We start from the raw sequence: 57,671 nt of genomic DNA, 5'->3' as shown, positions 1-57,671 counted from the left end.
CGAGTAAGTCCTTTGTTGACGATAGCAAAGTATCCGATCACCACGCAATCATTCCGACAGAAGAAATCGTATTACTCGACAAATTGTCCGATCGCGAACGGAAAATCTATGATCTGGTTGTTAAGCGATTCTTAGCCGTTCTGTTCCCAGCACATGAATACGAACAACTAACGGTTCATGCAAAAATTGCAGACGAACGATTCACAGCACGCGGAAAAACCATTTTGGCCGCTGGTTGGAAAGAAGTTTATAATAACCAATTCGATGAAGAAGAAACTGAACAGGACACAAAAGAACAATTATTACCTAAGCTCGTAGCAGGCGATAAGCTAGACATCAAACTTATCAAAGAAACTTCTGGACAAACGAAGCCCCCTGCCCGATTCAATGAAGCTACATTATTATCTGCAATGGAAAATCCAACGAAATATATAGGTACACAGGATAAGAAACTTGCTGATACATTGAAATCCACAGGCGGACTAGGAACCGTGGCAACGCGTGCTGATATTATCGATAAGCTCTTTAACTCATTCCTGATCGAAAAACGCGGAAAAGACATCCACGTCACGAACAAAGGAAAACAGTTGCTCGAATTAGTACCGGATGAATTGAAATCTCCTTTGCTGACAGCGGAGTGGGAATTGAAACTAGAGAAGATTGCAAAAGGTCAGCTGAAAAAAGAAGATTTCATTAATGAAATGAAGGACTATACGAAGGAAATTGTTTCAGAGATTAAAGCGAGCGAAGCGAAGTTTAAGCACGATAATATTTCTACGAAAACATGTCCAGACTGCGGCAAGCCGATGCTTGAAGTAAATGGCAAGCACGGCAAGATGCTCGTTTGTCAGGATCGTGAGTGTGGTCACCGTAAAAACGTCTCCCGTGTCACGAACGCACGATGTCCACAATGTAAAAAGAAAATGGAGCTACGAGGCGAAGGCGACGGGCAGATCTTTACATGTAAGTGTGGTTATCGTGAAAAACTTTCTACGTTCAAAGCGCGACGTGAGAAGAATTCAAAAGGTAAGGTCAACAAGCGCGATGTGCAGAAGTATTTAAAGAAAAACAATGATGATGAGCCTGTCAATAATCCATTTGCAGATGCTTTGAAAGGGTTAAAGCTGGACGACTAATATCAAAAAAGGCTGGCTATTGTATTGAGGTGGGGATTGAGTGCGAAGATGTGCTCCTAACGTTTCGCTTTAACTCGCAAAAGCCCTTCTACGCGCCAATCCCTTACAATATGAGTGATTGATACTTTTGGTTGTGCATTAAAGTAAATGCTGTAATAGCTTTTGAACTTCAGTACTTGAATCTAAATAAGTTAAGGCAAAAAAATAATTCTCATACTACTTACAGTGAGTGATCCAAGTACCCGCACTATCAATGTAGAATGGAAGCGGAAGTTGGTGGCGCCTACCGATGGATCAGCCCAATCAGGTGAGACAACCAAAAGAGAGCGCAGCGAACTGGTTGGCTCACCGCGGGTCCATGGGAAAGCGTCCGCCAACTGGAGCTTCAATCCCCAACACAACACCACTTCACTCTCTACAGTATTTGTACTTTAAATCACTAAAAAAGCTGTCCCACAAAACTTCGTGGGACAGCTTTTAATTTCTTTATTAGTAAGCTCTTGCAAACCAAACCGTATGCTTCGACTCATTTCCACAATTAATACATGTGGATTTCTCTGCCGGTGGGTTGAATGGAATATTACGTGTTGTAAACTTTGTTTCATCTTTGACATGTTCTTCACATGCGTCATCTCCACACCAGCCTGCAAGGATCCAGCCTGGAGTTACTTCGTTTGTCGCACTATCTTCAATATGCTTCTGCAACTCATCCAGCGTATCGATGTTCGTATGGGAATGTTCGTCACGGAACGTACGAGCATTTTCAAGCAATCGCTTCTGCATCGTCTGTAGTTCTTGCTCGATGCTCGCTACAGCTTCAGTCAGGTCAACTGCTACTTTCTCGCCGCCGTCACGCGCTTTCATTAATGCTTGATTGTTATCAAGATCACGTGGTCCTAGTTCTAGACGTACTGGAACACCTTTTAATTCATACTCATTAAACTTGAAACCTGGAGACTGATCAGAATCGTCTAAACGAACACGAATGCCTTTAGATTTCAATTCAGCGTAGATTTCGTCCAGCTTTTCCATGATGGCAGGATTCTTCTTCCAAGGACCCACTGGGATCAGCACGACTTGTGTCGGTGCAATGCGCGGAGGTAATACAAGACCTTGCTCGTCACCATGTACCATGATAACAGAACCGATCAAGCGTGTGGATGTCCCCCACGATGTCGTATGCACGAACTGATGCTTATTTTCTTTTGTTAAGTATTTGATATCAAATGCTTCCGCAAACTTTGTTCCGAGGTAATGTGAGGTTCCGGCTTGTACTGCTTTACCATCTTTCATCATCGCTTCAATCGAGAATGTATCAATAGCACCCGCAAAACGCTCCGATGGTGTTTTCTGACCGTCATATACAGGAATTGCAAGTAGGTCTTCTACAACTTCTTTGTAGATTTCCAACATTTGCATCGTCTCATGGCGCGCTTCTTCTTCATCTACGTGTGCAGTATGTCCTTCTTGCCATAAAAATTCTGATGTCCGAATGAATGGTAACGTCTTTTTCTCCCAGCGGAATACGTTTGCCCACTGGTTGATCAATACAGGAAGATCACGATAGCTCTTGATCCAGTCGGAATACAAATGACCAATCATCGTTTCAGACGTCGGACGTAGCGCTAAACGTTCTTCCAATTTCTCGCCCGCGGCTTCTGTTACCCAGGGCAATTCTGGAGAAAATCCTTCGATATGATCTTTTTCTTTTTCAAAAAACGACTCCGGAATTAGCATGGGAAAATATGCATTACGGTGACCCGTTTCTTTAAAACGACGATTCATTTCATCTTGAATATGCTCCCAGATTTCATAGCCGTCCGGTTTAAACGCGATACATCCGCGCACTGGTGTATAATCCATTAAATCCGCTTTCTGGATTGTGTCGATATACCATTTCGTAAAATCATTTTGCTGATTGCTCATTACTTCATTTCCTCCTTAGTAAAAACCGCACTCTTGTTATTCCATACTGTTAATCATATAACAAATCAAGCATTCCTACAATTGAATGCCGTCATAATGCTTGTCCGACATCATCAATACCACAAAAAAACTGCCCTCACTCACGAGGACAGCCTTCGATTAAACTAATTTCTCTTCTGCAAAGACAAATTGTGGTTCGCGTTCTACCTTCTCAGCTTCTTCGCCAAAGCGACCTTCCCACTTCGACAATACAACTGTTGCAAGTGCGTTTCCGACTACGTTAACTACTGTACGTGCCATATCTAGCAAACGGTCGATACCCGCGATGAACGCCAATCCTTCAAGCGGAATGCCTACTGTTCCAAGCGTTGCAAGTAACACGACGAAAGAAACGCCAGGTACGCCCGCAATTCCTTTAGACGTAATCATTAACACCAAAACCAATGTGATTTGTTCCGTAATACTCAACTGAATTCCATACATTTGTGCAATAAACATTGCAGCCAATGCCTGATAAAGTGTAGATCCGTCTAGATTAAACGAATAGCCGGTCGGCACCACGAAAGATACGATATCTTTTGGACAACCGAACTTTTGCATTTTCTCCATCACTTTCGGTAACACGGTTTCCGAACTGGACGTAGAAAACGCTAGAATTAACTCGTCCTTTAGGATTTTCATGAGGTGGAAAATGTTCACGCCGACTATCTTCGCGATTCCACCTAACACGACGACGATGAAGAATATCATCGTTGCATATACAAGAACCATTAATTTACCCATCGGAATGAGTGATTCCAAACCGAATTTGGATACGGTTACACCAATTAACGCGAATACACCAAATGGTGCAAATTTCATAATCATATTCGTTACCCAGAACATCGCGTCTGCGACCCCTTGGAAAACATCCAGTACCGGTTTGCCGCGCTCTCCGATTGCCGCTACGCCTAATCCAAATAATACAGAGAAGAAAATGATTGGCAACATATCACCATTCGCCATCGAGTCTACGATATTACTTGGTACGATGCCAACCAACACATCCATGAAGCCGCCATTCTGCACTTCTTCCGTTGTTTGAACATATTGCGAAATGTCACCTTTTTCAAGAGAAGACATATCAATGCCCTCACCCGGTTTGAAAATATTAGCTGACATTAGACCAACAATAATCGCAATCGTTGTAACAATTTCAAAATATAAAAGCGTTTTACCGCCAAGTTTTCCTAATTTCTTAATATCACCTGTACCTGCTACTCCAATTACCAACGTTGAAATAATAATAGGTACTACGATCATTTTAATCATATTGATGAACATCGTACCGATTGGTTGTAAATATCTTTCTACGCTAGGATTACCGTAGAAGATTGCACCGACTGCAATACCTAAAACCAATCCAATCAATATTTGGTAAGCTAAAGACAATTTAAATATCTTTCTCATCGATAATCCCCCTTTAATGTTCACTGAAAACGCTTTCTTTCAGTAACTTATTCATATCTTACGGGGGTCCTACATAATTCTACGGCATCCTACAAAAACTATTTTCGTTTATCTACCGTCTCCATATATAAAACATGCAAAAACTTCTTACTGTTCACTTTGATGGGCTTATTATCGAAAGTTTCTTCTTGAATCTGTTTCATTCGCAGACTAATCTCTTGGAAATCAAAAAATCGCGGTGCATAGTATTCAAATTCATCGATTGTATAATCCACTGCGCCAAGTGATGCTAAGTGTTCCATTGCAGTAAGGATCGCCCGACGAATTCTTTGTTCCATTGCCTTACTTTCCTTTTGGATGTCTTGATCAGGTACACCTAGTTTAGTTAGGGCATCTTCATATAATCCTTTTAAAGGCGGTAGCTGAATAGCTCGTTGTTCAGTCAAGACTTCCATGATCGCTATGATGTCGCGGCTCGCGCTGTCACTGTAGATTCCCATATCGTGTAACTTTTTCAGTACAATATCTTTTACCGGTTGCTGTACTTTTGGCTGCTCGACGGAAGCGAATTGCGCCAATGATTCCCGAATCGTTAGTAAGGAGTTTTTCAGGCGGAGCTGTTCTGCTGTACGTCGCACTATACTTTGGACTTCTATTTGATTGATAGGTTTATGTATGAAGAACTCTACCCCGACTTGATAAGCTTCTCCAACCATTTCTTTATTGACGACTTGGCTCAACATAATGAATTGGCCGCTGTAGCCTTCTGTTTTCAATTGTTGAATCGTTTCAATTCCGTCAAGTTCCGGCATTAATAAATCAATCAATACAACGTCTGGAGCCAAGGATAAGATTTGAGGAATAGCTTTTACTCCGCTATCCGCCTCTCCAATTACCATCCCTTCCGCCTCAGTCAAGATGTTTTTCAGCATCACACGGCTTGCTTTGTCATCATCTACGATAAAATATCTCATGTCTCTATCTCCTTCATGATGGATTTCATAGGGATTTTCACAGTTACGATCAGACCTTTATCTAAACGTTCTACAACAATCGTACCTTGCATCGCGTCAATAATAGTGGAAACATGCGATAACCCGATACCTGTTGCTGCCGTTCCTTGATCCGTAAATTTCGTTGTATAACCCGGTTCAAAAATTACGTCTTCATGCTCAATAGGAATCCCTTTTCCTGTATCGCGTACACTAAAACACACCCATTCCTCATCATTGTCAATTGTAATGAATATATGGCCTTTCTCTTCAATCGCTTCTACCGCATTCGCTGTCAAATTGTTTAACACGGCAAGTAAAGGTACGTGCTGACCCGTTTGGAAGTCCTCGTGAATTGTAGTTTCCAATACACATTCCTTACCAATCATTTCACTATATTTTTCATTCGCAGTGACGACCATGTCGAGTAAATCAGATAAGTAAAATGCCTCTATCTGTTGCCGAGTTGTCCACTTTGACAATCCTGCTAAAATACGCTGGGAATCTTTTTTCACTTCGTGGATCTCCTGCGCGATGTGTAACGCCTGGCTGCTAAGCTCCTTTTGATTCTCTTTTTTGAGCTTGCGGTATAAGTCATGACTTGACGCGGTGATTTGTTCTATATGATTCATGGACTTTTGCAAATACAACGCTTCCGCATATAGTTCCGAACCTACTCCGAGCATCTCTTCTACACGCTGCTTCTCTTTTGATAATGCCACGGAACTATATAACCCCACTGTGAAGAAACTACGTAATAACGCGACGCCTACGAGTATTCCCCATTCTTTACTATTAAGTAGTGAACTATGCAGCCACCAGTTACGCAGTGCATGCTCAGACGTGTTGCTAATTACTTCAAATAAGAAGGCCAACGCACCCAGTCGAAGTGGGAAAGATTTATACTTTTCAAGTCCAACAAAGTGCCAGCCGACCGCGATGATAAAGTAAAACAAAAAGACCGGTACATGCATCTGTAAACTTTCAAGTAAAGCAGCACCCAGCCATAGCTCTTTCGTTACGCGAAATACAACTACGGTAACTGCCGTAACAAATCCCGTACGCAAAATAGAAACAGGTGGATAGATCAGAATCAGTAAAAAGAATAAAATACCGCCAAGCGCAAAACGAAATATTTCTCCGTCAAACGGCATCACTTTCAATTCACCGGTAAGGGCTGTCACGATTGCAATAAATACCATTCTGGCCGCTTCCGATTGATAGAATTGACGCCACATTAATTTTATATTCATAAGTTTCTACTCCTAATAAAATAAGTAATTGTACACGTATTATAGCAACCCAAAAACCAATGTACAGTTTTGGAATTAAACGGTACGGGTACAGTTAGATAGCCATTTATTATAGTAATATATCGAATGGCTGAAAATAGTATCAAATCTATTCATTATCCTTTTTTACTTATATCCATCAGTGTAACAGGAACCTTCTTGCGGTAATTGACGAAGCAGATACTGACAACGACAAGCAACAAGCCTACCCACAACGTATGCGTCATTGGCTCTCTGACAAATACTGTACTGATCAACACAGAAATTACGGGAACTAAAAAGGTAAAAACAGCCACCTTACTTGCCTCTCCCGCACGAATGAGTGAATAATAAATAATGTACGCCACCGGGATACCCATCGTTGCACCGAATCCGAGTCCGAAAATATACATAGGATGCCACTCTATTGCAGACCAGCTCTCTGTAGCGGCACTGACTATTAGCAGTACGACACCCCCTATAGTAAATTGCATCGCCACCATCCAGTACGCATCAATTTCCTCACTTACTTTTTTCACATAGGCAACTCCAATTGCCCAAAAGAAAGCGGTCAATACACCTAGTATCACGCCGAGCAACGAAATCTGGTTACTGAAATGTTCAACACTAACTACAACTATTCCGATGAATCCAATCAACAGGCCGGTTACTTTAATTGCCGTCATACTTTCACCCAACCACATCCAGGCAAATAGACCAAGAAGAACAGGCTGGAAATATACAAGTACAGAGAATAACCCGCCCGGCAAATAGTGCAGTCCAATTGTATGTAATCCAAAAAACAGGACGGTATTGAAAAGAGCCGATATACAATACTTCCGCCAATGTTGACGCCATTGCAACCTGTCACGTAGTTTTATAATTAGCAATGCAATCAAACAACCGCCAAGCAATGCACGCATTCCCGAGAATACTAGTGGTGGTGCATACACAATAGATAGTTTGTAAATTGGCCAACTGACACCCCAAATCCCTACTAACATTACCAACGCCAAGGAAGATTTCGTGAATAGCTTGTTCACTCCCCCATCCTTTCCACTGTATTTACCATTTTGATGTAGTCTATTCCCGCTATCCTTTTTCTGACTACAATCAAAGACAAAGGTTTTCTTTTTTTCAAAAGTTCCTTATGATTACTATTGGAGGCGATTTACTTGAAAAAGCTATTCGCAATAATGATAACTACTGCTGTACTAGCAGCTTGTAGCAATGAGGAACCGAAAGATCCGATTGAATCAACAGAACCAGTCGAAGAGACAGTACCGAAAGAACAAGCAGGCGACGAAGTAGAAAAAGGGCTAAAAGCAGATACAATAGAGCATAAATACATTGCGTTTGCTGATGACCAAGTACCTGTCAATTCCAAAGTAAAGTTTCTTGGAATTGTGACGGCTGTTATCGAAGGAACATTAACTGTGCAAAGCAACGCTGATGAATCCTCGGATGAAATCGTATATGTGAAAGATATTCGACTTGGAGAACGTATGGATATTTTGGAAGGCTCTGAAGTTTCCGTTTACGGTACGTATGTAGGGAAAAACGATGAAAATATACCGGTTATTAAAGGAATTTTCATTGATTTGGACTAAAAACTATAAAGAAGTAATTTGAAGCGCCATACTATAGTATGTCGCTTTTTTCGGAAAGAGAGGATTGCATGCAACGAAAACTAGTAGATTACGCCGCTTTACTCTTGGGATCCTTTATATTTGCACTTGGAATTAACTATTTTGCGATTCCGAATATGCTATCTGAAGGTGGCGTTATTGGGATTACTATCATTACATACTATTTATTCGAATGGTCTCCTGGACTCGTCAGTTTCATAATCAACTTAGCACTCGTTGCAATCGGGTACAAATTCTTCAGTAAACGGACGATAATCTATACGGTTATCACCATCATTTTCTCGTCCGTTTTCCTTGAGCTTACGAAAAATTGGGGAGAACAGTTAGGCAGTGACACATTACTGGCTGCGTTGTTTGCCGGTTTATTTGTTGGTGGTGGTCTCGGAATGATCTTTCGTGTTGGCGGTACTTCCGGAGGTGCGACAACAGTGGCACGGATGCTTCAGCAGTGGCTCGGATGGAGCGTTGGGAAAGCGATGCTAGTCATTGATATTTCCGTCATTTTATTGTCAGCTTTTGTTATCGGTAAAGAAAAAGCAATGTTCACACTCGTTGCTGTCTACGTGGGTGCAAAAGTGATCGATAAAATCGTCGACGGTGCAGATGATCGTAAAGCCGTGATGATTATTTCGAAACACCAAGAAGACATTCGCCAAGAATTGCTCACTACAATGGGCAGAGGTGTCACGATTCTCGATGGACGCGGCGGCTATACGCTCGAGAGACAAGCAATTTTATATATTATTATTAACCAGACGGAAATTGTTCAATTGCGACGTATTTTAGAGAAAGTAGACGAAGATGCATATGTCACAATCAATAATGTACAAGAGGTTTTTAAGCGTGGATTCAAGGAAAGGCGACCAAAATAAATTGTTCTCACAGTTTATAAGAGAGGCAATTTCGCAGTCATTTTACTTGCTGCCAAAGGATTTTAATCAACGTTAAATGTATTCTATGTAAAGTTATAATAATTAATCAGCCCCTGCCTGCCTATTATTCGGTAGGCTTCTTTTTATTTTAGACTATTCAACCTCCTCGCAAGAGTCGCAACTATCTTCCAATTTAATTATTTCAATAAAGCATTTCACTCAACAGAGTTCTTCTATATACTTGATACTGTCTAAAAAATTTATACCTTTCGTGATAGATTGAATAGTGTTTTTTAAGTGGGAGGAAATTATCATGGATCAACAGAAAAAAGGATTTTTCCAGAAGTTTTTGGATATGATCGAGAAAACTGGTAACCGATTGCCGCATCCGGTTACATTATTTGCTGTTTTGGCTTTATTGGTAATCGTCATCTCAGCAGTTGTCTCTTACTTCGGCGTAAGTGCTGAACATCCGGGTAAAGAAGGCGAAATGATTGAAGTAAATAATTTACTGAGTAGTGAAGGTATTCATTACATCATTACGAATATGACCGATAACTTTATCGGTTTCGCTCCGCTTGGTGTCGTACTCATCACGATGCTTGGTATTGGCGTTGCGGAAGGTTCAGGGTTAATCAGTGCTTTACTTCGCGGCTTTGTAATGTCTGTTCCAAAACGAATGATTACGCTTGGATTAGTGTTTGCAGGCGTTATGTCGAGTGTAGCGTCTGACGCAGGCTATGTTGTCTTACCGCCACTAGGTGCGGTATTGTTTGCAGCACTTGGTAGACACCCTCTTGCGGGTCTAGCAGCTGCCTTTGCCGGGGTTTCCGGTGGATTCAGTGCAAACTTGTTACTTTCTGGTACCGATGCATTACTTGGCGAATTGACAATCATGTCAGCAGCAATCATCAATCCTGAATACGCAGAAGGTATGAATATTGCCATGAACTACTACTTCATCGCATTTTCTGTTATCGTTCTGACTATCGTTGGTGCGTGGGTCACAGAAAAAATCATAGAACCACGTCTTGGCGAATATAACGGTGAATTCCGTGAGAAAGTTGAAAAGCTGACTCGTCTTGAAAAGAAAGGGTTGATTTTAGCAGGTGTTTCTGTCGTTGTTGCAGGAGCATTAGTTGCCCTTCTTGTCGTATTCCCGGGCGCTCCATTGCGTGGGGATGAAGCGGATATGCCAATCATCAAATCACCATTCATGAAATCGCTCGTGCCGATTATTGCATTCCTATTCTTTGTGCCGGGTCTTGTCTACGGTAGAGTAACGAAACTGATTCGTACTGACAAAGACGTAGCCGCTATGATGTCCACGACGATGTCTGCAATGGGAATGTTTATCGTCTTGTCATTCACGGCAAGTCAGTTTGTTGCCTTTTTCTCAGAGTCAAACATGGGCTTAGTGTTAGGTGTTTACGGTGCAAACTTCCTTGACAGCATTAATTTAACGGGAATTCCATTGTTACTGATGTTCATCCTAATTGCGGCGTTCATCAACTTGTTCATCGGTAGCGCATCTGCAAAATGGGCCATGATGGCACCAGTCTTCGTACCGATTATGATGCAGCTCGGCTATTCCCCTGAACTGACGCAAATGGCATATCGTGTGGCAGATTCTTCAACTAATATTATTTCACCACTCATGACCTATTTTGCGATCATTATTGCGTTTGCGCAGAAGTACGATAAGAAAATGGGGATTGGAACGCTCGTTTCCGTTATGTTCCCTTATTCCATGTTCTTCTTACTATTCTGGAGCGCCACGTTAATTATTTGGATGTTGCTAGGAATTGATCTTGGACCTGGCTCCCCTATTTATTACTTGAAATAAGACGATCAGTAAACCGAAAGAGCATTCTTTGCTCTTTCGGGTTTTTTTATGATACGATAGTAGTTGATAATAGTTTTCATTTAGAGTGATTCTATTTAAGTAAAGGAGTTTTACATTATGGGCTACGAAGGAAAAAACGATGTAGAAAAATCAATCATGAGCAGACGCTCTATTAAGAAGTTTACATCAGATCCGGTTGATATAGATGAAGTGATTGAATTATTGAATGTTGCGAAGTGGGCACCTAACCATAAATTGACTCAACCTTGGCGTTTTCAGCTATACACAGGCGCTGGCAAGGAAAAATTCGTGGAAGCGTTTCTGGCTTCACAAGAACAAGACGGTGCCTTACCAGATAAAGCTAAGAACAAAGCAGCATATTTCCGCGACATTCCCCTTCACTTAGTTGTCATCATGCCGGAAGACTCCCGTAAAAAACGCTGGGATGAAGACTATGCTGCAATTTCCGCAATGATTCAAAACTTCCAGCTCGCCGCATGGGAACGCGGTATTGGTATGATCATGCGTACCAATGATTGGACGCATGATCCAGTATTTAAAAACGCAATCGATGTAGCACCTGATGAAAAAATTGTTGGGACATTGATGATTGGTTATCCTGCACATATTCCTAAAGCTGAGGAAAGGAAGAATATAGAGGAATTACTTATAATTATCAATGAATGATTTCCAATTAAATAGCAATGCCCCTCATTGCCTGCTTGCCCTTGAACGGCAAGCAAGAAATGAGGGGCTCATTTATTCATTCATCGAAATCCAGTTTAGTACATATAGTATTTACTTTTTGACTATTCCTTGCTCGACCGCTAGCTCTTTGGCTACCTTGGGAGCATACCAGATAACAGGAAGTAATAGAATGGATACCGGTACAGCTGCGATGACTACAAAGGATTGTAAGGCCCCAATTCCTCCCCCGCCAATTTTTATAAGTATCGTAGCAATTGTCGCCATGATCATAACCCAAAATACACGAACTGATTTTGGTGGATTGCCCACACCTGTTACGGCCATGGATATCGAGTAAGACATTGAATCCACCGTAGTTACCACAAACAAAGTGGTCAGTATCAAGAAAACGGATGGCATGATAGTTCCAAGCGGCATCTGCTCTGCTATTGCAATAATTGCACTAGGCAAGCCGCCTTCAGTTAACGGTTCACTCACTGACCCCGCATTTTTCAGCTCATAGAATATACCGCTACCTCCGAGGATTGTGAACCAAAGATTGGCTACAACTGGTGCAATAATGGCTACTACAACAAATATCTCTCTGATCTTCCTTCCATTAGAGATCCTGGCTACGAATAGCGCCACTAACGGTCCAAATCCGATAAACCAACCGAAGAAAAATAACATCCATGAACCAAGCCACGCATTGTCTCCGCGAAACGTACTGATAGTAATAAATTCACTGACGTATGTTCCATAAGAGGTCAGGAAGGAATTGACGATGAATAATCCCGGCCCGAACAACAATAGAAATACAGCAATCACAGCTACCATATTGACATTCAGCTTACTTAAAAATTGTATCCCTCTATTGATGCCCGTAAGTGTAGATATCAGAACAACTCCAGTCAAAATAGCGATGATTGCGAGCTGTATAGTAAATTGATCGGTGATTCCGAAAATAGAACTGAGTCCATAGCTGACTTGTAAACCTAGAAAGCCGATCGGACCAATTGTTCCCGCTGCTGCCCCGATTATACAAAACACATCTGCTGCGGTGCCCCATTTACTTGTCAGGATTTTTTCTTTCAAAATAGGGTAAAGAAGAGTGCGTGGTTTCAAAGGCATTCCTTTATGTTTATGCGCATAAATGAGGATGATCGCACTGATCGCTCCATACACTGACCATGCAGTAAACCCCCACGACATATAACTTTGGGCAAGCGCAGGTCCAATTGCTTCTTCTGTTCCTTCTTTGATTCCTTTATGCATCGGAGGAACGTCTAAAAAGTAATACATAGGCTCTGCTGCTGCCCAAAAAACTCCACCTGCTCCAAGTCCGGTAGTCAAAATAACGGCCACCCACTTAAAATAACTCATTTCAGGTTTTGGGGAATCTCCTAAACGTACTTTTCCGTACTTTGATATGGCTAAAACTGCTCCGACTACAAATGTCGCAATCATTAGGAATTGCCAATATGCCCCGAAATAGCGAATAGATAATTCAAATCCCTTATTTACAAATGCATTTACCGCTTCCACTTCAAAAAGTGAAAACAATACAAACGCCAACAATACCCCTCCACTACATACAAACACCGGCCAATCAATCTTTCTACGTATGAACTGCCAATACTCTTCTATTATACTTCCACTCCATTCTATTTCTAAAGCCCTCTTTACCTGTTATAATCTAGTGATTGTTAGTTCAAGTATCGGAACGTAATAAAGAAAAAAGTTCCCGTACTATAGTAGATTTCATCATTCCAGACACATTCAATTTCTTGTTATGCCCTACCTCAAAAGAACCTACGTTACAGACTATAACCTTGTTTTAAAATTGTCAACTTAACATATATATCAAATTAATCTGTTAATAACCTTTATTTCTATTTACTTAAAGTGAAGTACATATTCTACACATCATGACTTTTAATCGAATACCCGATGTCTAGTATGCCGAGTTTTTGTATGAACTTTATTTATATTGCACTTGATTTCTCATCATTTAGGTTTACACTAGAAAAAGAACTTTTTAAGGGGCTATCATATGAAATCAAGCATACAATCTATTTTTCAACGCTATTGGAATCCCTATCTCGTTTTATTGATGGCGGGTATTCTGAGTGCACTATATTTCGGTTTAACATCAACTGTTTGGGCAGTTACCGGTGAATTTACTCGGCTTGGTGGCGATATTTTATTGTTGCTCGGGGTAGATATTTCAGACTGGCAATACTTTGATATGGTACATCTACAAGGAGAAACGTGGAATAGGCCAGATGGCTGGATTGTCTGGGGGATGTTTGTAGGCGCGCTCATTATGGTGTTGCTTAGTAATAGCTTCAAGATCCGTCTTCCACAGCAAAAGCGACGTTATGTACAGGGGTTAATTGGTGGAATCATCGCAGGATTTGGTGCTCGTTTGGCACTCGGTTGTAACTTGGCTGCTTTCTTCACAGGCGTTCCGCAATTTTCTTTCCATGCTTGGATCTTCATTGTGGCGACAGGTATAGGTACATTTTTCGGTGCTAAACTAACAAAAACACACTGGTGGAAAGGTAAGCCTTCGTTGATTCGAGGGAGTGCAAAGCCTACACGACTTAACAAACGTATTATCCAACCGTACGTCGGCGGAGGGATCGCCGTACTTTATATCGGACTCATTATATACTTCTTTGCGTCAGGACAAAAACTGCTTGGTTTAGGCGCGCTGTTTGGTCTCGCATTCGGTATTCTAATCGAACGCGGACAAATTTGTTTTACTTCTGCATTCCGTGATTTATTTCTCGTTGGACGCAGTGTCATGGCAAAAGCGATTATTCTCGGAATGTCCGTCAGTTCTATTTTGACGATCATTGTCATTTCTATTTATGATGTAACACCGATCACACAAATTGCGGCACTTAGCACGTTTGTCGGCGGCGCATTATTCGGACTTGGTATTGTTATGGCATCAGGCTGTGAAACAGGTATGATGTATCGCTTGATGGAAGGTCAATTATTATTTTTTCCGGTATTTTTGGGCAATATTATCGGTGCTACGTTCCTTGCCTACGCATGGGATCACCTCGGTGTTTATAATGTATTAGTTAAGAATGGTGCGAAAATCAATCTACTTGATACACTTGGACCCATTGGAGCAATTTCCATCACACTCCTCATGCTTGGCGGGCTATATGCATTAACAGTGTATGGAGAAAAACGCTACCATCAGAAATTAGCAATTAAGAGAGGAATGAAGGTACATGCAAGCTAAATTAGAAGCGGACTTCACACTCGACCTTCGCGGTGAATCTTGTCCCTACCCTGTTATTTACACATTAGAAACACTCGAAGGTATGAATAAAGGCGAGTTGCTGCAAGTCATCACCGATTGCCCCGGCTCTTTCCGCAACGTACCCGAAGAAGCAATTGCTCACGGTTACAAATTTGCACAAGATCCTGTCAAGAACGGACAAGAATATATATTTCATATTTACGCATGAAAAATAGGCAGCTTCCTCTGAAAGGGAAGTTGCCTTTTACATTCTTAAAACTGAAAACCGCACGTCTAAATCAAGTTTTCTTTCTCAATGACAGTAGTCGTCTTTTTACATACTGACACACCTATTTTATAAACGAAGCCATCATTGATAAGATGATGAAGACCAGAGACAATGCAGTAATAACCGCTGCTATGTCCGATAACTATCCTTGATCCCCAAGCAACAGAAGTAGGGCTGTTCCTTGTATTGAATACCCGAAACAGCCCTTTTCATTTAATCTCTTACTTTATCAATCGATGTTACTGCTTACAACATTTATGGCTCACCCATTGTTTTTTAGAGAAATTATTTACTCGTGACTACCATTTCCTCTTCCCGTGTCCCTTCCACGTCTGCCAAAAGTGCTGGTTCTTTCTTCGTCTCTACCGGCTTTATCGGTTTAGAAAGACCGGACTTTACTGGTTTAGAAAGTTCCGGTTTCCCCGGTTCAGAAGGTTCCGCCTTCTCCTTCGCTTTTTCCCCAGAAATGATTGCAGCCTCTTCTTTTAACCCAATAAATGTTGAGTAGCACATGAAGAGCATCATGACTGCGATTGGAATGGCTGTGGCAACGAGTGCAGATTGCAGCCCTGCTAAGCCACCTGTCATGATCAACACGATAGAGATAGCTGCGATGATCACTCCCCATACGATCTTCGTCAGATGTGATGGATTCGGATTCCCACTTTCACTGATCATACCTAGTACAAATACTGCTGAGTTTGCGGAAGTGATAAAGAAAACAATGACTAGCACCATGGCTAAAATACTCAAAAATACTGTCATTGGTAAGTATTCAAAAAACTTAAACAGTGCTGAAGTAACATCTGATTCCACCGCAGTTGCAAGTGCAGTCGCGCCTGCATTCTGGATGAACGTAATCGCTGAGCCACCCATGGCCGAAAACCAAATGAAAGATCCCAATACTGGGATGAAAATCGCACCGAACATAAATTCCTTTATCGTTCTGCCTTTTGAAATCCTGCCTACAAAGCTGCCGACTAACGGAGCCCATGCGATCCACCAGCCGAAATAGAACAACGTCCAACTTGAAATCCACGAACCATCCCCATATGGATCCGTACGGAATGACATGCTGATGAAGTTCTGCGCATAATCACCTATTCCTTGGAAGAAGATTTTCATAATCATCTGTGTCGGACCAAAGAGAAGCACCAACCCTAATAAAACGAACGCCAGTAACATATTCAAGTTGGATAGGTGCTTCATCGCCCCTTGAAGACCGGAAACTGTCGATGCCACGTAAATAATGCTAACGACTATGATGATGATCGCTTGTGTGGAAATACCGATCGGCACGTCCCAGAGATAATTCATGCCGCTATTGACTTGTAATGTTCCGAAGCCGAGCGAAGTCGCAATCCCAATGACGATGGATAGGATGACGATGACGTCGATAGTTTTGCCGAAAGTTCCTCGAATTTTATCGCCGACCAACGGATAAAAGACGGAACTTAAAGAAGCGGGTAGTTTTTTCCGGTACTGGAAAAATGCTAATGATACACCGACCAACGCATAGCAGGCCCATGCCGAAACACCCCAATGCAGGAAAACGAATTGCATTGCCGTTTTTGCAGATTCTTCCGAATAACCCGTTCCAAACGGAGGGTCTATGTAGTAGGAAACCGGTTCTGCAACTCCCCAGAAGACCAGGCTGATTCCTATAGAAGCACTAAATAGCATACCGATCCAAGTGGCCGTCTTATATTCCGGCCGATCATCATCATCTCCCAACCGGATATGACCGAATTTGGACATCCCGATATAAATACAAAAAACGAAGAAAATGAAAACGCTTCCCAAAATGAACCAACCTAGATTATTATAGATGAAACTAAGTGAGGAATTTGAGAAGTTTTCTAGCTGCTTCGGCGCAAAAATACCGATACTTATTAAAACTAAGCTAACAGCCAATGAAGAATAAAACACTGTCTTTTTATCTCTCATATTACCGCTCCTATTTCAAAGACCCACTTGTGTGGATGTGTCGAGTATCCCCACACACAGCCAAACGAGCGGGCATTTGTTAAATTTTAATCGGTGTTATTTGCATAACACCGATTAAATCGAATTTAAGCTTTAACTGACTGCAAATTCCCTATGATATCTACAATCCGGTCTCCCACTTCAGAAGTAGAAGCACTGCCCTTCATATCAGGCGTGAGCACTTCATCGTCCACCAATAATTGCTCGATAGCATCTACAACCATTTTACCGTATTGTTCGTAACCGAAGTGATCGAGCATTTGACTCGCAGACCAGATGGTAGCTAAAGGATTACCGATTCCTTTGCCTGCAATATCGGGAGCCGACCCATGTACAGGTTCAAACATGGAAGGGAATGTACCCTCCGGATTAATGTTTGCACCTGCAGCCAGGCCGATTCCGCCTGCGATTGCTGCGCCGACATCGGTTAAAATATCACCAAACAAATTCGAAGTAACTACTACTTCAAAACGTTTTGGATCTGTGATCATTAGCATCGCAGCAGCATCCACTAAATAAGATGCAGTTTTGACTTCCGGGTATTCTGCACTTACTTCTTCGAATACTTGATCCCAGAAGACCATCGAATAGTTTAATGCATTCGCTTTACTGATACTTGTCAGGCTACGGCCTTGTTTTTTAGCAGTTTCAAAAGCATAGCGAATAATTCTTTCTGTACCTTTGCGGGAGAATACACCGTTCTGCAGAACCACTTCATGCTCCTGACCTTTAAACAGCCAATCTCCAGCTCCCGAATATTCACCTTCTGTATTTTCACGAATGAACAGCATATCAATATCTTTGCGTTCGATATTCTGCAGTGGAGTATGTGCCCCTGCCAGCAACGTCACAGGACGTATATTGACATACTGATCGAAACTTTTACGGATGATCAACAAGAGATCCCATAACGAGATATGATCCGGAACACCCGGGAATCCGACAGCTCCTAAATAGATCGCGTCAAACTCCTTCAGTTGTTCAATTCCATCTTCAGCCATCATTCGTCCTTGTTGCGTGTAATATTCACAACCCCAAGGGAAATAAGTGAAATCAAATGCGAAGCCGCCGTCTAGTTCGGCAGTTTTCTTTAATACCTTAATCCCTTCGTCAATAACTTCGGGACCAATACCATCTCCTGCAATAACTGCAATTTTATACGTTTTCAATTTCGGATCCACCACTTTCATCCTTGATTCCAGACTACGAGTTTCATTTCTGTCATTTCTTCAATGGCATATTTCAAGCCTTCGCGTCCTGTTCCGCTCTCTTTTACACCGCCGTATGGCATTTGGTCTACACGGTAAGTAGGTACGTCATTAATAATCACGCCGCCGACTTCCAAGTTTTTCGAAACATACAGAGCATGCTGCACATTATTTGTATAGATTCCCGCTTGTAAACCGAAACGAGAGTCATTGACTAACTCAACAGCTGTTTGCACGGAATCTACTTTATTTACCACGACAATTGGTGCAAACACTTCCTGGCAAGAAACTTTTAGCGCATGATCTGCATTTGCAATGATTGTAGGTTCCAGGACACCGTTTTGCGCATGGCCACCTGCAAGAATTTCTGCATCATAATTCTTTGTTTCTTCAATCCAGCTAAGTGTGCGCTCCAATTCTTTCTTTGAAATCAATGATGAGATATACGTATCTTCCGCAAACGGATCACCTAACTTCAATTGTTTAGCAGCAGCAGCAAATTTAGTTGTGAATTCTTCGTAAAGATCTTCGTGAACGTAAATTCGTTGTGTTGAGATACACACTTGACCTTGATTCGAGAAGGCTCCCATAATACAGCGATCGATAATAGAGTCAATTTCGATGTCCTTATCTATAATCAACGCAGAGTTGGATCCTAATTCCAATGTTGTCTTCTTCAATCCAGCTTTATTGCTGATTCCGATTCCGACACTTGGACTTCCAGTAAACGTAACCATTTTAACACGTTCATCTAAGACAAGAACGTCGCCGATCACACCGCCCGGTCCTGTGATGACATTTAGCACGCCCGGTGGAAGACCAGCGTCTTTAAATACTTCCGCAATGAATAAAGCAGATAAAGGTGTTTGGGAAGCCGGTTTCAAAACGATCGGGTTCCCTGCAGCAATTGCCGGGCCAACTTTATGCGCCACTAAATTCATTGGGAAGTTAAATGGCGTAATGGCTGCGATTACGCCAATCGGTTCACGCAATGTATAACCGATGCGTCCGACACCGCCTGAAGCAGCATCAAATGGAATCGTTTCTCCATGGATACGTTTTGCTTCTTCCGCGGCGAATTTATATGTCTCAATTGTTCTTAAAACTTCCGCTCTAGCAAACATGATGGGCTTCGCAGATTCACTTGAAATGACTGTCGCTGCTTCTTCCGTTCTCTCTGCTAGTATGCTTGCAACGTTTTCCAATATTTCAGCACGTTGAAATGCTGGCATGTTACCAATAACTTTTCTGGCATTATACGCAGCTTCAATCGCTTGTTCCGTCAGTGCTTGATCCGCCATAGCAATGTCAGCAATTTTTTCATTGGAATATGGAGAATATAGTGGAGCGTAGTTTGGTGCTTCTACATATTCCCCATTAATCATTAATTGTTTATTAGTTGTTCTATCAAGTAATTTATTCATTGAGCGCCTCCAGAACCATTTCATGGAATTGTACAATTGCTTGTTCAGATTGTGAGTAGCGACCTTTCTCGAATGCACGTGATTTGAAGCCGAGTTGCTCTAATTCAACCAATTCGATATCTTCAAAGCGAACTTGCTCCGCGAACGTCATCAAGTCTTTTTCTTCCTGAGTCAATTTTTCCAAGCTGTCTTCGCTGAAGTAGTATGTGTAAACGATTTCAGTATTTTCTTCATCGATCGGAACTAATTGAATAGTTGCCATATTTGCAGGTCCCGGATAAATTGTCAACATCAAGTTCGGCCATAACCAGAAGAATGATCCGCCTTGCATTTCTGCTTCATCTAGATTTACTTCTCCATATTGCTTATCAGGCTTCACCATGGAACCTTGTATTGAATAGTTCTCACACGTAATGATTTGATAATCATCCATGTCCAATGTGTCAATAAAACTTGGGTGTGCTACGTGACAATGATCACACTCGAGATAATTTTCAATAAATGCTTTCCAATTCGCTTTAATATGACGGGACTTCCTATGAGTAAATTGTAGATTCTTCAAGAATTCAAATTTACCTAGACGATCGAAGAAATCGCCATATGATTCAGCCAATGGCTTTGCGTTGTCATCCAAGTTAACAAAAATTAAAGATTCGATTACTTCCATTCTGACGGAACGCAAGCACGCATCTTGAACGCAAGCAGCATCTTCTTCACTACGGAAGTTCGGTGCTTTGTTTAAAGCGCCATCCGTTTTGAATGTCCAGCCATGATACGAGCATTGTAGAATTTTCTTTTTGCCCGAATCACTTTTCTCCAGCTTCGTCGCTCTGTGAGGACAAACATTATAAAACGCGCGTAGAACTTCATCTGTTCCACGAATAATGATAAGTGGGTCATCGCCAACCTCAGCAGTAAAAAATGCACCTTTTTTCTCAACTTGGCTAACATGGCCGACTAATTGCCAACTCTTTGCGAAAATCAATTCTCTTTCTCTTTTCAATACCTCTGGATCCGTAAATAGGTTGTAAGGCATCGTTCTTTCAAAAGTTCTATTCGTTGCGTTCTGTACTTTATTATAAGCCATTTTTCATTCTCCTTCAGAGTTGTATTTTTCAATTTATCAATTATTTTATCAACTAGCTTTAATTTTCTGACAAGAGAACGGAGTATCTGCCATTTTGATAGAGTTGGTTGGACAACCTTCAAATGCGTCTTCCAAATCCTCAATCAGATCTTCAGGAACTTCCGTAACTCCTTCATTGTCATCCAATAAAGCAAAAGCAAATCCATCGGCTGTGTAGTCAAATAGTTCGGGAGCAACAGGATTACATGCCCCGCAAGCAATACATGTACTTCGCTCCACCATTGTATATTGCGCCATTTCCTAGCCTCCTATCTAAAAATTAATCAGTTGACTCCAACCTTCGCTTTCTTTGGCACTTCTTCCGCTTCACCCATAACGCTCGTACTGTGTAGCGGTTGCATTTTTGCAGTCGGATCTATTAATACTTTTGCGCTACTCACCGCAACAGGTGCTTCTCCAAAACCAGATGCAATCAGCTTAACTTTTCCTTCATACGTACAAATATCGCCGACCGCATATATTCCTTCAATATTTGTTTCCATTTTTGAATTAACCACTACGGAGTTTTTATCTATTTCAAGACTCCAGTCTTTGATAGGACCGAGCGATGAGACGAAACCGTAATTGATCAATACGTCATCGACTTCAAGCTCTTCCAACTCACCTGTTTTCGAATGCTTGATGATGACCTTTTCAACTTTCTCGTCTCCCACCAATTCAACTGGAACATATGGCGTCAAGCAGTTCACTTTGGATTGTTTCAATAATTCTACACTGTGTTCATGTGCCCGAAACTTATCTCTCCGGTGAATAATGGAAGCCTTTTCAGCAATCGGCTCAAGCATCAATGCCCAATCTACTGCAGAATCCCCGCCACCAAACAAAGCCACTTTCTTGCCTTGGAACTGATTCATGTTCTGAACGAAGTAATGAATGTTTTGATTTTGGAATTTCTCTTCACTTTCGATTTCCATCTTCCTTGCTTGAAAAGCACCGTTACCGGCAGTGATAATAATTGTTCGTGAATAATGTACTCCACTATTTGTAGTCAACTTGAAAACACCGTCATGTTCTTTTAAGACTTCCATTACCGTCTCACCTAAGCAGATAGTAGTCTCAAATTGATTCATTTGTTCAACTAGATTATCTACTAGCTCCTGAGCTCTGACTTTAGGAAACCCTGCAATGTCATAAATATATTTTTCGGGATACAATGCAGAAAGTTGACCGCCTAGTTGGGGTAAGCTTTCAATAATTTTTACAGACATTTGTCGAAGTCCTGCATAAAATGCAGTAAATAGGCCGACTGGTCCACCTCCAATAATTGTTATGTCACTAACTTCGGCTGATCTGTTCATATTGTGCCTCCTCATTATCATTTATATAAAAGGTATAGTTACGGGGCGATCAGGGTATTCCCTTATCCTTGCCGCGTTACTAAATACTATTGCAAGTATCATGCCAACTTTTGAGATTTGCATGGGAATACGATTGTTCTCGTCTTTTTTATAAAACGCTGTTACAATTGATTCACAATTGAGTCAATGGAGACTCAGTAAAATATAAATATTCTCAAAATTAACTCAAAATAATTAGTAGGAAGGTGTAACAATATGTCCTATGAGAACGAACAGGAGAAAATGAGTCTATCTTTAGAATCCTTGCTTAAAATTCTGGATTATTCATCAGATGAAATCTATGTATTGGACAAAGAGATAAGGATCGTCTATGTAAATCGAAATTGTGAAAAGCATTATGGAATGACAAAAGATGATGTTGTCGGTAAGTATAATGATGACTTTTTTAACGATGGATACTGGACGCCTTCCGTAGTTCCACTCGTACTGGAAAAGAAAACTCCCGTTTCAGTACGCCAACAAACTCATATTGGTGCTGAATTGCTGACTAGGGCTTTCCCTATATTGAACTCGAACAATGAGATTGAATACATTGTGTGCACAGCAACCGAAATACAAGATTTTAAACGGCTCATCAAAAAGGAAGAACCTAACCTTACAAACTCGGCAGATGAAGTTTTTGCAAGTACGATTATAACGAACAACGCAAAAATGCGAAAAATACTGCGCTTTTGTGAAAAGGTGGCACCTACAGATTCTACTATTTTAATCCATGGTCAATCGGGAACTGGAAAAGGGGTCATCGCATATCAATTGCATAAATTGAGTAAAAGAAAGGATGGTCCTTTCCTTAATGTAAATTGTGCAGCTATTCCCGGAGATCTGTTAGAATCGGAGCTATTTGGTTACACGGCAGGATCATTTACTGGTGCTAAAAAAGACGGTAAAATTGGTTTGTTCGAGGCAGCAGATAACGGCACAATTTTTTTGGATGAAATCGGCGAGTTGGCTTTGCCCCTTCAGGCAAAAGTTCTTCAAGTCATACAAGACAAAAAGTTTATTCCAATTGGCAGCAACGTTAGCAAGACAGTGGATATCCGTATTATCGCCGCAACAAATCAAGACTTACCGAAAATGGTAGAAAATAAGACTTTCCGCGAAGATCTATTCTACCGACTCAATGTCATTGACATCGAACTGCCACGGTTGGATGAACGCAAAGAAGATATTATCCCTTTAACTTATAGCTTTCTGAATAATTTTAACAACAAGTACAACTCTACTAAAATAATTTCCGAAGATTGTTTGAATGTACTCTATCATTATTCGTGGCCAGGCAATGTGCGACAGTTAGAAAACTTGATAGAGCGACTGGTTATTACAAGTGATGCAGTCATCACTTTAGAAGATTTACCCGAAGTAATCTTGGAAAAAGTAAAAGATATACCTGAACTCGCCTATTCCCATTCCCTCGACCAGGCATTGGATAATGTAACAGCTACCATGGTCAGAAGATCCTATCAGAAGTTTGGTTCTACGAGAGGTGTGGCATCAGACCTCCAGATCAGCCAGTCGAAAGCATCCCGATTGATTCGTGATTATTGTCGGGATGAAGAGTAAGAAAACTATTATCATAAATTTGACAATAATAAAAAGGCATCACTCGGCACGAGTAACATTTTGCCGAGCGGTAGCCTTTTATTATTGTTTTTATAGGATTTTCCCTGGAGATTCTATTTTCTATTTCATGGGGTGATCAATCGAACAACCATACCCTCTACGCAGATCATATAAGTGAATAGAATAACTAAGGTATTTTGTCTTGCTATCTTTGAATAACCAATAGATATACTAGCTCTTGCTATCCAACAATTATAAGCAAGTGCTTTATATCTGTTCTTTATTGATTCACAGTAAATTTGCAGTGCGTTTACACGCTTCCTTCGCTTCTATCATCATACGTTCCAATAATTCTTGGACCGTTGGAATATCTCCTATTAATCCAGCGACCTGACCACTATTGATATAGCCGTTCTGCATATCTCCCTTTATGGCACCTAAAACATGCTGCACCTCGGTAGTCGCTTCATTAAACTCTTCTAGCTTCATCCCCTCTTTTACACGCTTTTCTAGGTTCATTACATAATCGTTAGTTAGTACTCTTCTCACACGACCTACTTCACGACCAATGATTCTCGTTTCTATGTCAGATGCATCTAGTAGACGTTGCTTATAGAGTTCGTGCGCTTGCATTTCCTGAGTGGCTATAAAGCGAGTGCCCATCTGCACACCTTCAGCACCTAAAGCAAGTGCTGCAGCTAAACCTTTTCCGTCCCCAATACCACCTGCTGCTACGACAGGAATTTGAATACTTTTAGTAATTTGCGGAATCAATGTCATCGTAGTTAATTCAAGAGGCGAGTTGATACCAGCAGCTTCAAACCCTTCCGCCACTATAATATCCGCTCCGGCCGCTTCCGCTTTTAATGCATGCTTTACAGAAGCTACGATAGCCATAACCTTTATTTCATTATCATGTAAGGTTTGAATGTATGGCGACGGATTGCCAGCCGATAACGATACAATAGGTACTCGGTGCTTAATAACTAATGCTAGTAACTCTTCGACTTGAGGTGCTACATTAATAGCAATATTTACAGCAAAAGGACGTGAAGTCATAGATTTCAAATCGGTAATTTTTTGCTCTACCTCATCTAATCCGGATGTTCCACAACCTATTGTGCCTAAACCCCCAGCTTCAGAAATAGCTGCCGCCAAATTTACGCTACTGATATTTCCCATCCCACCATGAATGACTGGATATCGTATAGACAATTCCTTACATAACCTATTCATACAATGCACTCCCTTTTATGTTATACTTTATCATATATTTACATCGATAGGAGGAGAAAGTTCATGATTATACCTTACAATAACAAAAGTCCTTTGATTAATGAATCCGCCTTCATTGCCCCCGGCGCTTATCTAATAGGCGACGTAACAGTTGGAGAAGAATCTACGATATGGTTCAACTCTGTATTACGAGGAGACGAGGGTGCTATTGTAATTGGCAAGCGGTGCAGTATACAGGATAATTCTACAATTCATCTATATGAAAATGCACCTGTTGAAATTGAAGACGAAGTAACTGTTGGACATAATGTAGTATTACATGGCTGTAGAATCCGAAAACGTTCTATTATTGGTATGGGTTCAACCATTCTTGATCATGCAGACATCGGGGAAGAGTGCATTATAGGCGCAAACACTTTAATCCCTTCCGGAAAAGTTATTCCACCGCGCTCTTTAGTGATCGGATCTCCTGGAAAAGTCGTTAGACAATTGAATGACCAAGATCTTGAACTGATTCAGCTGTCTATAGATACGTACGTTGAGAAAGGAAAAGACTTCAACCTGATTTTACAGAACGAATTGAATGCTTGATAGGTTATAATTAAGAAAAGCCATGAGCGTAAAATAAAATGCTCACGGCTTTTTTCTATCATTTTATAATCATCGGGTTGTCTTCAGCATCGTACGTAGCGTCTTTTCTACTTATATCATTATCTTTTTCAAATATATGTTCGAAAAATCGATTAGCGGGTTCCGCAAGTAACTTATAATATTGTGCAAATAAATGAGCTGAGTGTGTTCCGCTCCACATCTCAGGAAGAAGTTCTTTTGGCAAACCAGGATCAACAAACAAAAACTTACGATATTCATGCACTAAATTGGTGCGTTCTACAAAACATTGGGCATCCGATAGCAAACCACTTTCCATTGCACTTGTAGACACGACGAATTTATGACTGTATATCGAAATAAACTCTTCATACTTTTTCTCAATTTCTTCAAGAGGCCAGCTTTTGGCAACCAATTCTTGGTTTGACCTGGGTCCTCTGTTCTCAGAGAGAAATAAGTCGGCGTGATCTTCAATCTCATATTTTGCTATTAATAAGCGTACTTCTTTCGCCAAATCATTTGGCGTAATCCAACAACCATTCGTAAAGGTACCGAATCCACTCCATAAAAGCTCTTTCCGCAATTCATCGCGGAGTTGCCGTTTATCTTCAGGTATGTTGTAAATCAACATACGCCATTGACCATCCCATTCATGAGGCTCTAATTTAAAAATACGCGATGCAGCTTCCTCGATACGAGATACCCCACGTTTTGTTAAGTAATAATAACTCTTTCTTCCTACACGCTCTGTTTCAAACCATCCTTGCTTCATCATTCGAGATAGAACAACGCGTACAGCTTGTTCATTATGGCCAAATTCTTTCATCAACTGGATCAGGCTACCAATCCAAATTTTATTGCCATAGTGGCGAACATAATCACCGAAAATCGTAAATATCATAGACTTTGTATTAGAGATAGAAAAAACCACTCTTTCAATTAAATTATTCGGTTCCTTCTCTCTATTATAACCTTTGGCCAATAATGATGACAAGCTTATGTGCCTTGGAATTCCGGTTCACGCTTTTCATTAAATGCTTGTAAAGCCTCAACGCGATCTTTGGTCGGGATGACTAATTCGTATGCTTTTGTCTCGATTGCAAGTCCTGTACGGAGATCAGTATTTAAACCTTCATTAATTGCATATTTGGCTTGTTTAATTGCAACAGGACCATTTTTCATAATAGCTTCTGCCAATTCTTCACAAGATGCCATTAAATTATCTGATGCAACTACTTTTAATATAATACCCAGCTCCAATGCTTCAGCTGCAGTCAGGCGCTTGGCAGTAAATATCAGTTCTTTCGCTTTCATCACTCCAACTAATCGGGGCAGACGTTGTGTGCCTCCCGCTCCCGGAATGATTGCCCAACTAGTTTCAGTCAAACCTAACGTAGCATGTGTAACTGCGATCGAGAAATCACAAGCTAGCATCAATTCAAAACCGCCACCCAGTGCATGGCCATTCACTGCAGCGATTGTAGGTTGTGGTAATTCTGCAATACTATTGAACACATCACGAATGGCTTTTACATTACGGCGTACTTCCGATTCGTTAAGAGTTTTACGCTCTTTCAGATCTGCTCCAGCACTGAATGCCTTTTCCCCTGCCCCTTTGAAGATTACAACTCTGACATCAGGAGCAATATGGAGGGTCTCTACGATTTCTTGTAGTTCTTTTAAGGCCGGATAATTAAAGCAATTCAAAGATTCCGGCCGATTAATTGTTACATAAGCGATACGGTTTTTAATTTCTAATAAAACTGGTTTCATTATACAAGCTCCTTTATGCGTAAAGCGTAATAGATTTTACACTTCTGGTTTTTCTACGATCATTGCTATACCTTGCCCCACACCTATACACATAGTTGCCAGGCCGTACTGCGTATCACGCTTATTCATTTCATATATTAAAGTCATCAAAATACGTGCCCCACTTGCTCCTAGTGGATGTCCATACGCAATCGCTCCACCGTTAACATTTACTTTCTCTGTATCCAATTCTAGTTGGCGAATACATTCAAGCGATTGAGAAGCAAATGCCTCATTTAATTCTACTAAGCCTATGTCATCAATTGTTAAGTTTGCACGGTTTAAAGCCTTGCGCGATGCATCAATTGGACCTAGTCCCATCACCGCCGGCTCAAGACCTGCCACTGCCCCTGTAACATACTTTGCGAGTGGCTTTAGTCCGAGTTCTTTCGCTTTCTCCGCACTCATTAATAATAGAGCTGCTGCTCCATCATTTACCCCTGATGCATTACCCGCCGTAACTGTGCCGCCTTCAAATATCGGTCGTAGTTTTGCTAATGCATCGACAGAAGATTCTGGACGTGGATGTTCATCCCGATCCACAATAATTTCATTGCCTTTACGATCTTTATATACAACTGGTACAATTTCTTCGCTGAATGTACCTTCTTCAATTGCCCTTTTTGCACGGCGTTGACTTTCATATGCAAAAGCATCTTGCTCTTCTCGCGAAATGTTATAACGTTGCGCTACATTTTCCGCTGTTTTCGGCATGGTGTCAGATCCGTACATTTTTTCTAATTCCTTATTAGTAAAGCGCCATCCAATAGTCGTGTCATACATTTTCATATCTCCACGTGGGTACTCTACTTCAGGCTTCCCCATCACAAATGGCGCGCGTGTCATACTCTCCGTACCGCCTGCGATGAAGACATCCCCTTCGCCTGCCATGATTGCTCTAGCTGCATACATAACTGCATCGATTCCCGATCCACATAAGCGGTTAATAGTTGTTCCGCCCACTTCTATAGGCAAGCCGGCGAGTAAGGCTGACATACGAGCCACATTACGATTATCTTCGCCTGCCTGATTCGCATTTCCAAAGACCACTTCTTCAATGTCTTCAGTTTGAAGATTTGGATTTCTATCAATTAAGGCCTTAATTACTGTTGCACCCAAATCATCTGGACGAACTGCTTTTAGCGCCCCCTTATATCTTCCAAATGGTGTACGTACTGCATCAACGATTACAACTTCCTTCATGATTTCACCATCTCCTTGTTATCCGTGTAGTCATAGACTCCTTTTCCACTCTTTCTGCCGAGACGTCCAGCTTTAACGTACTGTTCTAGCAGAGGGGCAGGACGATATTTTTCACCAAGTTTTTCGTGGAGATATTTCAAGTTATTCAAGCGTGCATCTAGTCCGACTAAATCTACTAATTCAAAGGGTCCCATAGGATAGTTTAGGCCCAATTTAATTGCTTTATCGATTTCTTCAGGTGAGCCTAAGCCTTCTTGCAACATGTAAAAAGCCTCATTTCCGACTAGTGCGCTAATTCGGCTTGTGACAAAACCAGGGAATTCATTGATGACAACCGTTTCTTTCCCCATTTTTACAGCTACATTTCTAATGACTTCTGCTGTTTCATCACTTGTTTCTAGCCCGCGTATAATTTCTACAAGTGGCATTTTATGTACAGGGTTGAAAAAGTGCATGGCAATAGTGCGTTCAGGACGTTGACCGTACGATGCAATTTCAGTTGGACTCATAGTTGACGTATTAGTTGCAAAATAGCAGGATTTAGGTGCATTTTCTTCAATCGTTTGGAATACTTGTTTTTTTATATCTGCAATTTCAGGTACCGCTTCAATAACTAGATCCGCTGTTTTTGCCGCGATTGCTAACTCCGTTTCGAAATGAAGATTTGTACGAAGCTCTTTCGCTACTTGTTGCGTGATTTTTTGTCGATCCACACCTTTTGTAATGATTAACTCAATTTCTTTCTCTGCGTTAGCCAATGCTTGTTCATTAATATCTACGATAGTGACAGAATATCCACCTAATGCACTTACATAAGCAATACCTCTACCCATCACGCCAGAACCAACAACTACTATATTTTTAATCATTTTACTTCCCCCTTTAAATAGCTATTTCATATTTATAGTAAGAAAGAACAGCGGCATGCAAACTAGCCCCTGTTCCTTTTAAGGTAATGTTTTTTACAGTCCGAATGGGTTTAATGGGCGAGATCCATAGTAAGACATGATACTCTTCGTCTCGGAGTAAAGATCCAATGTTTCAATAGCTAACTCGCGTCCAAATCCTGATTGCTTGTATCCACCGAATGGTGTTCCAGGGAAAGCAGAGAATGGTGAGTTGATCATGACGATGCCCGCTTGGATTTGATTTGCAACACGTGTTGCACGTGCGCCATCTTTAGACCAAACAGATGATGCTAGACCGAACACCGAGTCATTCGCCAATGCGATCGCTTCTTTTTCATTTGAGAACTTGGAAAGCACAACAACAGGACCAAAGATTTCTTCTTGTACTACGCGCATTTCTTGCGTCACGTTACCGATAACTGTCGGTGCATACCAGAAACCTTTCTCAAAGCCTTCAGGGTGTATTTGCTCACCGCCGGCCAAAATTTCTGCCCCTTCATCAATTGCCGATTGTACATATTCTTTTACAGTATCCAATTGTCCTTGGTCAATTACTGCCCCTACATGTGTTCCTTTGCTGAACGGATCACCCAGAACGATACGATTAGTTTTTTCAACGAATTTCTCAACGAACTCATCATACACATCTTCATGTATATAAATTCGTGAACGTGCGTCACATGACTGTCCAGTGTTATTGTAAATACCATAGATAGAACAATCTACTGCTTGATCAATATCCGCGTCTTCAAAGATTAGGCTTGGTGATTTTCCGCCTAACTCTAATGTGACACGCTTCAATGTGCCAGAAGCACGTGCCATAATATCTTTACCAATCGGTGTAGAGCCTGTGAAAGCTACTTTGTTTACCAAATCATGTTCAACCAGATAGTTTCCAATTTCAGAACCTGATCCCGGTAAGATGTTTACTACACCTTCGGGAACTCCAGCTTCATGGCAAATTTCTCCTAAGATAATTGCTGTCAGCGGTGTAAGAGATGCAGGTTTAATAATTACAGAACACCCTGCCGCAAGTGCCGGTGCAACTTTCCAAGCTGCCATCATTAAAGGATAGTTCCATGGAATAATTTGCGCACATACGCCAACCGGCTCTTTTTCTGTGTAGTTGTGGAATTGGCCAGGTACGTTATTTACAGAGCCGCGGTGTGAAACTAGTGCCCCTGCATAAAACTCAAAGTCTTCTACAGCCTGATTAATCTGAGCTTGTGCTGCCGAAATAGTTTTACCCGTATTCAGTACTTCTAGTTCTACTAATTCGCTAAAACGACTTCTCATGATCGCTGCAATTTTATTAAGTACACGAGCACGTTTTCCCGTTGGGGTAATTTTCCACTTCCCGTTATCAAATGCATTACGTGCTGCTTCAATAGCGCGTTGTGCATCTTCTTGAGTTGCTTTTGCGACTTCCGCTAGGAGCTCTCCTGTTGCGGGATTATAGACTTTTGTCCGAGCACCATTGCTGCTCTCTACTTGCTCTCCGTTGATAAACAATTTATAGAAATCACGCTTCATCGTTTGTGCTACTTCTTGCTCTTGAACATTTGTCATTTTATTTCCTCCTCTTACTTTCCAATAAATTCAGGATTTCTTTTGTTTTTAAATGCTTCGATACCTTCTACATGATCTTCAGTTAAGCCAGCAATACGCTGACTTTCTGCTTCACGTTGAAGATATTCTTCAAACGGTAGTGTTTGAACGTCATTCAATCCTCTTTTAATTAGTCCAATAGCCTTAGTTGGCTTCGTGGCAATACCTTTTGCGAACGCTTTCACTTCTACCTCAAAATCTTCTTGAGAATAAACTCTTGTTGCTAGACCCAAATCCAACGCCTGCGCTGCAGAGATTTTCTCACCTAGAATTGAAATTTCTGCTGCTTTCGCTGAACCAACTAATTGCGATAGATAAAACAGATTGCCAGAGTCAGGAATGAGTCCTACATGTATGAATGCATTTATGTAGCTGGCTTTCTCAGACATCAAACGTAAATCACATGCTAAAGCTAGACTAAAACCCGCTCCGGCCGCTACTCCATTGACTGCTGCAATAATCGGCTTTTCCGATTTCTTTATCTCCAAAATCATTGGACCGTAGTGATCTCTTAGTACTTGCCCATGATCCATTTGTTCATCAACTTCTGACAGATCCTGGCCTGAACAGAACGCTCTACCCGCTCCTGTTACGACGATGCATCTTACATTGTCGTCCTTTGATGCCATACGCAACGCATCTTTAATTTCACGATTCATCTGAGCTACGAATGCATTTAATTTATCAGGACGATTCAATGTCAGCCAAGCAATACCATCTTTCAACTCGTATTGAATTGTTTCAAACATAGAAAGTCGTCTCCTTATCTTCCTTTATATACCGGTTTTCTCTTTTCGACAAAAGCTTGCATTCCTTCTTTTTGATCCTCCGATGAAAACAAGAGATAGAAGTTCTTTCGCTCATACTGCATACCTTCATACAGTGGATAGTCAACCGCCTTGTTCACTGAATCCTTAATCATTCGGATAGCAAGTGGCGGCATGCTAGCGATCTTATTTGCAAACCGTAAAGCTTCTTCGCGCAATAGCTCTGGAGAGACGATTCGATTGATCACTCCGTATTTTTGTAATTCATTAGCTTTGATTCGCTCACCTGTCCACAGCCACTCTATCGCTTTCGCACGTCCAACTAACTTAGTTAAGCGTTGCGTCCCGCCAGCTCCTGGCATAACACCTAACGTCACTTCAGGGAATGCAAACTCTGTGCCATCAGCGACTAATAGGACATCGCAGCAAAGGGCAAGTTCAAAACCTCCACCAAAAACAAATCCATGAACTGCACCGATGATGGGCTTTTTGATAAGAGGAATCTGATCCCAGTCAGCAAACTGATTCAACAATTCGAGACTCATTGAATCTGCCCCGGCCATCTCCTCTATATCAGCACCAGCAGAGAAAGCTTTTCCTTTGCCAACTAGCAAAATTACACGTACTTCCTCATTTCGATCAAACGCTTGCAGCGCCTCGAGAATTTCACCTACCATACAACGATTTAAAGAGTTCAATTGCTTAGGTCTGTTCAATTCAATGATGCCGATTTGTTGATCAACCGATGTTTCTATGAATTTGAAGGCTGTCATTCGCTGTCTTCACCTATCATTAAAGTAACTAGCTTACCTGCAAAGCCCATCAAGTCTTTTCCAGAAGCTTTTCCTTCATCAGAGCTCAAACCTGCTTTTAATGATGCAGCATCATCGTAAATCATTTCACACATCAAGTAATACGGTGGTTCTCCACCCATTGGGTTACCAGTGAATTTCGTTACTTTCATTTCACGCAAGCCAGGAATCTTCGCTGTGAGTGGTGAATGAACATTGAAGTAATGCTCGTCAAATTCCTCTTTGTTTTCAGGGTGTTTGTATAGTGCGATTAATTTAGCCATTTAAAATCCTCCAATTACATTATTGTTGATACAGGTTTCATTGCTTCGAACGGTGTTTTACAACTCTTGCAATATAAAATACTTCTACAAGCAGTTGGTCCAAATATATTTTCCATCGTGACGTAGGTTGAATTACAATACGGGCAATCCACGTGCCACGATCCATCTTCTTCCAGATGACGCGGTGGAGCAGCGATTCCAAACTCTTTCAATCCTTTTTTTCCATTTTCCGTCACACGATCAGATGTCCAAGGAGGACTGAAAATAAATTCTACTTCGACGTTTTTGGCAAAAGATAGCCCCATCACAGCATTCTTAGTATTCGTTCGGATGATTTCAAGTGCCGGGCAACCTAAAAACGTAGGCAATAACGTTACCTTGATCTGTTCGGCTTCAACTTCCACTTTCTCCACCATTCCAAGATCCACTATACTGACTGTATCAATTTCAGGGTCCTTGACGCTTTCAAGCACCTTCCATACTTCCAAGTTTTGTGATTTTTTTATAAGAGCTACCATTTCCAAAACACCTCTTTCTATCTATTACCAGTTAGTGGCTGTATCGATTCTGTACACTTCAGAAAGTGTATCGATTGCTGCTTGCAACTCATCTGTGTGTTGTCCATTACGTCCATTCAACTTAGGTTCAGGAATTATCGGTAAATCCAATTCCAATTTTTCAAATGTTGGACGTAATGCTTCAAGCCAAGCATTTTGTATTTTTTCTTCTGAATCTATCAAGTCAAAGCGTTCAATCGGTTCTTTTTGTTCTCCATAAGAGAATAGATCTCCCATGTCTGCAACAACCAATTCAATTGCACTCATCATTTTAGTTTTCGCTTCTTCTGTGGAGCTTAGTAATTGTTTGAACCATAACTTCCAATGCATCACATGATAATAGAGTTCCATACTAACTTTTACAGCAATCTCTTGGAGTGGTTTATATGAGCTTTCTTTAAGTGAATTGATCTTCGCTCGTTTCGCTTGTGTATAGAAGTAACTTCTAACTACTGTATAAGCCCAATCATATTGTGGTGTGTCCATATAATAGCCGTCACCATTAATACGTTCAGTCAAAACGCTATTTTTTCGTTCTACTGCAGGGCGTAAGTGAGCTAGATCATCCGCATTACCTAATCCTAAGTCCTCTAGCAACTTATAATACATAGCTGCATGACCCATGGAATCTTGTGTGATAGAAGATGATGCAACATCCTCTTCTATATGCGGAGCTAGACCCAACCATTCAGAGCCACGATATGAAAACAGGAAATCATCATCTGCTAACTGAAATAAAAGCGTTTCTACTGCTTTTTTCTCTTCCGTACTCATCATTTTTTCAACATTACTCATTTTTCTTTACCTCCTGCCCAAGATAGGATTTCCTTCTCATCGAGCATTTCTTGTTCGTATTTACGCCATTTTTTACGTAAGTAACCATAACCTTTTGTAGTACGGTAATCTTTGTTATCTAAACGACTCAAAGAAAGACGTTCTTCTTCATCCATACTTCGGATATTTTTTTTATTTACGACCCATATATCAACGACTGGCTCACGACGCATAAAGTTTTCTTGTGCCATCATAAGTGCCATATCTTCATTTGGTGCTAGTAAATCGAATTGGTGCTGGAATGACGCAGCATGGGTGCGTTTACTAAATACTTCAAACTCTTGATAAAATGTTTTCTCTGACATATTCTCTTCCGCTCCTTTATTCAACAATTGCACTTAACGCTTCACGTACCCACGCATTGTTCTCATATGATGAACGGCGAAGATTAAGACGCGCTTGTGATTTTGGTCCATTATTTTTAATAATTTCTTTGAACTCTGACCAGTCGGGTTGCTGATAAACCCAATGTTTCTTCTCCTGATCGAAATGCAATGTAGCATCCGGGATTGTTAAACTGAGCGATAGAATTCTCGGAATATATTTATCCAAGAAGCTCTGGCGTAATTCTTCATTTGTGTTCTTACGAATACGATATTTAATAGTAGCTTCTTGCTTTGATGCACCTGTCGTAGCTTTACTTGGAGGTCCAAAAAACATAAGCAGTGCTGGCCACCAGCGGTTAAGCGCGTCTTGCACCATTGCTTTCTGTTCTTCTGTTCCTTCAGCAAGTGCCATGATAATCGACTCTCCGTGTTGCGCATGGAATACTTCTTCTGCACAAATACGTTGTAAGGCCTTTGCATACGGCCCGTAAGATGCATCTAGCATATTCGTTTGTGTAATGATTGCAGCCCCATCTACTAACCAACCTATCAATCCTGCATCTGCCCAAGTCTTTGTTTCCATATGAAATACATTATGAAACTTCAGATCCTCATTGAATAGATCCTGCATGATATCACCGCGAGTTTTACCATATGGCTTCATTAAATCTTCTGCCACGCGTAATAATAGTTGTCCGTGACCCATTTCATCTTGTACTTTCGCCATAATTCCAAGTTTGCGGTATAGTGAAGGCGCTTTAGGTACCCACTCTTTCTCAGGGAGCGCTCCCATAATTTCACTGATTCCGTGCATGGAAATGAGTTTAATTAACGTTTGACGATACTCTTCCGGCATCCAATCATCTGCCTGGATCTTTTCGCCACTTTCTATACGTTCCATGAAATACTCCATCTTTTCATCTGCGGTCATCGCTGTCATCATTACCATTTATCTAATTCCTCCTTTAGATTTTGAAAAGTTAATACCACAAGATACGTATTTAAACGATCAAATATAACAAACTTAACGTCTTTTCACAAATTTTGTTATACTTGGTCTCAAAAAAATACTAGACCTCTTCCAAAACGATTGGATATTCTGATACTTTAATGGAGTCAGTTGGGCAGCCCTCAACCGCATCATCCAAATCATCCAATAAATCCTCATCGACTTCTGCTGAACCTTCATTATTATCTAGATGTACGAATGCAAAACCTTCATCATTATAATCAAAAATGTCAGGTGCACTTGCTCCGCAAGCACCGCACGCTATGCAAGTTGATTGATCAACAATAGTATGTGTAGCCATAAAAGGTGTCCTCCTTTATTCTAATGAGTCAAATGTTCAAGAGTTGACCGGGACTTTTTTCTGATCTAGCTTTTCCTTTTTCTCCATTAATGTCGTACTATGTGTTGCTTGAACTTTAGCCGTTGGATCAATGTAGACCTTGGCATTACTAACAGCCGTAGGTGCTTCTCCAAACCCGCTAGCTATAAGTTTAACTTTTCCTGGATACGTACAAATGTCGCCTACAGCATAAATACCTTTAATGTTCGTTTCCATTTTCGAATTAACGACAATGCTGTTCTTTTCTATTTCTAGTTCCCAATCCTTGATAGGACCAAGTGAAGACACGAAACCATAGTTGACTATTACTTCGTCAATTGCGATTTCCTCTACCTCGTCTGACTTCATTTTACTTAGAACGATTTTTTCAATATGATCTTCACCAATAAATAATGATGGAATATATGGTGTTTTAACTTCTACTTTGGAATTCATTAAGTTCTCAACACTAGCTTCATGTGCGCGGAATTTATCGCGGCGGTGAACGAGTGTTACTTTGTTGGCAATCGGCTCAAGCATTAGAGACCAATCTACCGCAGAATCTCCACCGCCAAGAACCTGAACATTCTTTCCTGCGAAGTATTGTAAATCTTTAATAAAGTAATGTAAGTTTTTACCCTCGTATTGTTCAGCGTTTTCAATTTCAATCTTTCTAGGTTGAAATGCACCATTTCCTGCAGTAATAATAATTGCCTTAGAATAATGTGTTTCTTTATTCGTTTTGATTTTGAAGTTCCCGTCGTCTTGCTTAGTCACTTCACGTACCTCTTGTTCAAGTGTGATAGTTGGTTCAAACTGAGACATCTGCTCAACTAGATTGTCAATAAGTTTTTGTCCAGTGATTTTTGGGAAACCTGCAATATCGTAAATATACTTCTCTGGATACAAAGCTGTTAGTTGACCGCCAAGTTGCGGAAGACTCTCAATCAAATTTACCGACATTTGACGCATACCTGCATAAAAGGATGTAAACAAACCCACAGGGCCGCCACCAATTATTGTTATATCATAAACTTTCTGTTCATTACTCATATGCTGGCTTCTCCTCTCTATCGAAAGAAAATCGATCCTTCCAAGTATAACGCATAAAATACGTTGTTAGCTTTTCTTGTTATACTTAGTATCTTAAATCAATGTGTAAGCGTTGTCAAGAATATATTCAGAATAATTTATTTTCATTTCGAGATTCCAGAGCATTGCGTCACGGACGTATTTTACTTAGTAGATATGTAGTTGTTTAAAAACTCTTCATACAAAAAGCACTGCTAAGACGCAGTGCTTTTTACATCATTCAATATATGTCCATTTTCCATCCTTCACAGTCGCCATTACAAAGCTCTCCGGTCCAAGCCCATTATGATCTTCAGCTGTGTAATTATAAACTCCTGTCGTACCAATCCAGTCTTTAATATTCTCTTCTAAATAATCTCGAATTGCTTCACGATCAGTAGCACCATTCTTCAATGCTTCCACTGTCAACATCACATTGTCATAGCCATAAGAACCAAAGTTAGTCGGTTCACTGCCGTACTTTTCTGTATACTCATTGTAGAACTCTGATAATACACTGTGCTGTATATCATCTTTAGGAATCTGGTCTGGGAATAATAGCTTTCCAGTTGGAATTACTACACCTTCTGCAGCCTCTCCCGCTAAAGAGATAAAGTTTTGATTTGCAATGCCATGACTTCCAAATACCGGTAAACTAATTCCTAGATCATGCGCATTCTTTGCGATGACGGCAGGTCCTGGATTCGTTCCCCAGACGACGATTGCTTCTGCTTTTGCACTATTAATCTTCGTCACTTGCGTACTCATATCAGGATCTTGTGTATTATAGCTTTCTTTTGCTACGATTTTAATATCATAGTCATCTGCTAAAGCTTCCAATTGCTCTAAGCCACTTGAGCCAAACGCATTAGAATCACTAATCGTACCAATTTTCTTAATTCCTTGTTCTTTTAAATACATATAAACCCGTTCAACTGCTTGTCTATCCGATTGCGGTGTTTTAAATACCCATTCTGCATCTTCAACAGGTTCAACGACATGCGCACTCGCTGCAGCCGAGATCATAGTAACTTTTTGTTGCAAGGCGATTCCTTTCATAGCAAGGCTTTCACCACTACCTGAAGACCCGAGTAACGCTAATACTTTTTCGTCGTTCACTAATCGATTAGCTTCTTGTGTTGCTTTTTCCTGGCTGGATTCATCATCCGCCAAGATGATCTTTAGCGGAATGCCATTAATTCCACCATCTGCATTGATTTTCTCTTCTAGTAGTTTTGCTGCATTCCATTCAGGTTCGCCTAACGGACTGTTTGGACCCGTTTTTGAATAAATGGCACCGATCTTATACTCTGTCAGTTCCCCACTTTCGGACTTCGCGTCAGTGTCGCTACATGCGGCTAGCACCAATGAAATGATAACTGCTAGAAATAACATAGTTAATTTTTTGAACATCTTCTCATCCCCCATCATCAATGTACTGTGTGACCTAAATAAGCTTCTTTTACTTCCGGATCATTCAATAATTCACTTGAACTGCCGCTCTTAATGATTTCACCATGAGAAATGACATACCCCCGATCAGCAACTTTAAGGGATGCATGTAAATTTTGTTCTATTAATAAAATCGTTGTTCCAAACTGCTTACGTAAATTACCGACTAGTTCTAATACGTCCTTCGCTATAAGTGGAGCTAGTCCTAATGTAGGTTCGTCTAATAACAATAAGTCAGGCTCTGCCATCATACCTCTTGCAATCGCAAGCATTTGTTGCTGACCGCCAGACATCGTTCCACCCATTTGATCTTTTCGGTCACTCAATATCGGGAATAATTCGAAAACTTTTTTGATGTTTTCTTCTATTGCCTGCTTGTTAGTAGTTTTACGATGATGGTAAGCACCTAAATATAAATTATCCAACACAGTCATTGTAGAAAAAATTTGACGATGTTCAGGTACATGAATTAAGTGTTTCTCAACAATCTTTTCTGCTTCCATTCCTGTAATATCCGTGCCTTGATAGATAACTTGGCCGCTTGTCGGTCGAAGTAGTCCAGACATGGTTTGTAGAAGAGTTGTCTTACCCGCTCCATTTGCACCTAGCAAAGCGACAATTTCTCCTTGTTTAACAGACAGTGATACGCCATTCAATGCTTGAATCGGTCCATAGCTTACAGAACAGTCGAGTACCTCAAGTAGCTTTTGTTCACTCATACGACTTCCTCCTCGATCTCAGCACCTAAGTAAGCCGCAATGACCGCTTCATTCGCTTGAATTTCTTTTGGGGCTCCTTCTGCAATCTTCATGCCCTGATCCAAAACAACGAGTTTATCGCAAATGCTCATGACTAGATCCATATCATGCTCGACGACTAGAATGGTTACTCCAGAGTCTCTTACTCTTTTAATCAACTCACTCATTTCAGACGTCTCACTATGATTTAATCCTGCTGCAATTTCATCCAACAGAAGAAGTTTAGGCTCTGTGGCATAAGCACGGGCAAATTCTAATAGTCGCAATTTACCTAATGACAAACTGGATGCCTTTTGATCGTATAGTAGTTCTAGATTGAAAAAACGTAAGATATCCATTGCCTCTTCATACACTTTGCGCTCATTTTTTGCAATGCCAAGTAACATGGAAGCAACTCCTGAAAGATTTTGCTTCGTTCTCATATGCTGGCCTACCATGACATTCTCAATCACTGTCATATTTTTAAACACTTGTAAGTTTTGGAAGGTCCGTGATATGCCTAATGGAGCTACTTTATATGAAGGGAGGAGATCAATCCTCTTCCCGCAAAACAAAATATTTCCTTCGGTCGGTGGAAATATAGAAGATATCATATTGAACATTGTGCTTTTTCCTGCTCCGTTCGGTCCTATTAGCCCAACAATTTGCCCTTCATCGACAGAGAAGCTGACATCGCTATTTGCTACAACTCCGCCAAATCTTTTTGTAATTGATTCTACTTGCAACAATGTCATCATCCTCTCATTCTGAAACACTTCGTTCTATCGGTGTGACGGGTACAGATGATTTTTTTTCTACTCTTTTTATCGATGTATTTTTAAACCAGTCTATTACTGTTGGAAACAGACCTTTTGGCATAAAGATAACGACTAATATTAAGATTAATCCATAAATCACGTGTTCCGAATCACTAGTGATAAACGAGAATTGCTCACCAAGTGTGTGAACGGTAATGCCGATCATACGAATTAGTAAAGCCCCTATTAATGCCCCCCATACACTTCCACTTCCTCCGAGAACGACCATTGCTAAGAAAAGAATGGATGCATCAAATGTAAAGGCAGATGGAGATATACTGTAACTCATGTGAGCAAACAACCAGCCGGCAAGCCCCGCAAATGCAGCGCTCAATATAAACACCTGCATTTTATACCTGCCCGTATTAACCCCCATCGAGCTGGAGGCTATTTCTGAGTCGTGTATAGAACGGAGTGCACGTCCAACCCGAGAATGAACAATGTTCAGTGATAGAATTAAAACTATTAAAACAAAAAACCATACTAGAAAGTAATATGGAACTCCTTGGTTGATTGTCATGCCAAACAATGACAGCTGGGGGATCCCATAAAATCCTGATGCTCCCATTGTGATTCCTTTACCTTCAACCAAAAGACCATGAACGATTATACCAAGAGCCAATGTTGCCATAGCTAAGTAATATCCACTTAAACGTGACATCGTATATCCCATGAAAAAAGCTAGAAGAGCCGGAACGAGTAAAGCTATAGGCAAGCTAAGCCAAGGACTCCATCCCCACGTAGCTGTCAAAATCGAAGTGGTATATGCTCCCACTCCATAAAATGCTGCCTGTCCTAAAGATATTTGTCCGGCATAACCCATTAACAAGCCTAAACCGATGGCTATAATTGCGTATATACCTGCAAATGTTGCCTGTGTAATAAAAAATGACTGAGTAACTACCAATGGAAATATGAGGATGGCAGCAATGAATACAACTACGCCCCACCACTTCGTCTGCTGTACGCCTTGTAACTTCATTACAACCCTCCTTTCCCAATAGTTTTTTCACCCAAAATACCATTGGGTCTAATAATCAATATAAGCAAAAATATTGAAAATGTAATAATATCTTTCATTCCTGAACTAACATAGCCGGCACCCATGGATTCAAATAGTCCAATTAGCAAACCACCAATGACAGCTCCGGGGGCACTACCTAGTCCCCCTAGAATTGCTGCTGAAAATCCTTTAATGCCTAACATAGCACCCATATCATATGCCGGGAAAATAATTGGTGCGATCGCAAGGCCCGCAATAGCTCCAAGAGAAGCGCTTAAAACAAAGGAAAAGGAAGACATTCTTTTTGGACTTATTCCCATTAATCTTGCAGCCATCGGGTTTACAGAGGATGCTTGGAATGCTTTTCCTAGCATTGTTTTGTCGATAAACATATACATAAGACCGACAACTAACAGCATAATCAAAACGACCCAAATGGATTGGGGGGTAATGGAAGCGCCTCCAATTGTAACAGGAGTATTATCCATGAAAGGTGCTACTGTATGTTGATCTTTTCCCCATACCATACTACTGATTCCACGGATGAAGATCGAAGTTCCAATAGTCAAAATGATTAAGCTGATCGCGTCAGCACCTTTGGCTCTACGTATCAAAAGGAACTCCATTAGCCACCCGATGAATGTCACAAAAAGTATCGTAACAATAAAGGAAAGCCAATATGGCACGCCTACTGAAACGAGTGAAAACATGGTCAATCCACCAAGCATGACGAATTCACCTTGAGCCAAGTTGATAACTTTCGTCACACTATAAATGGTAACAAAACCGAGGGCGACAATTGCATAAATACTTCCAATCGTAATTCCCGTTAATGTGAACTGTAAAAAATCTTGCACTCACTTCACGCCCTTATCCAGTTGTTATTGTCATACGCTTACAGGTGAATTTTCACGCTTATCTACAACGCGTGTTGCTTTTCCTTCAGATCTTGGAAGTGCTTTCGGTTCATTACACACAACATCCACTGAAATTAAACACGAATTCTTCAACTTATGTTGGATCTTCCGCTTCATACTCGTGATGGATTCATGAAGTAGGTCACAGCCAACTTGTTCATATAGAGAAATCTCAATCTCAATATGTAATTCAATTGCATCCATAACACCTTTGCGAACTAATTGAATTTGATAAACAGGTGACAATCCTTCTATTTGAAGTAATTCCCGTTCAATCTCGGAAGGGAAAACATTTACTCCTCGAACAATGATCATGTCGTCTGTTCGTCCTTTAACACGTGACATACGAGTCGTTGTTCTTCCACATTTACATTTCTCATGAGTAATTGATGCAATATCTCCCGTACGGTAACGGATAACTGGAAGCGCTTCCTTTTGCAAACTAGTAAATACTAATTCTCCTAATTCTCCATCGGCAACGGGTTCAAGTGTATCGGGATTAATTACTTCAACAAAGAAATGATCATCTGCAATATGTAATCCATCCTGCGCTTCATGACATTCAGACGCAACACCAGGTCCCATAATTTCGCTTAATCCATAGATATCTACAGCTTTTATTCCTAGTTTCTGTTCTAACTTTTGACGCACGCTTTCAGACCAAGCCTCTGCTCCAAATATGCCATAAGCAAGATTTGTCTCACGTGGATCCATTCCTTGTTCTTCCATCTTCTCAATGATACTCAAGACGTAAGACGGGGTACCACATATTCCACGTGGCTTAAGATCATTGATTATTGTAATTTGACGTTCTGTATTCCCTCCAGAAATCGGTATTGTAGCTACACCTAATTCATCGGCACCTTGATGAAGACCAAGTCCTCCTGTAAACAATCCATACCCATACGCATTATGAAAAACATCAGATTTTCTACCGCCAGCAGCAACGATAGCACGTGCCACTAAAATTCCCCAGTTCTTAAGATCACGCTCTGAGTAGCCGACAATAGTTGGCTTTCCACTTGTTCCAGATGAACCATGGATTCTTGCAACATCGTCCACAGGAATAGCAAATAGTCCATATGGATACTGATCACGGAAATCTTTTTTCTTTGTGAATGGTAGCTTTTTAATATCCTCCAACGATTGAATGTCTTCAGGCTTAATTTGCAATTCATCGAATTTCTGTCTATAAAACCCTACATTTTCATATACGTTTTCCACTGTCTTTTTTAATCCTTTAAGCTGTAGTTCTCGCTTTTCGGAAATGGGTGCGCTTTCAATTTCTGGGTTGTACATAGATAAATCCTCCCTTTTCTCTCATATTACTTTATATGAATATAACGCGCATTGAACGACGTTGCCTATATTCGTTATATATAGCAATACATTAATACATATTTTTCATTTAGTCAACACCAATTTCAGAATATTCTATTCAGGCATCCTTCACTAGGTAGTAATTTAGCGAACAAAAGAATAAATATGTAAAGGTATTTACACGTAACTCCTATTTCTTAAAATTAATATATTTATTGATAACGATAAATAGTTAACCGTGTAAATTGTGTTATAGTAATTGATTTTTATTAAACAGTAGTGTATTTACTATTTCGTTATGTACAATCTACTAGAGTCTATAAATATAATACCGCAAATCTTATTTACTTAGTTAGATTGATTTAATGAACTATGTTTAATTATTCCATGCTATTAAAAAAGCTTAGGACTCTTCTTTGTTTTACTTCAAATTCACACATAAGAAAAGGCAACTATTCAAAAACGAACAGTTGCCTCTTTATTTTAAATTAAATATTCACGGCTAACTTATGTGCAGAAGTTCCTTTTATTTTCGCTACGATTACACTATTGATTGCATTGATGTACGCCAGTGCACTTGCTTTCAAAATATCAGTGTCAGCTGCCTTCGCGATATAATTTTCTCCTTCATGTGCAATAGTAATTTTCACTTTTCCTAATGCATCTTTCCCTCGAGAAACACTGCTAATATCATAGCCAATCAATTTAACTTGTATCTTTGTAATTTCTGCAACTGCTGAATACAGCGCATCGATTGGACCCGTGCCAACAGCACTCGACTGGAAGATTTCTTCCCCTTTGCGAATTTTGACGCTGGCTGAAGGGAAGCTAGAATTGCTGACGACTTGTAAGTCTTCAAATTCAAAGAAATGACCGCTGTAATTCGTCACGTTTTCCTTATCATGCTTTTCATAATAGTTTTCCACAATTATATATAAATCATGGTCATATACTTCCTTTTTCATATCCGCCAATGTTAGGAATCCTTCAAAAATCCCTTCAAACTCCTCTGGCTTCATATGAGTAAAGCCTAGCTTTTCAAGAGCGTTTTTCACAGCATGTCGTCCTGACCGTGCTGTCAAAATCAATTCCATATCATCTAATCCAACGTCTTCCGGATGAACAATTTCATACGCATCACGGGATTTCAACAAGCCATCTTGATGTATACCCGACGAGTGCGCAAAAGCATTATCACCTGTAATTGCCTTGTTCACTTGCACATCCAATCCCATGAAGCTAGATACAAGACGAGAAGTATTCATAATTTCCTTTGTGTTGATTTGCGTACGCACATTATAAATTGAGCTTCTTGTTTTCAATGCCATGACTACTTCTTCAAGCGCAGCATTTCCTGCTCGTTCTCCGATTCCATTCATTGTACACTCTACTTTATCCGCACCATTCTTGACCGCTGCTAAGGTGTTTGCCGTCGCCATTCCTAGGTCATTATGACAGTGAACACTTAATAAGACATCCGGATTCAAGTTTTTCATCCGGTCATTTAATTTATAAATCATCGCACCGAATTCTTCAGGCTCTGCAAAGCCCACTGTGTCAGGCACATTGATCATTGTCGCACCCGCATTCACAACAGACTCAATTGTATGCCATAAATACTCGAATTCCGAGCGTGATGCATCTTCCGTTGAATACTGAACTTGAGGCATTAAGGTTTTTGCATATTTCACCGCTTCTACGCCTAGTTGAAGGATCTGGTCCTTTGATTTGTTGAACTTTTTCTCCACGTGAATATCAGAAGTACCTAGCACCATATGAATCATCGGGTTTTCTGCATACTTTACTGCATGATAAACTGAATCGATATCAGCCTGAACCGCGCGTGCCAATGCTGTGATCATGATGTCATTTGTGTTACCTACCCGCTGCGCAACAGCTTTCACCGCTTCAAAATCACCTTGAGATGAAGCAGGAAAACCAGCTTCGATAATGTCGACGCCAAGCTTCTTTAATTGCTGTGCAATCTCCACTTTTTCATAAAGATTTAGTTTAGCGCCTGGTACCTGTTCTCCATCACGTAATGTTGTATCAAAAACCCAAATTTTTCTGCTCATCTCTTTGCACTCCTTTTTTAAAAAAATAAAGACAAAAAACCCCATCTCTATATTGAAATATAGAGACGAGGTTATACTCGCGGTACCACTCTAATTGATTCACCATACTTGGCAAATCCACTTATCGACAGCAATTACTGTCTATCCCGTTAACGGAGGAAACCGACTTCCCTTACTGTAGAACTTTCAGGGAGTGACTCATGGATGAGTTCAAAATGTACGTCTGCTGATTTCCACCAACCATCAGCTCTCTGCATAGACATAAACATTTTTACTATTTCCATTCTTAGTCTGCAATGTAATATTGAACGTAATACTACATGGTCTATAGCCGTCTGTCAACAGATTTCAAACAATTCCACATATTTTGCACAGTAGTATACGGCAAAATGGCTTATCGTATCTCTTTCAAATGTACGTTTCATCGTGTATCTATCAACAATGACTCAAGTACTAAAAATGAGCACATTTCTAATTTCATTTGACATTTCTTCCATACATTCACTAGTATAGTAGACAACTAATTCGTAAACCGAAACAAAACAACTAGATGTTTGAATAGTATCAAACTACCAAAGGAGTCGTTGCCAATGAATACGTTTACGAAATGGGTAGAAATCGTCTCGGATTTTTTATGGGGATTACCCATCATCATTTTACTTCTGGGAGGCGGATTGTTTCTCACAATTCGTCTGAAATTCTTCCAGTTCCGTTATATGCCTCACATTTTTCGTCAAACCTTCGGAAGGATTATGTCTAAAGGTTCTGGGGACGGTACGCTAACCCCTTTTCAAGCAACAACCTCTGCACTTGCCTCTACGATGGGAGCAGCAAATATCGTCGGAGTTCCTGTAGCCATCGCGCTAGGTGGACCTGGCGCGATCTTCTGGATGTGGATTGTGGCACTGATCGGAATCGGTACGAAATATTCCGAAGTCGTGCTCGGTATCAAATATCGTGAAAAGAATGCTGCCGGTGATTATGTCGGTGGTCCGATGTATTACATAAAAAAGGGACTTGGCTGGAAAAAGGTTGCGTATATCTTTGCATTCGCCCTCATGTTAGAAGTTATGGCGAGTACTATGGTGCAATCTAACTCCATCGCTACGACCCTTGAAGGTTCATTTGGTTTATCTCCAATCGTAACAGGTATTCTCGTCGCGTTACTGGTTGCACTCATTTCATTTGGAGGAATTAAAGCGATTGGGCGTGTAACAGAACGTCTAATTCCATCCATGGTCGTGGCCTATATTTTAACAGCACTCATTATTATCGGAGCTCATGTCGATGCAGTGCCCGCAGCATTTGGCTTGATTTTCACACATGCATTTCAACCGATATCAGCGGCAGGCGGCTTCGCAGGGGCCGGTGTCGCAGCGGCTATTCGATGGGGACTCGCCCGCGGATTATATTCCAATGAAGCCGGTATCGGTACAGCACCGATTGCACACGCAGCTGCAGTGAATAGTCATCCTGCCAAACAAGGTTTCTGGGGCGTCTTTGAAGTCGTCGTGGATACATTGATCGTTTGTACTATGACTGCGCTCGTCATACTAACTACAGGCGTTTGGAAAGTCATTGACGCAGACAACGCGGCGAACATGGTGACAGAAGCGTATAGTACAATATTTGGTGCTTCCCTAGGCGGAATTATTATATCCATTGTATTATTCTTGTTCGTGATTACAACGATTGTAGTCATTATTTATTACGGAGAAAAGCAAGCGGAGTTCTTATTCGGATCCAACTTCTCCATCGTAATACGCGTGGCATATATCGCGGCAATCATCATCGGAGCACTTGGTGGATTGCAGTTCGTCTGGAAGTTCCTTGATCTATTACTCGCAATCGTAGTAATTCCTAACGTGATTGCGGTCCTATTCTTAAGTGGACAAGTACGGGACATTACGAACGATTACTTTACAAACCTCTATCCGAAAGAAAAGAAACAAGTGAAAAAGAAGTCTTGATGTAAATGGCAAACAAGGCAGATGTCCACGGATGCCTGCCTTGTTTTTATATAGTTTCATTACTTCATCATTTCTTCAATTAACCCTACCGGTACATAGGTTTTCCTTGGTTCCAGTAGCTCCGGTGCCACTTCAAACTTCATCAATAATTTATTGTAGCCATATTCCTTCTGTCCACGAGTAATCGTATAAGATGGAGCACCTTTTGATACAATCGCACCGACACCAGTTGAATCCACTACATAGCCTAGTTTCTCGGCAAGCAAACGAAGCGGTACCATCTTCACACCGTCAACCATATAATGATCATCTTCTATGATCTGTTCTACAGTAGCATCTTCATCTACTGGATTTCCGTCTAGTACAACTACTTTCTCTGGCATTGTCTGAGCTGGTATACTTCGCGTTGTTTCTTTGTAGAATACTAGCAAGTCTTTATTCTTCAAGTCATCAGCTTTCACTTTATTACCTGAAGCGCTGGAAATGTCTGTACCGTCATCTATATTCAACTGTAGCTTCAAGTACGAATCCACCAATTCGTCATCAAATATTCCAACTACTGCGGTGTTCTCTTTATCCGTTTCCACAATGACAGCATCCGGAGTGTACTGTGGTGGATAAATCATAATCCTTGGTTTATCCGCATGGGTATAAGCAGACACTTTGTCACCTTTCTTCAATTCTATCTTTTTTCCGGTATTATCGAATAGCAGTGTTTCTTCTGTAATGGCCAATACGGGCGATTCTTCTTCTCCTTTAATCGTGTAAAGTGTTAACTCATCGTTCTTTTCTATTCCTTCGATTGTCCCTTCTACTTTAATAAAAGCTTTTTCATCAGATGTCACTTCAGCCTTCTCTTCATCACTCGCACTAACCGCTTGAGGTACTGCTACGCCGCCAATAAGCAAAGCTAACATCGCAAAGGTTACAACTTTATTCATTTTCATAAAAAATCCGCTCCTCACTATGGGTTCTATACAATAGTTCGTATGAGACGGTAAAAGGTTACAGGTACATACATCTTTTTAGATCTTATATTGATCTTCTACCTGTTTTGTTTATCTCAAAACTCTCTTTTCCACTACATGCCTAATAGCCACCCACCCCAAAATATGAGATAATACGACTAACAGAACGAACGTACTACGAACGAAATGGAGGCGATTGCATGAAACCGGTCATCCTAGCTGAAAAACCAAGCCAAGCAAAGGCCTATGCAGATGCATTCACTACACGTAAACACGATGGCTATACAGAAATTCAACCGTGCGACATATTCCCTCAAGGAGCCTTCATCACATGGGGCGTCGGGCATCTCGTGGAATTAAAAGAGCCGCATACATACAATCCCGCCTGGAAACGCTGGTCACTCGGCAGTTTACCAATTTTACCGGAACGCTACGAATTTCAAGTTGCGCCAGGAAAGTACAAGCAATTTCAGGTCGTTAAAAAGCTTATTCGCGCAACCGATCACGTCATCAACGCATGTGACGTGGATCGCGAAGGTTCAAATATATTTTATTCCATCTACTATATGACGGGTGCTCGAAACCAGAAGATTGAGCGACTATGGATTAATTCGCTGGAATCGGATGAAGTACGTAAAGGCTTCGAGAACCTACGGGATAATCGACAAGATCTACAACTGTATGAAGAAGCCAAGGCGCGACAAATCAGCGACTGGCTTGTAGGGATGAATGGTTCTCGGCTCTATACACTTCTGTTGAAAGCCAAAGGAGTTCAAGAAGTATTCCCTATTGGTCGTGTGCAATCACCTACCGTTTATTTGATTTATCAACGTCAGCGCGAAATCGAGACGTTCGTATCGGAACCTTTTTTCGAAGCGGAAGCCATTTTTACTGCGGAACGCGGTACGTATAAAGGAAAAGCAAAACTTAAGGAGCCTAAGCGTGAATTAATTGCGGAAGCACTCAACAGCCGCAATATTACAAAACGGACGCCTGGGGTTATTAGTGAGCTGACCCATACAGATAAACGTATGCCACCGCCACAGTTGCATTCACTTTCAACATTACAAGCAACTGCCAACAGACGATGGAAGGCAAGCCCTGCGACTGTATTGAAAACAATGCAGACTTTATACGAAAAGAAGCTTGTATCGTACCCGCGGACTGATACACGTCATATCACGCCAAGTGAATTCAACTACTTAATAGCGGCTGTGAAAGACTATCAAAAACTAATTGCGCATCCATTTGAAATCGTTTCACACACACCGAAAAAACGATATGTTGACAGCTCGAAAGTACAAGAACACTATGCCATCATCCCGACAAAAAAACTACCGACTCCTGCGGCACTGACAAAGTTGTCACCACTTGAGCGCAACCTTTATGAAGAAGTCATTCGAACGACATTAGCTATGTTCCATCGGGATTACTTATATACAGAAACGAAAGTAACGACCGACGTCAACGGTCTGCCATTCTTCACAACGGGCAAAACCGAACGCGACAAAGGTTGGAAAGAACTTTTTGCTGCGCCAAAGAAGGCAAAGGATTCCGAAGAACCAGCCTTACCGCCACTTGAGAGAGAGGAAACCGTGCAAAGTGAAATTGGCATTAAAGAAGGTGCGACACAGCCACCAAAACCTTATACAGAAGGCCAGTTGATCGCTATGATGAAAACGTGCGGGAAGTTGGTGGAAGATCAAAGCGAAACGGATATTTTAAAGGAGATCGAAGGGCTTGGTACCGAAGCTACACGAAGCGGTATTATTGAGACGATAAAAAAACACGGGTATATTTCCGTGACAAAAAATATTGTATCGATCACTGACAAAGGCCGTGTGCTCTGTCAGACCATCGAAGGTAGTCTGCTTGCCAGTCCTTCCATGACAGCGAAATGGGAAACGTACTTGAAGAAAATAGGTAATGGGGAGGGGACAGGTCAACATTTTCTAAGCAGTGTATCAAAATTTATTCAAAAACTGATTGAAGACGTACCTGTCCAACTGGAGAAACAAACGATTGATATTGTGCTGCCTCCTCGGTCTCCTTCAGGCAAGGGCTCGTACACACGAACTGAAGTCGCACCTTGTCCAAGATGCGGCAAAGGCAATATTATTGAACACCCTAAATTCTACGGCTGTAGTAATTATAAAAATGGTTGCAAGCAAACCTTCCCAGGACTCTTCCTGAAAAAGAAACTCACTGTGCCTCAAGTGAAATTATTATGTACTAAAGGGCAAACAAATGTCATCAAAGGCTTCACTTCTGCTGACGGGAAAAAGTTTGATGCTTCATTGGAGTTAAAAGATGGGAAACTGAACTTGGTCTTTATGTAAATCATATACTGACATGATAAAGAAGCAGCACAAAGCTGCTTCTTTTTTATTATATTCTCATCACGTATATTATATTTCTCACGGCTTTAGAGTACGGGAGACAACAACCGTGAAATCGATTGCTTAAACTTAATCAGTAAGGACCGCTCTTCATAACGTTCCCTCGTCAACTTAGAACTACGTTCCGAGTCTTGACGGAACAGCTCAGTCAGGTGCGCTGCTACTTTGTCATCATAGACAATCGCAGTCACTTCAAAGTTCAATCGGAAACTACGTGAATCAATATTCATAGTACCTACTACCGCCACTTCTTCATCAACTACAATCGTTTTCGCATGCAAGAAACCATTCTCATATAATAATATCTTTGCTCCATAATCAAGCAAATCACCGACATACGACCAAGTAGCCCAGTAGACAAACGGGTGATCAGGCTTACATGGAATCATTATCTGTACATCGATGCCTGACAGCAATGCAATTTTGCAGGCATCCATAAAGCTTGTATCTGGAATAAAGTACGGCGTCTGAATGTAGACACTTTTTTTAGCAGACAATAATAACTTGATATACATATTCTTCAGATGTTCTGTCTCAGAATTCGGACCACTTGAAACAATTTGCACTGGACTTGTGCCTATATGTTTTTCGGTTTGAAATAAATAATCTCCCCAATCCCCCGGCTCCTTTTTACTGGCCTGATGCCAATCTAAAATGAATTTCGCTTGAATATGATTGACCGCACCGCCTATAATCCTGAAGTGCGTATCGCGCCAATAACCAAACTTCCTATCAAGTCCTAGATACTCGTCTCCGACATTGAAACCACCTATATACGCGATTTCTCCGTCAATGATACAAAGCTTCCGGTGGTTTCTATTATTGACCCGAAAGTTTACCAGACGAAACAGTGATGGAAAGAATACCTCCACCCCACCTCCTGCTGCACGTAATTCATTATAGAATCTGGGGGGAGTTTTCTTGGAGCCTACTTCATCATACAAGAGTCTGACCTTAACTCCCTCTTTCGCCTTTTGAATTAATAGATCACGCAGCTTGGTTCCGAGAGAATCAGACTGAATAATATAATACTGGACATTGACCTCTTTTGTAGCCGAGCGAATATCCTCAAACAATGCAGCAAACTTTTTATGTCCATCGTCAAAGATTTCAATATGATTATCTTTAGAAAGCAATGCATGAGATGACTTCAGATTCATATGGATTAATTCTGTATATTTTCTTAGTAAGGTGTTGTTTTCAAGTATAGCTAAGTTTTCTGGCAATAATTGTTTATCAACTTCCGTTTTCTCAGCCTTTCTTTCTGCAATGGAAAGATTATAGAAATTTTTCTGCTTTAAACTGCGTCCAAAGAATAGATAAATAAAGAAACCGACGATGGGAATGAATACTAGAACCATAATCCACGCCCATGTATTTCCTACATCTCTTCTTTCGATAAACAAAACCCATGATAATAGCAAGATATTGAGTATCGTAACAATCGATAAGAGCAGCGTAAGGACATGACCAAATTGTATACCAATCAACATCCCTTCCATTCCTATCATTTTTTGCGCTCCATTTCATTAGAAAGTAGTCTTTAATATAGCATACAGCCCGAATTCTCACCGTCATTTCTGTGAATTTCATCGAGAAGAGAATTCAACATGCAATCAGAACACTTTCAAAAATGAAAAATGATAAAAGTAAAAGGTCTATTCATATTTTTCATACATATAATAAAGAATCTTGCAATTGTTGCATGTTGATCAAAGTAAAGGAAATACTCACGGATCAATTGTCGTCCGGTTATTCTAACCTGTTAGTGTGTGATAATATATGAAAAAAGAAGGTAATCTATACAGTTATCGTTTCATTTCTCTTTGAGTTACATAGATAGTAATTTTCCCAAATAAATTTCCCGAGAAATAATATAGCAATAACCAATGTTTTTCAATTGATATTAGACATGGTAATGGTATGGGGAGTTAATAAGAAACTATCTTTACAGAATGACATTACTGTTGAATTTCTATACGGAATCTTCTGTGCCACTAAAAAATTCTTCTTTCAATCGTTTTCCATATGCATGTCCACTTTCACCACGCTGCCTCGGAAACTCTTGCATCACGATAGGTAATACCCTTTCCCATAGAACATTCATCACATAGATGTCTCGATCAAACTGATAGTCCAGTTCATTTAATGTTAATTGTAGCGATTTCGCGTACTTTCTTTTTTCCACATCCCAAATCGTTGAAACATTTTCTTTAATGTATGCATCAATTTCATCATCTGTCACTGTAATCCCATAAGCTTCTTCCGCGATTGCCAAAGCATCTTGATAGTGATCCGTTTGCTTCTCTGCGATCCCCCTTAGAAATGGAGAAGAGTGCTCTTGTCCAGTTAAATTGTTTTTCACGCGTAAACGGAACTCCGTCTTATTTGTTGAAAATGATTGATCTAGCTGGCTAGTATGGATGCCGGATTGAATAGACGCCAGCTCTCCTTTTATTTCAGGCATATCTTTTAGCACTTTTTCCACAGATTGATTCATCTGAGCATAATCTATTCCTATCGTTTCAATCTTCTGTTGTTCTGAACTCGCCGTTTGTTTAATTAACAACGTCCCAGCGATTAAGACAGTAAAACAAATCATTATAAGGTGAAACCGATTGCGAGCAGTCATAGTCTTTCGCTCCTTCATCTGTTAGGTCGCTCAATTATGTCACAGGAGTAATAAAATATTTGTTGAAACAACTGATTATTTTTAAAAACATTTCTATATAATTCGACAAAAAAACCAAGAACCCGGCGCTAACCGGATTCCTGGTTTTTTATTGACGTGTAGAAGTTGTTTTCTCGATCATAAAGGTTACAACTACGAATAAAGCAAAACTTACTAATAATACAGTGCCACCAACAATGTATAATATAAGCGCGAATACTTCATTAACATTGAAGGGTTGCATGAATTGCAACCACATACCCGCTGTTAAACCAATTGCACCGATGATCCCTGTCCAGCCTTGCAATGTTAGTAGCTTTCTAGCACGGACTCGGTAAATCTTGTAAAACACACCCCATGAAAACACTGACAACCAACCAACGAGTAAAATATGCGCGTGAATCGGACGGAATGCGTATGAACCCGCCCCCGCCATATGAGAACCGAGTACTGTTCCAATCAAACCAAAAATCGCCGCAATACGAATCAATCGTAAACTCCACTTTTCTTGCATGTTATAATTCCTCCTGTCATTCTTTTACTACATTTATCTTAACACTCCAAGATGAACGGAAGATGAACGGACTGTTACAGTGTAGGTAAATACACGATAAATGTTGTACCTAAACCTAACTCACTGATTACTTCTATTCGGCCGTCATGAAGTCGCACTACTTGTTCAACTATAGATAATCCCAAGCCTGTTCCTTCTACTTCACGCGTTCTCGAGTGATCCGCACGATAGAAACGATCAAATATTCGGTTCTTTGTTTCAGATGACATGCCGATTCCTGTGTCTTTAATAGAGAAACAGATTTCATTTGCCTTCTCAGTCAGTCGGATATCAATTGTTTCTCCATCCGGTGAATACTTCAATGCATTCGACAATAAATTCTCCCATACTTTCTCAAGAAAGGCAGGATCACCTTTATACGTGACCTCTTCAGTTTCGAGCATGACGGAAATCTCTTTTTCTTGCAATAACCACTGGAACTTCCGAACTGATTCCTTTACTTGCTGATCAACATGGAATACTCTTTTCTGCAGTGGTGAGACTAGTTGATCGAGTGACGTCAGCAATAATAACTGCTTCGTCAAAGTTGAAAGTCTTTCTGTTTCTGATTGAATAATTCCTGCATAATGTATGCGTTCATTAGCTGGCAGCTCTTCGTCCGATAATAAGTCTGCATAGCCTTTAATATTTAATAGGGGTGACTGAAAATCATGTGACACATCACTTACAAATGCTTTTCGAATCTGGTCGTTGTCACTCAAACGATCAACCATTTGTTGAAAACTTTTTGCCAGTTGCCCAATTTCGTCACGTCGTTCAATCGACAGCTCGCTCGTAAACTGCTCCTCACCGACCTTCTTCGTCGCCCTTGTCAACACGATAATGGGGGCAATCAACTTACGAGCCACAACTAGCATCGTGAGAATACTAATAATCGCCATGACAATGACCATGCCGCCAAGTAAATAGTGAATTTCCGTAAATAGCATTTTAATATCCGGTCGCAAAAATAGTGCATACGTCTGGCCTTTGTACATAAAAGGTACACCTACTGTATTAGCGGACTCATTGGAGAAATAACCCGTTACAAATGTCTCTGCCTTCTGCTCCCGCATTCCATGGTAGACTTCACCACTAAAGACCTTCTGAATCGCTTGATCTACAAGATTATCATCGCGAAACGCTTCTCCATAGACAACCGAGTTGCCGTTGGGCGGTTTGACTAGCAATTTATAACCCACTCCAGCCAGCATATCGAAGTATGCCGGCAAATCTATACCATCATTCGCTTCAATGAACAATGCAATTTCCTCGGCAACTTTAACATTCTTCGCATCGTTCTCACCCTTTAAGTATCGATGATAGTATGTATTGACGGCCAGAAATGCTACAATCGCACTCGCCAGCATAGTACCAACTGTTATAACAAGAAACTTCCCATACAGCGACTTCATTCCCAAACCTCAAGCTTATAACCAACACCACGTATCGTTACAATTTTCACTTGATTCGTAAGCTTCTCGAGCTTATCGCGTAAACGCTTGATGTGCACACTCAACGTCTGCTCATCCCCCTCATAATCAAAGCCCCAAACACGCTCTACTAACACTTCCCGTGTAAACACCTGACTATGACGAGAAGCCAGTACCGACAACAATTCAAACTCCTTCAATGGAAGTAGCAATGACTTCGAACCAAGCACCACTTCATAACTCTGTCGATTGATCACCAAAGGACCGACCTGAATCATTCGATCCACTGCTTTGTCATACCGTCGTAAAATGGCATGGATCCGAAATAATAACTCTTTCGGCTCAAACGGCTTCACAAGATAATCATCCGATCCGGCCAAAAAGCCACGCTCCTTATCTTCCATCTCACCTTTAGCCGTCAGCAACAAAACTGGAATTTCCGTATCCTCACGGAGTCTCTTCGTTAGCGTATAGCCGTCCATGCCCGGCATCATCACATCTACCACCGCTAAGTCTGGCCATTCCTTATCTACCACCTCAAGCGCTTCAAGTCCATTCATCGCCTTCACAACGGTATACCCTGCCTGTCGTAAATGAATACTGACTAACTCCAAAATATGTATATCGTCATCTACTACTAAGATCTTCATTTAGACCGTCCCTTTCTTTTACACTCTGCATTCAACAACCCTGAAAGAATAATAATCACTGCCGTTAAATAAAACCATAACACGAGCATGATAATTCCGGCTAATTGTCCATATAGCCTTGAATAATCCACCCGTGATACATACTCACCGAATAATAAGGACACGAACTGCCAGCCAAATGCTGAAAGTAATGCACCCGGCAACGCTTCTTTCCATCTCATCTTTCCGGTCGGCATAAGTTGATAAAATAACAAGAAGAACAAAAGTAAAAAGAATGTACCTAGCCCCCATTTTATATTAGGCCAAATGTACAACCAACCTTCCCATGCGTCTAGTACATCATAATATGCGATAACGGTATGCATGAGATTTTCAATCAACGGTAAAAATAGCGACATGGGTACGATTAGCATGAAAAGAATTGTTACGCCAAGATTCCGGATTATACTCATCCATAGCGGCTGCTGAGGAAGCCTCCGATTCGCAATGTCCAATGAACGGGCAAATGATTGTACCGCGACCGATGTCGTCCATAATGCAGCTAGCACACTGAGTGCAAGCAATTTACCATGACTTTTATAGAGTACGGACTGGACGCTTTGCTCGATCAGTTGAAAAGATTCATCTGGCACAAATGGACGTAATAATGCTAAAATACTAGCCTTTTCCACAGGCAGGAATTGCACAATAGACAGCACTACAAGCAAAAAGGGTAATACTGAAAGCAATAAGTAATAAGCATTCTGCGCCGCTTGATCAAAAAAGCGTTCTTTAAAGAAGCGTTTAATTATCGTCATGATCATAGAATCCCCTCCTCTGCTATCGTACGTGTCTTACTATCAATATACCCCAACAAGCTATAGACTATTAGGTTAAATAAAATGTTTATATTGAAATTTATTGTTTATTAGAAGAAATAGTGAAAAGGATGAGCGCTTGGATAGTAATTGGTTGATGTGACTTTGCCTGGGACTAATATGGCCGCTAGTGGACTTATTGAGCGGATAAGCAATGCAATAGAGCACCTTGCGTGCTTTATTGGGCGGTTAGGCAGTGCGAAAGAGCGCTTGATATGCTTCGTTGAGCAGATAAGCGAGACGATAGAGCGCTTGCTCTGATTAATTGAGCGACTGACAAAGATCCATGACCACCCAAATTCGGTCTTAGTTCATATACATAATTAAACACAAAAAAGCCACTCCCCAAAGGGAATGGCTTCGCATGCCTAGCAACGTCCTACTCTCACAGGGGGAAACCCCCAACTACCATCGGCGCTGAAGAGCTTAACTTCCGTGTTCGGTATGGGAAC

At 40.8% G+C, this 57,671-nt stretch carries 52 protein-coding genes, 1 rRNA gene and 1 other annotated feature (1 of these 54 running past the window's edge); of the genes, 11 read left to right on the top strand and 42 right to left on the bottom strand.

Going from position 1 to position 57,671, the window contains the following annotated elements:
- Positions 1-1,136, top strand: the 3' portion of a protein-coding gene (locus tag CSV60_RS04495; RefSeq protein ID WP_099636231.1) for a DNA topoisomerase III. It extends 1,057 nt beyond the left edge of the window; 1,136 of the gene's 2,193 nt are visible here — the last part of the coding sequence; the start codon falls outside the window, past its left edge; its stop codon occupies positions 1,134-1,136.
- Between the two features lie 489 nt (positions 1,137-1,625).
- On the opposite strand, the gene proS is transcribed toward CSV60_RS04495, so the two are convergent.
- The 5 genes from proS to CSV60_RS04470 form a co-directional block, all read right to left on the bottom strand.
- The gene (gene proS, locus CSV60_RS04490; RefSeq protein WP_099636104.1) at positions 1,626-3,062 is read right to left on the bottom strand and encodes a proline--tRNA ligase; all 1,437 of its coding nucleotides are present in this window, start codon (positions 3,060-3,062) and stop codon (positions 1,626-1,628) included.
- A gap of 159 nt (positions 3,063-3,221) precedes the next feature.
- Entirely contained in the window at positions 3,222-4,511 is a 1,290-nt protein-coding gene (locus CSV60_RS04485; protein WP_099636103.1) for a cation:dicarboxylate symporter family transporter, read from the bottom strand.
- A gap of 98 nt (positions 4,512-4,609) precedes the next feature.
- Positions 4,610-5,485, bottom strand: a complete 876-nt coding sequence (locus CSV60_RS04480; RefSeq protein ID WP_099632019.1) for a response regulator — start codon at positions 5,483-5,485, stop codon at positions 4,610-4,612.
- The gene (locus CSV60_RS04475) at positions 5,482-6,756 is read right to left on the bottom strand and encodes a sensor histidine kinase (RefSeq protein ID WP_099636102.1); all 1,275 of its coding nucleotides are present in this window, start codon (positions 6,754-6,756) and stop codon (positions 5,482-5,484) included. Before CSV60_RS04475 ends, CSV60_RS04480 begins: the two co-directional genes overlap by 4 nt.
- 155 nt (positions 6,757-6,911) lie before the next feature.
- On the bottom strand, positions 6,912-7,817 hold the full coding sequence (locus CSV60_RS04470; protein ID WP_099636101.1) for a DMT family transporter: 906 nt from the start codon (positions 7,815-7,817) through the stop codon (positions 6,912-6,914).
- 132 nt (positions 7,818-7,949) lie between these two features.
- Between CSV60_RS04470 and CSV60_RS04465 the strand changes: the two genes are divergently transcribed.
- From CSV60_RS04465 to CSV60_RS04450, 4 genes are all read left to right on the top strand, one after another.
- A complete protein-coding gene (locus tag CSV60_RS04465; protein ID WP_099636100.1) occupies positions 7,950-8,384 on the top strand; it encodes a hypothetical protein in 435 nt (144 codons plus the stop codon).
- A gap of 68 nt (positions 8,385-8,452) precedes the next feature.
- The gene (locus CSV60_RS04460; protein WP_099632023.1) at positions 8,453-9,295 is read left to right on the top strand and encodes a YitT family protein; all 843 of its coding nucleotides are present in this window, start codon (positions 8,453-8,455) and stop codon (positions 9,293-9,295) included.
- Between the two features lie 313 nt (positions 9,296-9,608).
- Positions 9,609-11,141 (top strand): AbgT family transporter, encoded by a 1,533-nt coding sequence (locus CSV60_RS04455; RefSeq protein ID WP_099636099.1) that lies wholly within the window; start codon positions 9,609-9,611, stop codon positions 11,139-11,141.
- A gap of 117 nt (positions 11,142-11,258) precedes the next feature.
- The gene (locus CSV60_RS04450) at positions 11,259-11,828 is read left to right on the top strand and encodes a nitroreductase family protein (RefSeq protein WP_099636098.1); all 570 of its coding nucleotides are present in this window, start codon (positions 11,259-11,261) and stop codon (positions 11,826-11,828) included.
- Between the two features lie 111 nt (positions 11,829-11,939).
- Here CSV60_RS04450 and CSV60_RS04445 read toward each other — a convergent pair whose 3' ends face one another.
- Entirely contained in the window at positions 11,940-13,454 is a 1,515-nt protein-coding gene (locus tag CSV60_RS04445; protein WP_233189537.1) for a BCCT family transporter, read from the bottom strand.
- Between the two features lie 427 nt (positions 13,455-13,881).
- On the opposite strand from CSV60_RS04445, the gene yedE reads away from it, so the two are divergent.
- Together yedE and yedF are read left to right on the top strand one after the other, a co-directional pair.
- Complete coding sequence (yedE, locus tag CSV60_RS04440; RefSeq protein ID WP_099636096.1) at positions 13,882-15,090, top strand: selenium metabolism membrane protein YedE/FdhT; 1,209 nt, start codon at positions 13,882-13,884, stop codon at positions 15,088-15,090.
- Positions 15,080-15,319 carry a sulfurtransferase-like selenium metabolism protein YedF gene (yedF, locus tag CSV60_RS04435; protein WP_099627815.1) on the top strand — a complete coding sequence of 80 codons (240 nt, stop codon included), beginning with the start codon at positions 15,080-15,082 and terminating at the stop codon, positions 15,317-15,319. The genes yedE and yedF overlap by 11 nt, the downstream gene beginning before the upstream one ends.
- Before the next feature lie 345 nt (positions 15,320-15,664).
- Here the strand turns inward: yedF and CSV60_RS04430 are convergent, their stop codons facing one another.
- The 6 genes from CSV60_RS04430 to CSV60_RS04405 all read right to left on the bottom strand — a co-directional run bounded on the left by CSV60_RS04430 (position 15,665) and on the right by CSV60_RS04405 (position 22,442).
- Positions 15,665-17,326, bottom strand: coding sequence for a BCCT family transporter (locus tag CSV60_RS04430; protein ID WP_099632028.1), 1,662 nt, complete (start codon positions 17,324-17,326; stop codon positions 15,665-15,667).
- A gap of 125 nt (positions 17,327-17,451) precedes the next feature.
- A complete protein-coding gene (locus CSV60_RS04425; RefSeq protein WP_099636230.1) occupies positions 17,452-18,534 on the bottom strand; it encodes a tartrate dehydrogenase in 1,083 nt (360 codons plus the stop codon).
- A 17-nt stretch (positions 18,535-18,551) separates the two neighbouring features.
- Positions 18,552-19,997, bottom strand: a complete 1,446-nt coding sequence (locus tag CSV60_RS04420) for an aldehyde dehydrogenase family protein (protein ID WP_099636095.1) — start codon at positions 19,995-19,997, stop codon at positions 18,552-18,554.
- Entirely contained in the window at positions 19,990-21,084 is a 1,095-nt protein-coding gene (locus CSV60_RS04415) for an aromatic ring-hydroxylating oxygenase subunit alpha (protein WP_099632030.1), read from the bottom strand. Before CSV60_RS04415 ends, CSV60_RS04420 begins: the two co-directional genes overlap by 8 nt.
- Positions 21,085-21,132: 48 nt before the next feature.
- A complete protein-coding gene (locus CSV60_RS04410) occupies positions 21,133-21,381 on the bottom strand; it encodes a ferredoxin (protein ID WP_099632031.1) in 249 nt (82 codons plus the stop codon).
- Between the two features lie 26 nt (positions 21,382-21,407).
- Entirely contained in the window at positions 21,408-22,442 is a 1,035-nt protein-coding gene (locus CSV60_RS04405; protein ID WP_099632032.1) for an NAD(P)/FAD-dependent oxidoreductase, read from the bottom strand.
- Positions 22,443-22,697: 255 nt separating this feature from the next.
- On the opposite strand from CSV60_RS04405, the gene CSV60_RS04400 reads away from it, so the two are divergent.
- Entirely contained in the window at positions 22,698-24,062 is a 1,365-nt protein-coding gene (locus tag CSV60_RS04400) for a sigma-54 interaction domain-containing protein (protein ID WP_099632033.1), read from the top strand.
- A gap of 288 nt (positions 24,063-24,350) precedes the next feature.
- Here the strand turns inward: CSV60_RS04400 and CSV60_RS04395 are convergent, their stop codons facing one another.
- Positions 24,351-25,298, bottom strand: a complete 948-nt coding sequence (locus CSV60_RS04395) for an NAD(P)H-dependent flavin oxidoreductase (protein ID WP_099632034.1) — start codon at positions 25,296-25,298, stop codon at positions 24,351-24,353.
- 63 nt (positions 25,299-25,361) lie between these two features.
- Between CSV60_RS04395 and CSV60_RS04390 the strand changes: the two genes are divergently transcribed.
- On the top strand, positions 25,362-25,889 hold the full coding sequence (locus CSV60_RS04390) for a gamma carbonic anhydrase family protein (RefSeq protein ID WP_099632035.1): 528 nt from the start codon (positions 25,362-25,364) through the stop codon (positions 25,887-25,889).
- 58 nt (positions 25,890-25,947) lie between these two features.
- Here the strand turns inward: CSV60_RS04390 and paaX are convergent, their stop codons facing one another.
- The 21 genes from paaX to CSV60_RS04285 form a co-directional block, all read right to left on the bottom strand.
- Positions 25,948-26,808, bottom strand: coding sequence for a phenylacetic acid degradation operon negative regulatory protein PaaX (gene paaX, locus CSV60_RS04385; RefSeq protein WP_099632067.1), 861 nt, complete (start codon positions 26,806-26,808; stop codon positions 25,948-25,950).
- 95 nt (positions 26,809-26,903) lie between these two features.
- Entirely contained in the window at positions 26,904-27,680 is a 777-nt protein-coding gene (locus tag CSV60_RS04380; protein ID WP_099636094.1) for an enoyl-CoA hydratase-related protein, read from the bottom strand.
- Positions 27,681-27,716: 36 nt separating this feature from the next.
- Positions 27,717-28,922, bottom strand: a complete 1,206-nt coding sequence (locus CSV60_RS04375; protein ID WP_099632037.1) for a thiolase family protein — start codon at positions 28,920-28,922, stop codon at positions 27,717-27,719.
- Positions 28,919-29,791, bottom strand: coding sequence for a 3-hydroxyacyl-CoA dehydrogenase (locus CSV60_RS04370; protein ID WP_099636093.1), 873 nt, complete (start codon positions 29,789-29,791; stop codon positions 28,919-28,921). The genes CSV60_RS04375 and CSV60_RS04370 overlap by 4 nt, the downstream gene beginning before the upstream one ends.
- A gap of 93 nt (positions 29,792-29,884) precedes the next feature.
- A complete protein-coding gene (locus tag CSV60_RS04365; RefSeq protein WP_099632039.1) occupies positions 29,885-31,399 on the bottom strand; it encodes an aldehyde dehydrogenase family protein in 1,515 nt (504 codons plus the stop codon).
- Between the two features lie 14 nt (positions 31,400-31,413).
- The gene (locus CSV60_RS04360) at positions 31,414-32,187 is read right to left on the bottom strand and encodes an enoyl-CoA hydratase-related protein (RefSeq protein WP_099632040.1); all 774 of its coding nucleotides are present in this window, start codon (positions 32,185-32,187) and stop codon (positions 31,414-31,416) included.
- Positions 32,188-32,201: 14 nt separating this feature from the next.
- On the bottom strand, positions 32,202-32,978 hold the full coding sequence (locus CSV60_RS04355) for an enoyl-CoA hydratase/isomerase family protein (RefSeq protein ID WP_099632041.1): 777 nt from the start codon (positions 32,976-32,978) through the stop codon (positions 32,202-32,204).
- A complete protein-coding gene (locus tag CSV60_RS04350) occupies positions 32,975-33,280 on the bottom strand; it encodes an EthD family reductase (RefSeq protein WP_099632042.1) in 306 nt (101 codons plus the stop codon). Before CSV60_RS04350 ends, CSV60_RS04355 begins: the two co-directional genes overlap by 4 nt.
- Positions 33,281-33,294: 14 nt before the next feature.
- Positions 33,295-33,798 (bottom strand): 1,2-phenylacetyl-CoA epoxidase subunit PaaD, encoded by a 504-nt coding sequence (gene paaD / locus CSV60_RS04345; protein ID WP_099636092.1) that lies wholly within the window; start codon positions 33,796-33,798, stop codon positions 33,295-33,297.
- Between the two features lie 24 nt (positions 33,799-33,822).
- Positions 33,823-34,632, bottom strand: coding sequence for a 1,2-phenylacetyl-CoA epoxidase subunit PaaC (gene paaC / locus CSV60_RS04340; RefSeq protein WP_199173180.1), 810 nt, complete (start codon positions 34,630-34,632; stop codon positions 33,823-33,825).
- Positions 34,629-34,976, bottom strand: a complete 348-nt coding sequence (paaB, locus tag CSV60_RS04335; protein ID WP_099632044.1) for a 1,2-phenylacetyl-CoA epoxidase subunit PaaB — start codon at positions 34,974-34,976, stop codon at positions 34,629-34,631. The genes paaC and paaB overlap by 4 nt, the downstream gene beginning before the upstream one ends.
- Positions 34,977-34,992: 16 nt before the next feature.
- On the bottom strand, positions 34,993-35,946 hold the full coding sequence (gene paaA / locus CSV60_RS04330) for a 1,2-phenylacetyl-CoA epoxidase subunit PaaA (RefSeq protein ID WP_099636091.1): 954 nt from the start codon (positions 35,944-35,946) through the stop codon (positions 34,993-34,995).
- A 121-nt stretch (positions 35,947-36,067) separates the two neighbouring features.
- Positions 36,068-36,307 (bottom strand): ferredoxin, encoded by a 240-nt coding sequence (locus CSV60_RS04325; RefSeq protein WP_099632046.1) that lies wholly within the window; start codon positions 36,305-36,307, stop codon positions 36,068-36,070.
- A gap of 36 nt (positions 36,308-36,343) precedes the next feature.
- Positions 36,344-37,378 carry an NAD(P)/FAD-dependent oxidoreductase gene (locus tag CSV60_RS04320; RefSeq protein ID WP_099632047.1) on the bottom strand — a complete coding sequence of 345 codons (1,035 nt, stop codon included), beginning with the start codon at positions 37,376-37,378 and terminating at the stop codon, positions 36,344-36,346.
- 255 nt (positions 37,379-37,633) lie between these two features.
- Positions 37,634-38,809, bottom strand: coding sequence for an ABC transporter substrate-binding protein (locus tag CSV60_RS04315; RefSeq protein WP_099632048.1), 1,176 nt, complete (start codon positions 38,807-38,809; stop codon positions 37,634-37,636).
- A 17-nt stretch (positions 38,810-38,826) separates the two neighbouring features.
- The gene (locus CSV60_RS04310) at positions 38,827-39,567 is read right to left on the bottom strand and encodes an ABC transporter ATP-binding protein (RefSeq protein WP_099632049.1); all 741 of its coding nucleotides are present in this window, start codon (positions 39,565-39,567) and stop codon (positions 38,827-38,829) included.
- Positions 39,564-40,343: an ABC transporter ATP-binding protein gene (locus tag CSV60_RS04305; protein ID WP_099632050.1), complete on the bottom strand. Its 780-nt coding sequence runs from the start codon at positions 40,341-40,343 to the stop codon at positions 39,564-39,566. Before CSV60_RS04305 ends, CSV60_RS04310 begins: the two co-directional genes overlap by 4 nt.
- 4 nt (positions 40,344-40,347) lie before the next feature.
- Positions 40,348-41,385 carry a branched-chain amino acid ABC transporter permease gene (locus CSV60_RS04300; RefSeq protein WP_099632051.1) on the bottom strand — a complete coding sequence of 346 codons (1,038 nt, stop codon included), beginning with the start codon at positions 41,383-41,385 and terminating at the stop codon, positions 40,348-40,350.
- Positions 41,385-42,263, bottom strand: coding sequence for a branched-chain amino acid ABC transporter permease (locus CSV60_RS04295; RefSeq protein WP_099636090.1), 879 nt, complete (start codon positions 42,261-42,263; stop codon positions 41,385-41,387). Before CSV60_RS04295 ends, CSV60_RS04300 begins: the two co-directional genes overlap by 1 nt.
- 30 nt (positions 42,264-42,293) lie before the next feature.
- Entirely contained in the window at positions 42,294-43,622 is a 1,329-nt protein-coding gene (locus tag CSV60_RS04290) for a phenylacetate--CoA ligase family protein (RefSeq protein WP_099636089.1), read from the bottom strand.
- 509 nt (positions 43,623-44,131) lie between these two features.
- A complete protein-coding gene (locus tag CSV60_RS04285; protein ID WP_099636088.1) occupies positions 44,132-45,718 on the bottom strand; it encodes a 2-isopropylmalate synthase in 1,587 nt (528 codons plus the stop codon).
- 58 nt (positions 45,719-45,776) lie between these two features.
- Positions 45,777-46,015, bottom strand: a binding site (T-box leader).
- A gap of 293 nt (positions 46,016-46,308) precedes the next feature.
- Here CSV60_RS04285 and CSV60_RS04280 point away from each other — a divergent pair.
- On the top strand, positions 46,309-47,688 hold the full coding sequence (locus tag CSV60_RS04280) for an alanine/glycine:cation symporter family protein (RefSeq protein WP_099636087.1): 1,380 nt from the start codon (positions 46,309-46,311) through the stop codon (positions 47,686-47,688).
- Positions 47,689-47,747: 59 nt separating this feature from the next.
- Here CSV60_RS04280 and CSV60_RS04275 read toward each other — a convergent pair whose 3' ends face one another.
- On the bottom strand, positions 47,748-48,635 hold the full coding sequence (locus CSV60_RS04275; RefSeq protein WP_099632056.1) for a stalk domain-containing protein: 888 nt from the start codon (positions 48,633-48,635) through the stop codon (positions 47,748-47,750).
- 221 nt (positions 48,636-48,856) lie between these two features.
- Between CSV60_RS04275 and CSV60_RS04270 the strand changes: the two genes are divergently transcribed.
- Positions 48,857-50,995: a type IA DNA topoisomerase gene (locus CSV60_RS04270; protein ID WP_099636086.1), complete on the top strand. Its 2,139-nt coding sequence runs from the start codon at positions 48,857-48,859 to the stop codon at positions 50,993-50,995.
- An 86-nt stretch (positions 50,996-51,081) separates the two neighbouring features.
- Here the strand turns inward: CSV60_RS04270 and cls are convergent, their stop codons facing one another.
- The 7 genes from cls to rrf all read right to left on the bottom strand — a co-directional run.
- Positions 51,082-52,566, bottom strand: a complete 1,485-nt coding sequence (gene cls / locus CSV60_RS04265; protein ID WP_369823578.1) for a cardiolipin synthase — start codon at positions 52,564-52,566, stop codon at positions 51,082-51,084.
- A gap of 464 nt (positions 52,567-53,030) precedes the next feature.
- A complete protein-coding gene (locus CSV60_RS04260; RefSeq protein WP_099636085.1) occupies positions 53,031-53,687 on the bottom strand; it encodes a hypothetical protein in 657 nt (218 codons plus the stop codon).
- Positions 53,688-53,835: 148 nt separating this feature from the next.
- Positions 53,836-54,240, bottom strand: a complete 405-nt coding sequence (locus tag CSV60_RS04255; protein WP_099636084.1) for a hypothetical protein — start codon at positions 54,238-54,240, stop codon at positions 53,836-53,838.
- 74 nt (positions 54,241-54,314) lie between these two features.
- Positions 54,315-55,694, bottom strand: coding sequence for a sensor histidine kinase (locus tag CSV60_RS04250; protein WP_099636083.1), 1,380 nt, complete (start codon positions 55,692-55,694; stop codon positions 54,315-54,317).
- Positions 55,691-56,362: a response regulator transcription factor gene (locus CSV60_RS04245; RefSeq protein ID WP_099636082.1), complete on the bottom strand. Its 672-nt coding sequence runs from the start codon at positions 56,360-56,362 to the stop codon at positions 55,691-55,693. The genes CSV60_RS04250 and CSV60_RS04245 overlap by 4 nt, the downstream gene beginning before the upstream one ends.
- On the bottom strand, positions 56,359-57,165 hold the full coding sequence (locus CSV60_RS04240; protein WP_099632062.1) for a YihY/virulence factor BrkB family protein: 807 nt from the start codon (positions 57,163-57,165) through the stop codon (positions 56,359-56,361). Before CSV60_RS04240 ends, CSV60_RS04245 begins: the two co-directional genes overlap by 4 nt.
- A 420-nt stretch (positions 57,166-57,585) precedes the next feature.
- Positions 57,586-57,671: ribosomal RNA gene (gene rrf / locus CSV60_RS04235) — 5S ribosomal RNA — on the bottom strand; the annotation flags it as partial.

This window comes from Sporosarcina sp. P7, assembly GCF_002743425.1.
GTDB lineage: Bacteria > Bacillota > Bacilli > Bacillales_A > Planococcaceae > Sporosarcina.
Note: the sequence above shows the minus strand (reverse complement) of the source record. Positions and strands in the feature narration are given on the sequence as shown.

Bases quoted from the DNA above. Each gene is read 5' to 3' on its own strand.
- proS (WP_099636104.1), bottom strand. From the start codon at position 3,062: ATGAGCAATCAGCAAAATGATTTTACGAAATGGTATATCGACACAATC.
- CSV60_RS04485 (WP_099636103.1), bottom strand. From the start codon at position 4,511: ATGAGAAAGATATTTAAATTGTCTTTAGCTTACCAAATATTGATTGGA.
- CSV60_RS04480 (WP_099632019.1), bottom strand. From the start codon at position 5,485: ATGAGATATTTTATCGTAGATGATGACAAAGCAAGCCGTGTGATGCTG.
- CSV60_RS04475 (WP_099636102.1), bottom strand. From the start codon at position 6,756: ATGAATATAAAATTAATGTGGCGTCAATTCTATCAATCGGAAGCGGCC.
- CSV60_RS04460 (WP_099632023.1), top strand. From the start codon at position 8,453: ATGCAACGAAAACTAGTAGATTACGCCGCTTTACTCTTGGGATCCTTT.
- CSV60_RS04455 (WP_099636099.1), top strand. From the start codon at position 9,609: ATGGATCAACAGAAAAAAGGATTTTTCCAGAAGTTTTTGGATATGATC.
- CSV60_RS04450 (WP_099636098.1), top strand. From the start codon at position 11,259: ATGGGCTACGAAGGAAAAAACGATGTAGAAAAATCAATCATGAGCAGA.
- yedE (WP_099636096.1), top strand. From the start codon at position 13,882: ATGAAATCAAGCATACAATCTATTTTTCAACGCTATTGGAATCCCTAT.
- yedF (WP_099627815.1), top strand. From the start codon at position 15,080: ATGCAAGCTAAATTAGAAGCGGACTTCACACTCGACCTTCGCGGTGAA.
- CSV60_RS04430 (WP_099632028.1), bottom strand. From the start codon at position 17,326: ATGAGAGATAAAAAGACAGTGTTTTATTCTTCATTGGCTGTTAGCTTA.
- CSV60_RS04420 (WP_099636095.1), bottom strand. From the start codon at position 19,997: ATGAATAAATTACTTGATAGAACAACTAATAAACAATTAATGATTAAT.
- CSV60_RS04415 (WP_099632030.1), bottom strand. From the start codon at position 21,084: ATGGCTTATAATAAAGTACAGAACGCAACGAATAGAACTTTTGAAAGA.
- CSV60_RS04410 (WP_099632031.1), bottom strand. From the start codon at position 21,381: ATGGCGCAATATACAATGGTGGAGCGAAGTACATGTATTGCTTGCGGG.
- CSV60_RS04405 (WP_099632032.1), bottom strand. From the start codon at position 22,442: ATGAACAGATCAGCCGAAGTTAGTGACATAACAATTATTGGAGGTGGA.
- CSV60_RS04400 (WP_099632033.1), top strand. From the start codon at position 22,698: ATGTCCTATGAGAACGAACAGGAGAAAATGAGTCTATCTTTAGAATCC.
- CSV60_RS04395 (WP_099632034.1), bottom strand. From the start codon at position 25,298: ATGAATAGGTTATGTAAGGAATTGTCTATACGATATCCAGTCATTCAT.
- CSV60_RS04390 (WP_099632035.1), top strand. From the start codon at position 25,362: ATGATTATACCTTACAATAACAAAAGTCCTTTGATTAATGAATCCGCC.
- paaX (WP_099632067.1), bottom strand. From the start codon at position 26,808: ATGATATTTACGATTTTCGGTGATTATGTTCGCCACTATGGCAATAAA.
- CSV60_RS04380 (WP_099636094.1), bottom strand. From the start codon at position 27,680: ATGAAACCAGTTTTATTAGAAATTAAAAACCGTATCGCTTATGTAACA.
- CSV60_RS04375 (WP_099632037.1), bottom strand. From the start codon at position 28,922: ATGAAGGAAGTTGTAATCGTTGATGCAGTACGTACACCATTTGGAAGA.
- CSV60_RS04370 (WP_099636093.1), bottom strand. From the start codon at position 29,791: ATGATTAAAAATATAGTAGTTGTTGGTTCTGGCGTGATGGGTAGAGGT.
- CSV60_RS04365 (WP_099632039.1), bottom strand. From the start codon at position 31,399: ATGACAAATGTTCAAGAGCAAGAAGTAGCACAAACGATGAAGCGTGAT.
- CSV60_RS04360 (WP_099632040.1), bottom strand. From the start codon at position 32,187: ATGTTTGAAACAATTCAATACGAGTTGAAAGATGGTATTGCTTGGCTG.
- CSV60_RS04355 (WP_099632041.1), bottom strand. From the start codon at position 32,978: ATGACAGCCTTCAAATTCATAGAAACATCGGTTGATCAACAAATCGGC.
- CSV60_RS04350 (WP_099632042.1), bottom strand. From the start codon at position 33,280: ATGGCTAAATTAATCGCACTATACAAACACCCTGAAAACAAAGAGGAA.
- paaD (WP_099636092.1), bottom strand. From the start codon at position 33,798: ATGGTAGCTCTTATAAAAAAATCACAAAACTTGGAAGTATGGAAGGTG.
- paaC (WP_199173180.1), bottom strand. From the start codon at position 34,632: ATGAGTAATGTTGAAAAAATGATGAGTACGGAAGAGAAAAAAGCAGTA.
- paaB (WP_099632044.1), bottom strand. From the start codon at position 34,976: ATGTCAGAGAAAACATTTTATCAAGAGTTTGAAGTATTTAGTAAACGC.
- paaA (WP_099636091.1), bottom strand. From the start codon at position 35,946: ATGGTAATGATGACAGCGATGACCGCAGATGAAAAGATGGAGTATTTC.
- CSV60_RS04325 (WP_099632046.1), bottom strand. From the start codon at position 36,307: ATGGCTACACATACTATTGTTGATCAATCAACTTGCATAGCGTGCGGT.
- CSV60_RS04320 (WP_099632047.1), bottom strand. From the start codon at position 37,378: ATGAGTAATGAACAGAAAGTTTATGATATAACAATAATTGGTGGCGGC.
- CSV60_RS04315 (WP_099632048.1), bottom strand. From the start codon at position 38,809: ATGTTCAAAAAATTAACTATGTTATTTCTAGCAGTTATCATTTCATTG.
- CSV60_RS04310 (WP_099632049.1), bottom strand. From the start codon at position 39,567: ATGAGTGAACAAAAGCTACTTGAGGTACTCGACTGTTCTGTAAGCTAT.
- CSV60_RS04305 (WP_099632050.1), bottom strand. From the start codon at position 40,343: ATGATGACATTGTTGCAAGTAGAATCAATTACAAAAAGATTTGGCGGA.
- CSV60_RS04300 (WP_099632051.1), bottom strand. From the start codon at position 41,385: ATGAAGTTACAAGGCGTACAGCAGACGAAGTGGTGGGGCGTAGTTGTA.
- CSV60_RS04290 (WP_099636089.1), bottom strand. From the start codon at position 43,622: ATGTACAACCCAGAAATTGAAAGCGCACCCATTTCCGAAAAGCGAGAA.
- CSV60_RS04285 (WP_099636088.1), bottom strand. From the start codon at position 45,718: ATGAGCAGAAAAATTTGGGTTTTTGATACAACATTACGTGATGGAGAA.
- CSV60_RS04280 (WP_099636087.1), top strand. From the start codon at position 46,309: ATGAATACGTTTACGAAATGGGTAGAAATCGTCTCGGATTTTTTATGG.
- CSV60_RS04275 (WP_099632056.1), bottom strand. From the start codon at position 48,635: ATGAAAATGAATAAAGTTGTAACCTTTGCGATGTTAGCTTTGCTTATT.
- CSV60_RS04270 (WP_099636086.1), top strand. From the start codon at position 48,857: ATGAAACCGGTCATCCTAGCTGAAAAACCAAGCCAAGCAAAGGCCTAT.
- cls (WP_369823578.1), bottom strand. From the start codon at position 52,566: ATGATAGGAATGGAAGGGATGTTGATTGGTATACAATTTGGTCATGTC.
- CSV60_RS04260 (WP_099636085.1), bottom strand. From the start codon at position 53,687: ATGACTGCTCGCAATCGGTTTCACCTTATAATGATTTGTTTTACTGTC.
- CSV60_RS04255 (WP_099636084.1), bottom strand. From the start codon at position 54,240: ATGCAAGAAAAGTGGAGTTTACGATTGATTCGTATTGCGGCGATTTTT.
- CSV60_RS04250 (WP_099636083.1), bottom strand. From the start codon at position 55,694: ATGAAGTCGCTGTATGGGAAGTTTCTTGTTATAACAGTTGGTACTATG.
- CSV60_RS04245 (WP_099636082.1), bottom strand. From the start codon at position 56,362: ATGAAGATCTTAGTAGTAGATGACGATATACATATTTTGGAGTTAGTC.
- CSV60_RS04240 (WP_099632062.1), bottom strand. From the start codon at position 57,165: ATGATCATGACGATAATTAAACGCTTCTTTAAAGAACGCTTTTTTGAT.